At 54.1% G+C, this 55,865-nt stretch carries 57 protein-coding genes (2 of these 57 running past the window's edge); 28 read left to right on the top strand and 29 right to left on the bottom strand.

The features are described from left to right. Positions 1–735 carry the 3' portion of a PAS domain-containing sensor histidine kinase gene (locus tag AAAH10_RS05030; protein WP_343561149.1) on the top strand. 849 nt of this gene lie to the left of the window's left edge, so 735 of the gene's 1,584 nt are visible here — the last part of the coding sequence; the start codon falls outside the window, past its left edge; it ends in the stop codon at positions 733–735. On the opposite strand, the gene AAAH10_RS05035 is transcribed toward AAAH10_RS05030, so the two are convergent. Beyond that, positions 732–2,105: an MFS transporter gene (locus AAAH10_RS05035; RefSeq protein ID WP_343561151.1), complete on the bottom strand. Its 1,374-nt coding sequence runs from the start codon at positions 2,103–2,105 to the stop codon at positions 732–734. The genes AAAH10_RS05030 and AAAH10_RS05035 overlap by 4 nt on opposite strands. 220 nt (positions 2,106–2,325) lie before the next feature. On the opposite strand from AAAH10_RS05035, the gene hslV reads away from it, so the two are divergent. Further along, a complete protein-coding gene (gene hslV / locus AAAH10_RS05040; RefSeq protein ID WP_343561154.1) occupies positions 2,326–2,883 on the top strand; it encodes an ATP-dependent protease subunit HslV in 558 nt (185 codons plus the stop codon). A 49-nt stretch (positions 2,884–2,932) separates the two neighbouring features. Then, positions 2,933–4,264 (top strand): ATP-dependent protease ATPase subunit HslU, encoded by a 1,332-nt coding sequence (hslU, locus tag AAAH10_RS05045; protein WP_343561156.1) that lies wholly within the window; start codon positions 2,933–2,935, stop codon positions 4,262–4,264. Positions 4,265–4,352: 88 nt separating this feature from the next. Here hslU and AAAH10_RS05050 read toward each other — a convergent pair whose 3' ends face one another. Further along, positions 4,353–4,889: a carboxymuconolactone decarboxylase family protein gene (locus AAAH10_RS05050; protein WP_343561158.1), complete on the bottom strand. Its 537-nt coding sequence runs from the start codon at positions 4,887–4,889 to the stop codon at positions 4,353–4,355. Positions 4,890–5,039: 150 nt separating this feature from the next. Between AAAH10_RS05050 and AAAH10_RS05055 the strand changes: the two genes are divergently transcribed. Continuing rightward, complete coding sequence (locus AAAH10_RS05055; RefSeq protein ID WP_343561160.1) at positions 5,040–5,636, top strand: TetR/AcrR family transcriptional regulator; 597 nt, start codon at positions 5,040–5,042, stop codon at positions 5,634–5,636. 1 nt (position 5,637) lies between these two features. Here AAAH10_RS05055 and AAAH10_RS05060 read toward each other — a convergent pair whose 3' ends face one another. Continuing rightward, positions 5,638–6,345 (bottom strand): aspartate/glutamate racemase family protein, encoded by a 708-nt coding sequence (locus tag AAAH10_RS05060; RefSeq protein WP_343561162.1) that lies wholly within the window; start codon positions 6,343–6,345, stop codon positions 5,638–5,640. A gap of 87 nt (positions 6,346–6,432) precedes the next feature. Further along, entirely contained in the window at positions 6,433–7,266 is an 834-nt protein-coding gene (locus AAAH10_RS05065; protein WP_343561164.1) for an endo alpha-1,4 polygalactosaminidase, read from the bottom strand. A 377-nt stretch (positions 7,267–7,643) separates the two neighbouring features. Here AAAH10_RS05065 and AAAH10_RS05070 point away from each other — a divergent pair, with 377 nt between their 5' ends. The 6 genes from AAAH10_RS05070 (at position 7,644) to AAAH10_RS05095 (ending at position 15,146) form a co-directional block, all read left to right on the top strand. After that, positions 7,644–8,660, top strand: a complete 1,017-nt coding sequence (locus AAAH10_RS05070; protein ID WP_343561166.1) for an adenosine kinase — start codon at positions 7,644–7,646, stop codon at positions 8,658–8,660. A 193-nt stretch (positions 8,661–8,853) separates the two neighbouring features. Beyond that, on the top strand, positions 8,854–10,689 hold the full coding sequence (gene typA, locus AAAH10_RS05075) for a translational GTPase TypA (RefSeq protein ID WP_343561168.1): 1,836 nt from the start codon (positions 8,854–8,856) through the stop codon (positions 10,687–10,689). Between the two features lie 162 nt (positions 10,690–10,851). Further along, a complete protein-coding gene (locus AAAH10_RS05080; protein WP_343561170.1) occupies positions 10,852–11,217 on the top strand; it encodes a helix-turn-helix domain-containing protein in 366 nt (121 codons plus the stop codon). Next, positions 11,214–12,521 (top strand): HipA domain-containing protein, encoded by a 1,308-nt coding sequence (locus AAAH10_RS05085; RefSeq protein WP_343561172.1) that lies wholly within the window; start codon positions 11,214–11,216, stop codon positions 12,519–12,521. The genes AAAH10_RS05080 and AAAH10_RS05085 overlap by 4 nt, the downstream gene beginning before the upstream one ends. A 117-nt stretch (positions 12,522–12,638) precedes the next feature. Further along, entirely contained in the window at positions 12,639–13,964 is a 1,326-nt protein-coding gene (locus AAAH10_RS05090) for an AmpG family muropeptide MFS transporter (RefSeq protein ID WP_343561174.1), read from the top strand. Positions 13,965–13,970: 6 nt separating this feature from the next. Next, positions 13,971–15,146, top strand: a complete 1,176-nt coding sequence (locus tag AAAH10_RS05095) for an amidohydrolase (protein WP_343561176.1) — start codon at positions 13,971–13,973, stop codon at positions 15,144–15,146. A 161-nt stretch (positions 15,147–15,307) separates the two neighbouring features. Here the strand turns inward: AAAH10_RS05095 and AAAH10_RS05100 are convergent, their stop codons facing one another. The 3 genes from AAAH10_RS05100 to AAAH10_RS05110 form a co-directional block, all read right to left on the bottom strand. Beyond that, positions 15,308–15,679: a LapA family protein gene (locus AAAH10_RS05100; RefSeq protein WP_343561178.1), complete on the bottom strand. Its 372-nt coding sequence runs from the start codon at positions 15,677–15,679 to the stop codon at positions 15,308–15,310. Between the two features lie 80 nt (positions 15,680–15,759). Then, a complete protein-coding gene (gene ihfB / locus AAAH10_RS05105) occupies positions 15,760–16,056 on the bottom strand; it encodes an integration host factor subunit beta (protein ID WP_343561179.1) in 297 nt (98 codons plus the stop codon). A 435-nt stretch (positions 16,057–16,491) separates the two neighbouring features. Further along, complete coding sequence (locus AAAH10_RS05110) at positions 16,492–16,791, bottom strand: hypothetical protein (protein ID WP_343561181.1); 300 nt, start codon at positions 16,789–16,791, stop codon at positions 16,492–16,494. Between the two features lie 102 nt (positions 16,792–16,893). Here AAAH10_RS05110 and AAAH10_RS05115 point away from each other — a divergent pair, with 102 nt between their 5' ends. Beyond that, positions 16,894–17,787, top strand: a complete 894-nt coding sequence (locus tag AAAH10_RS05115) for a LysR family transcriptional regulator (protein ID WP_343561183.1) — start codon at positions 16,894–16,896, stop codon at positions 17,785–17,787. A 4-nt stretch (positions 17,788–17,791) separates the two neighbouring features. Here the strand turns inward: AAAH10_RS05115 and acs are convergent, their stop codons facing one another. After that, on the bottom strand, positions 17,792–19,744 hold the full coding sequence (acs, locus tag AAAH10_RS05120) for an acetate--CoA ligase (RefSeq protein WP_343561186.1): 1,953 nt from the start codon (positions 19,742–19,744) through the stop codon (positions 17,792–17,794). A 337-nt stretch (positions 19,745–20,081) separates the two neighbouring features. On the opposite strand from acs, the gene AAAH10_RS05125 reads away from it, so the two are divergent. The 4 genes from AAAH10_RS05125 to AAAH10_RS05140 all read left to right on the top strand — a co-directional run bounded on the left by AAAH10_RS05125 (position 20,082) and on the right by AAAH10_RS05140 (position 22,806). Then, positions 20,082–20,231, top strand: coding sequence for a hypothetical protein (locus AAAH10_RS05125; RefSeq protein WP_343561188.1), 150 nt, complete (start codon positions 20,082–20,084; stop codon positions 20,229–20,231). 48 nt (positions 20,232–20,279) lie between these two features. Continuing rightward, a complete protein-coding gene (locus AAAH10_RS05130; protein ID WP_343561190.1) occupies positions 20,280–21,527 on the top strand; it encodes an MFS transporter in 1,248 nt (415 codons plus the stop codon). 114 nt (positions 21,528–21,641) lie between these two features. Continuing rightward, positions 21,642–22,166 carry a PleD family two-component system response regulator gene (locus AAAH10_RS05135; RefSeq protein WP_343561192.1) on the top strand — a complete coding sequence of 175 codons (525 nt, stop codon included), beginning with the start codon at positions 21,642–21,644 and terminating at the stop codon, positions 22,164–22,166. A 148-nt stretch (positions 22,167–22,314) separates the two neighbouring features. Further along, entirely contained in the window at positions 22,315–22,806 is a 492-nt protein-coding gene (locus AAAH10_RS05140) for a hypothetical protein (protein ID WP_343561194.1), read from the top strand. 10 nt (positions 22,807–22,816) lie between these two features. Here AAAH10_RS05140 and AAAH10_RS05145 read toward each other — a convergent pair whose 3' ends face one another. Together AAAH10_RS05145 and AAAH10_RS05150 are read right to left on the bottom strand one after the other, a co-directional pair. Next, positions 22,817–23,224: an EVE domain-containing protein gene (locus tag AAAH10_RS05145; protein WP_343561196.1), complete on the bottom strand. Its 408-nt coding sequence runs from the start codon at positions 23,222–23,224 to the stop codon at positions 22,817–22,819. Positions 23,225–23,273: 49 nt separating this feature from the next. Continuing rightward, positions 23,274–24,167 (bottom strand): LysR family transcriptional regulator, encoded by an 894-nt coding sequence (locus AAAH10_RS05150; protein ID WP_343561198.1) that lies wholly within the window; start codon positions 24,165–24,167, stop codon positions 23,274–23,276. 111 nt (positions 24,168–24,278) lie between these two features. On the opposite strand from AAAH10_RS05150, the gene AAAH10_RS05155 reads away from it, so the two are divergent. Then, a complete protein-coding gene (locus AAAH10_RS05155) occupies positions 24,279–25,169 on the top strand; it encodes a DMT family transporter (protein WP_343561200.1) in 891 nt (296 codons plus the stop codon). A gap of 19 nt (positions 25,170–25,188) precedes the next feature. Here AAAH10_RS05155 and AAAH10_RS05160 read toward each other — a convergent pair whose 3' ends face one another. From AAAH10_RS05160 to AAAH10_RS05180, 5 genes are all read right to left on the bottom strand, one after another. Next, positions 25,189–26,622 (bottom strand): ATP-binding protein, encoded by a 1,434-nt coding sequence (locus AAAH10_RS05160; protein WP_343561202.1) that lies wholly within the window; start codon positions 26,620–26,622, stop codon positions 25,189–25,191. Between the two features lie 224 nt (positions 26,623–26,846). Next, positions 26,847–28,349 carry an ATP-binding protein gene (locus AAAH10_RS05165; protein WP_343561204.1) on the bottom strand — a complete coding sequence of 501 codons (1,503 nt, stop codon included), beginning with the start codon at positions 28,347–28,349 and terminating at the stop codon, positions 26,847–26,849. A gap of 120 nt (positions 28,350–28,469) precedes the next feature. Then, positions 28,470–31,253, bottom strand: coding sequence for a DNA polymerase I (polA, locus tag AAAH10_RS05170; protein WP_343561206.1), 2,784 nt, complete (start codon positions 31,251–31,253; stop codon positions 28,470–28,472). A 96-nt stretch (positions 31,254–31,349) separates the two neighbouring features. Continuing rightward, positions 31,350–31,958: a DUF6151 family protein gene (locus AAAH10_RS05175; protein ID WP_343561208.1), complete on the bottom strand. Its 609-nt coding sequence runs from the start codon at positions 31,956–31,958 to the stop codon at positions 31,350–31,352. Between the two features lie 94 nt (positions 31,959–32,052). Then, the gene (locus AAAH10_RS05180; RefSeq protein ID WP_343561210.1) at positions 32,053–32,235 is read right to left on the bottom strand and encodes a zinc-finger domain-containing protein; all 183 of its coding nucleotides are present in this window, start codon (positions 32,233–32,235) and stop codon (positions 32,053–32,055) included. A 214-nt stretch (positions 32,236–32,449) separates the two neighbouring features. Here AAAH10_RS05180 and AAAH10_RS05185 point away from each other — a divergent pair, with 214 nt between their 5' ends. From AAAH10_RS05185 to AAAH10_RS05200, 4 genes are all read left to right on the top strand, one after another. Continuing rightward, a complete protein-coding gene (locus tag AAAH10_RS05185; RefSeq protein WP_343561212.1) occupies positions 32,450–33,421 on the top strand; it encodes an ABC transporter ATP-binding protein in 972 nt (323 codons plus the stop codon). A gap of 74 nt (positions 33,422–33,495) precedes the next feature. Next, positions 33,496–33,762 carry a DUF1674 domain-containing protein gene (locus AAAH10_RS16540; protein ID WP_442490262.1) on the top strand — a complete coding sequence of 89 codons (267 nt, stop codon included), beginning with the start codon at positions 33,496–33,498 and terminating at the stop codon, positions 33,760–33,762. Positions 33,763–33,828: 66 nt separating this feature from the next. Next, positions 33,829–34,125 carry a chorismate mutase gene (locus tag AAAH10_RS05195; RefSeq protein ID WP_343561214.1) on the top strand — a complete coding sequence of 99 codons (297 nt, stop codon included), beginning with the start codon at positions 33,829–33,831 and terminating at the stop codon, positions 34,123–34,125. 85 nt (positions 34,126–34,210) lie between these two features. Beyond that, on the top strand, positions 34,211–34,570 hold the full coding sequence (locus AAAH10_RS05200) for a histidine triad nucleotide-binding protein (protein ID WP_343561216.1): 360 nt from the start codon (positions 34,211–34,213) through the stop codon (positions 34,568–34,570). A 62-nt stretch (positions 34,571–34,632) separates the two neighbouring features. On the opposite strand, the gene AAAH10_RS05205 is transcribed toward AAAH10_RS05200, so the two are convergent. Beyond that, on the bottom strand, positions 34,633–35,208 hold the full coding sequence (locus tag AAAH10_RS05205) for an HD domain-containing protein (RefSeq protein ID WP_343561218.1): 576 nt from the start codon (positions 35,206–35,208) through the stop codon (positions 34,633–34,635). Between the two features lie 92 nt (positions 35,209–35,300). Then, entirely contained in the window at positions 35,301–36,833 is a 1,533-nt protein-coding gene (locus AAAH10_RS05210) for a YifB family Mg chelatase-like AAA ATPase (RefSeq protein WP_343561344.1), read from the bottom strand. Between the two features lie 491 nt (positions 36,834–37,324). Here AAAH10_RS05210 and AAAH10_RS05215 point away from each other — a divergent pair, with 491 nt between their 5' ends. From AAAH10_RS05215 to AAAH10_RS05225, 3 genes are all read left to right on the top strand, one after another. Further along, the gene (locus AAAH10_RS05215) at positions 37,325–37,723 is read left to right on the top strand and encodes an ArsR/SmtB family transcription factor (protein ID WP_343561221.1); all 399 of its coding nucleotides are present in this window, start codon (positions 37,325–37,327) and stop codon (positions 37,721–37,723) included. Between the two features lie 225 nt (positions 37,724–37,948). Continuing rightward, positions 37,949–38,749 carry a substrate-binding periplasmic protein gene (locus AAAH10_RS05220; protein ID WP_343561223.1) on the top strand — a complete coding sequence of 267 codons (801 nt, stop codon included), beginning with the start codon at positions 37,949–37,951 and terminating at the stop codon, positions 38,747–38,749. Positions 38,750–38,847: 98 nt separating this feature from the next. Then, positions 38,848–39,654, top strand: a complete 807-nt coding sequence (locus AAAH10_RS05225; protein ID WP_343561225.1) for a substrate-binding periplasmic protein — start codon at positions 38,848–38,850, stop codon at positions 39,652–39,654. A 21-nt stretch (positions 39,655–39,675) separates the two neighbouring features. On the opposite strand, the gene AAAH10_RS05230 is transcribed toward AAAH10_RS05225, so the two are convergent. The 4 genes from AAAH10_RS05230 to trpB all read right to left on the bottom strand — a co-directional run bounded on the left by AAAH10_RS05230 (position 39,676) and on the right by trpB (position 44,218). Further along, positions 39,676–41,040 carry a bifunctional folylpolyglutamate synthase/dihydrofolate synthase gene (locus tag AAAH10_RS05230; protein ID WP_343561227.1) on the bottom strand — a complete coding sequence of 455 codons (1,365 nt, stop codon included), beginning with the start codon at positions 41,038–41,040 and terminating at the stop codon, positions 39,676–39,678. Between the two features lie 91 nt (positions 41,041–41,131). Beyond that, positions 41,132–42,079: an acetyl-CoA carboxylase, carboxyltransferase subunit beta gene (gene accD / locus AAAH10_RS05235; RefSeq protein ID WP_343561229.1), complete on the bottom strand. Its 948-nt coding sequence runs from the start codon at positions 42,077–42,079 to the stop codon at positions 41,132–41,134. 100 nt (positions 42,080–42,179) lie between these two features. Further along, positions 42,180–43,004 carry a tryptophan synthase subunit alpha gene (trpA, locus tag AAAH10_RS05240; RefSeq protein WP_343561231.1) on the bottom strand — a complete coding sequence of 275 codons (825 nt, stop codon included), beginning with the start codon at positions 43,002–43,004 and terminating at the stop codon, positions 42,180–42,182. A gap of 2 nt (positions 43,005–43,006) precedes the next feature. Further along, positions 43,007–44,218, bottom strand: a complete 1,212-nt coding sequence (gene trpB, locus AAAH10_RS05245; protein ID WP_343561233.1) for a tryptophan synthase subunit beta — start codon at positions 44,216–44,218, stop codon at positions 43,007–43,009. Positions 44,219–44,529: 311 nt separating this feature from the next. Between trpB and AAAH10_RS05250 the strand changes: the two genes are divergently transcribed. Beyond that, on the top strand, positions 44,530–45,801 hold the full coding sequence (locus AAAH10_RS05250) for a UbiH/UbiF/VisC/COQ6 family ubiquinone biosynthesis hydroxylase (protein WP_343561235.1): 1,272 nt from the start codon (positions 44,530–44,532) through the stop codon (positions 45,799–45,801). A 15-nt stretch (positions 45,802–45,816) separates the two neighbouring features. Here AAAH10_RS05250 and AAAH10_RS05255 read toward each other — a convergent pair whose 3' ends face one another. The 3 genes from AAAH10_RS05255 to AAAH10_RS05265 all read right to left on the bottom strand — a co-directional run bounded on the left by AAAH10_RS05255 (position 45,817) and on the right by AAAH10_RS05265 (position 48,734). After that, positions 45,817–47,010, bottom strand: coding sequence for a methyl-accepting chemotaxis protein (locus tag AAAH10_RS05255; protein ID WP_343561237.1), 1,194 nt, complete (start codon positions 47,008–47,010; stop codon positions 45,817–45,819). A 33-nt stretch (positions 47,011–47,043) separates the two neighbouring features. Then, positions 47,044–47,484, bottom strand: coding sequence for a hypothetical protein (locus tag AAAH10_RS05260; RefSeq protein ID WP_343561240.1), 441 nt, complete (start codon positions 47,482–47,484; stop codon positions 47,044–47,046). 233 nt (positions 47,485–47,717) lie between these two features. Then, a complete protein-coding gene (locus AAAH10_RS05265) occupies positions 47,718–48,734 on the bottom strand; it encodes a 2-hydroxyacid dehydrogenase (protein WP_343561242.1) in 1,017 nt (338 codons plus the stop codon). A 233-nt stretch (positions 48,735–48,967) separates the two neighbouring features. On the opposite strand from AAAH10_RS05265, the gene AAAH10_RS05270 reads away from it, so the two are divergent. Beyond that, positions 48,968–49,687, top strand: coding sequence for a hypothetical protein (locus tag AAAH10_RS05270; protein WP_343561244.1), 720 nt, complete (start codon positions 48,968–48,970; stop codon positions 49,685–49,687). Here the strand turns inward: AAAH10_RS05270 and AAAH10_RS05275 are convergent. The 4 genes from AAAH10_RS05275 to AAAH10_RS05290 form a co-directional block, all read right to left on the bottom strand. Then, positions 49,684–50,646, bottom strand: coding sequence for a Rossmann-fold NAD(P)-binding domain-containing protein (locus AAAH10_RS05275; protein WP_343561246.1), 963 nt, complete (start codon positions 50,644–50,646; stop codon positions 49,684–49,686). The genes AAAH10_RS05270 and AAAH10_RS05275 overlap by 4 nt on opposite strands. A gap of 105 nt (positions 50,647–50,751) precedes the next feature. Next, complete coding sequence (secB, locus tag AAAH10_RS05280; protein WP_343561248.1) at positions 50,752–51,258, bottom strand: protein-export chaperone SecB; 507 nt, start codon at positions 51,256–51,258, stop codon at positions 50,752–50,754. 114 nt (positions 51,259–51,372) lie between these two features. Then, entirely contained in the window at positions 51,373–51,951 is a 579-nt protein-coding gene (locus tag AAAH10_RS05285; RefSeq protein ID WP_343561250.1) for a histidine phosphatase family protein, read from the bottom strand. 97 nt (positions 51,952–52,048) lie between these two features. Next, complete coding sequence (locus tag AAAH10_RS05290) at positions 52,049–52,609, bottom strand: FxsA family protein (RefSeq protein WP_343561252.1); 561 nt, start codon at positions 52,607–52,609, stop codon at positions 52,049–52,051. Between the two features lie 343 nt (positions 52,610–52,952). Here AAAH10_RS05290 and AAAH10_RS05295 point away from each other — a divergent pair, with 343 nt between their 5' ends. The 3 genes from AAAH10_RS05295 to AAAH10_RS05305 all read left to right on the top strand — a co-directional run bounded on the left by AAAH10_RS05295 (position 52,953) and on the right by AAAH10_RS05305 (position 55,673). Further along, on the top strand, positions 52,953–53,762 hold the full coding sequence (locus AAAH10_RS05295; protein WP_343561254.1) for a Tim44/TimA family putative adaptor protein: 810 nt from the start codon (positions 52,953–52,955) through the stop codon (positions 53,760–53,762). A gap of 108 nt (positions 53,763–53,870) precedes the next feature. After that, positions 53,871–55,109, top strand: coding sequence for a murein transglycosylase A (gene mltA, locus AAAH10_RS05300; protein WP_343561256.1), 1,239 nt, complete (start codon positions 53,871–53,873; stop codon positions 55,107–55,109). Positions 55,110–55,208: 99 nt separating this feature from the next. Beyond that, positions 55,209–55,673, top strand: coding sequence for a pyridoxamine 5'-phosphate oxidase family protein (locus AAAH10_RS05305; protein WP_343561258.1), 465 nt, complete (start codon positions 55,209–55,211; stop codon positions 55,671–55,673). 13 nt (positions 55,674–55,686) lie between these two features. Here the strand turns inward: AAAH10_RS05305 and AAAH10_RS05310 are convergent, their stop codons facing one another. Further along, on the bottom strand, positions 55,687–55,865 hold the 3' portion of the coding sequence (locus AAAH10_RS05310) for a YggS family pyridoxal phosphate-dependent enzyme (protein WP_343561260.1). The gene runs 484 nt beyond the window's last position; 179 of the gene's 663 nt are visible here — the last part of the coding sequence; its start codon lies beyond the right edge, outside the window; the stop codon is at positions 55,687–55,689.

The raw sequence follows: 55,865 nt of genomic DNA on the forward strand, positions 1-55,865 counted from the left end.
GCCAAGAACTCTGCCGAAGTTGCCAACAAGGCCAAATCGGAGTTTCTGGCCAACATGAGTCACGAACTGAGGACTCCGCTGAACGCCATTATCGGGTTTTCGGAAATCATGTCCTCGGAGCTTCTGGGCAAGCTCGGCAACAGCCAGTATCAGGACTACGCCAAGGATATCCAGTCCTCCGCCAGCCATCTTCTCGATGTGATCAATGACATCCTGGATGTCTCGAAAATTGAATCAGGCAAGCTGGAGCTTATCGAGGAGACTGTCTGTCCACATGAACTGATTACAAACGTTGTCCGCCTGATTCAGGACCGCGCCAAAAACCGCAACCAGACTGTCGAGATCAACGTTGAAAAACCCTCTCCAATTTGCGTTGCAGATACCCGCAAGATCAAGCAGATCCTTTTGAATCTCCTGAGCAACGCCCTCAAGTTCACACCCGAAGGCGGTTCCATTCTGGTTGAATGCAAACGCTCTGAAAAAGGCGATCTGGTCCTGACAGTCAAGGACACGGGAATCGGCATTCCGGAAGACAAGCTGGCCCTGTGTTTCGAGCCCTTCTCCCAGATCGACAGCACTCTGAGCCGCCAGTTCGAGGGAACTGGTCTGGGCCTGCCACTTGCGCGTGGCCTTGCTGAACTTCACGGCGGTGAACTCTTCCTGACCTCTGTCGAGGGAGAAGGCACGACAGCACATCTCATCCTGCCTGCCTCCCGCGTCAGGAAGGCAGGCTAGGACCCGTCAGGGGTCTTTCTCTCGCTTTCACTTTCCTCCTGCGATTCCTCATCATCGCCATAGATCACAGGCTGGACGACGTCCCCCAGATAGTTCTCGTCATCCGCATATTCCTCGTACCAGTCTTCCGGCGTACGCGGATCAAGTGCAGCCATTTCCGGCGTTGTGGCTGTGGGGACAGAAATCGGGATAAAGTCGCCGCGATCCTCATCCGGAACAGCCTCACGCACGGAAATCCTGTAGAGGATAAAAAGCGTCAACAGGGCAAAGAGAGACGCGTGCCAGATGAAAAGGGCCGCAGGGCCGTAAAGCTCCATCAGATAGGACCCCGGGATAGGTCCGATGGACGCCCCGATGGAATAGAGAAGCGTCAGACCACTGCTAACCTCGACAAACTCTTCAGGCTTGGCATGGTCACCGGCGTGCGCAAGGGCAATGGCATAGGGAGGCAGAGCCAGACCGCCATAAAAGAAGACACCGATCAGGGTCAGTTCCAGATTTCCACCACTCAGAAAAGCCAGAACAACAGCCGCAATCATCGCCATGGCAAAGGAAGCAGCCAGAACAACACGGCGGTCTGTGCGATCAGACCATCGCCCCAGTACAAGCTGCAGCAGGGCCTGCCCGATAATGGCAGCCTGAATAAAGCGCGCGGCATCATCCACACCAAACCCGTTCAGTTCGATAAAGCGGGGTGACATCGACCAGAATCCCGCATTGGCCATCCCCTGAATGAAAATTGCGGCACAGGCCACTGGCGACAGGGCAAAGAGATAGAGCGGACGGAACCTGAAACGCGCCAGAGGCATGGGCGAAGCCGCAACAGAAAGCGACAGGGGAACCAGTGAGAGACAGGCTGCAATAGCCGCGAGGACAAAAAGGAGATCGCCCGGCGCAGCCTTGCCGGCAATAATGATTTCCTGGCTGGCCAGATTTCCGACAACCGCAATGATGATATAGATGGACAGAACCTGTCCCCGCTTGTCGGCAGGAGCCTTTTCATTCAGCCAGCTTTCAACCACCATCAGCATCCCGGCAGTGCAAAGGCCAAGGAAGAATCGTTCGATCCCCCAGACAACAGGATCAATGAAAAGAGGCATCAGGAGCGCAATGGACGCCAGAATACCGGAAAGTGCTGCAAAGCAACGGGTGTGCCCAACCCTGGCGATCAGAACCGGTGAAATCAGGCACCCCACCCCGTAACCCACAAAATAGGCCGCACCGGTCAGACCGATCACAAAGGTGGAAAAACCTGCTGCACTGGCCTTGATGGACACGTTGGTCAAAAGAATAAAACTGGCCATGTAAGCCAGAAGGTTTGTGATGAAAATCGCGCTGAGCGGCGCGTAGGTGCTCCGAATGTTTTCCATTCTGTCCCGCCCTTAAAATCCTGATGTACCTCTGATTTTGCGCTCCCGAACGCAAAACCCTGCTCCTGGGCAAACTATGCTGCATTTTTGTTTTGCTGTCTCAGTACAAAAACTCATAGGCCCATTTTCAGGCACACAATTCCTTTTCCATGGCAAAAGACCCTGATCTTGCCTTAATCTGCCCCTTGACGATTTCAGATCTTTGGACCATTTCAACACCATGTCAGAAAACGATCCTATCAAGTGGCGCGGCACCACTATTATCTCTGTCCGCAAAGGAAATCAGGTTGTTGTGGCCGGTGACGGCCAGGTCAGCCTCGGGCCAACGGTCATCAAGACCTCTGCGCGCAAGGTGCGTCGCCTCGGACGCGGTGATGTCATCGCAGGTTTTGCAGGCGCAACAGCCGATGCCTTTACGCTCTTCGAACGCCTTGAAGCCAAGCTGGAAACCCATCCGGGACAATTGACCCGCGCCTGTGTGGAACTGGCAAAGGACTGGCGGACAGATCGTTATCTCCGCCGGCTGGAAGCCATGATGATTGTTGCAGACGCCACCACAACCCTGATCCTGACCGGCAATGGTGATGTTCTGGAACCGGAAGACGGCCTTGCAGGTATTGGCTCGGGCGGACACTTCGCCCTGTCAGCCGCAAAGGCCCTGCACGATATCGACGGCCTTGATCCGGAAACCATTGCCCGCAAGGCCATGAAGATTGCTGCCGAGGTCTGTGTCTACACCAACGAGAATCTGGTGGTCGAAACGCTGGGTGACGCCTGAACCGTTGCCAGCTCCCGCTCACCCTGCTCCTGAAAAGTCTGCGAAAATCATGACAAACGAACTTCCATCCCCGACAACCTTCAGCCCCCGCGAGATCGTGACAGAGCTGGATCGATACATCGTTGGCCAGAACGAAGCCAAACGCGCTGTCGCCATTGCGCTGCGCAACCGCTGGCGCCGCCAGCAGCTTTCCGACGACATGCGCGAGGAAGTGCTGCCCAAAAACATTCTCATGATCGGCCCGACCGGTGTCGGCAAGACAGAGATTGCAAGACGCCTTGCCAAGCTGGCGAACGCCCCCTTCCTGAAGGTTGAGGCCACCAAGTTCACAGAGGTCGGATACGTTGGCCGCGATGTCGAGCAGATCATCCGCGACCTGATCGAAATCGCCATCCACCAAACGCGGGAGCAACAGCGCAAATCCGTTCGCGCCCAGGCCGAAATCCACGCCGAGAACCGCGTTCTGGATGCTCTGGTTGGCGATACCGCCAGCGAGGAAACCCGCCAGAAGTTCCGCAAAATGCTCCGCGAAGGCCAACTGGCCGACAAGGAAGTCGAAGTCGATGTGCAGGACAACAGTTCCATGCAGATGCCCATGATGGACATCCCCGGCATGCCGGGCGGATCCATGGGCATGCTCAATCTGGGGGACATCTTTGGCAAGGGTCTGGGCACCCGCACGAAGAAACGCCGCATGACAGTCACGGAATCCTACGACATCCTGATGGCAGAAGAGAGTGACAAGCTTCTGGACGAGGAGTCTGTTGTGTCTGACGCCATTGCCAATGTCGAACAGAACGGAATCGTCTTTATTGACGAGATCGACAAGATTACCGCCCGTTCCGACAACCGTGGCGGCGATGTCAGCCGCGAAGGTGTCCAGCGGGATCTGTTGCCCCTGATCGAGGGGACCACCGTCAACACCAAGCACGGGGCAATCAAGACGGATCATATCCTCTTTATCGGATCAGGAGCCTTCCATCTCACCAAACCGTCCGACATGCTGCCGGAGCTTCAGGGGCGTCTGCCAATCCGCGTAGAGCTTTCTCCCTTGAGCCGGGACGACTTCAAACGCATTCTGACCGAACCGGAAAACAGCCTGATTCGCCAGTATATTGCCCTGATGGCAACCGAGGAACTCACGCTGGAGTTCGCGGATGACGCCATTGATGCCCTTGCAACACTTGCTGCGGATATCAACCAGTCCGTCGAAAATATCGGCGCACGTCGCCTTCACACCGTTCTGGAAAAGCTGCTCGAGGAAATCTCGTTCACAGCTCCGGATCGCAGTGGCGAGACAGTTACCATTACACCCGATCTGGTCACGGAACGCGTTGGCGAACTGGCCCAGGATACCGATCTGTCCAAATTTATTCTCTGACCCGTCCGAAGCTTTACAAGAATCGACAGTACAAAAAGCCCGGAGGGTCTGTTCCCTCCGGGCTTTTTACTGTTCGCAGAACAGTTTGTTACTTAAAGGCTGCAAAGGCCTTGTCCAGCTCGGTTTCACCAACATGGTTGGTGTAGTTGCTCATCACTTTCTGCGCCAGAATCAGGATAATATCCAGAACATTGCGATGGCTGTAACCTGCTTCATAGAAAGCATTCAGTTTATCCTTCGCAACAACACCACGTTCACGAACGATCAGCAGAACAGTGTCATGCAAAGCCTGCAATCTGGCTGTCGGCATGGCTTCACGATTGCGCAGGGCTGCAACCAGAGAATCATCAACACCCATCTTTTTGGCAATCGCACTGTGCGCCGGCACACAATAGTGACAGGCGTGTTCGACATTGATGGTCTGCCAGACGACAGTCAGTTCGTCTGCGTTAAAGGCCGTTTGCTGTGCCAGGGTATGAAGGGTCTGGTAGCCTTCAAGAGCCTGTGGGGATTCAGCCATGACACCGTGGAGATTCGGGATCATGCCAAAGCTTGCAACCGATTTTTCCAGCAGTGGCTTGCTGTCTTCAGGAGCCGAGTCAGCTGTGTGAATTTGATACGTCATTTTCCAAAACCTTTTTCAGGAAGAATATCTTTCAAGGGGACAGATTTATTTTTTGAGCAACCGCTCAATAATGCTTATTTTGTTGACGGAAGGGGCAATGTCAATTTATTTTTTGAGCAGATGTTCAATAATTCTGTTCAAGTTTCCGTTATGGCCAACACAGCAAAGTTCGACAGGGAAAAAGTAATTCGAAACGCGATGAACCTTTTTTGGCTCAAGGGCCTGAAAGGAACATCCACACGTGACTTGCAGGACAGTCTGGACATGCGGCCCGGCAGCCTCTATGCGGCCTTTGGCAGCAAGGAAGGCCTCTACAAGGAAGCCCTGACCTACTACGCCGGACTGATGGCTGAACGCCTGCAGAACTATATTGACGAGGAAGACTCCACACTCGGGGGCATCAAGCGCTTTGTTCATTGCAACATTCTTGAAAGCGACTTTCCCGAGGAAGCACACTGCTTTCTGGTCAAAACCGTTCTTGAAATCTACGAACAGGACTCCCCGCTCCTGAGTGAAGCACAGACGTTGCTGAAGAAATCGGAAGAAAACTTCACCCGCTGCTTTCAGAAAGCTCTCTCGGACGGGGAAATACCGGATCACCACAATCCGCAGGCTCTCGGCAGCCTGTTACAGATCCAGCTTTTCGGTTTGCGCAGCTATCTGCGCAGCACGCAGGACAGGGATGCCGTTAAGGGGCAGATCGAGATGTTCTTCAAAGGCCTGGATACGACGACTGCAAAGACATGAATTACGGCTTGAGTGCAAAGTCCAGCGCTGCTTCCGCGTGAAGCAGGGTTGTATCCAGAACAACCGCATCCAGCGAACCGGTCATATCCTGCTGGGAGAGCAGCAATCCGACCTCTGTACAGCCGAGAATCACGGAATCAGCACCCTGCGCCAAACCGGTGCGCACAACATCCAGCATTCTCTGTTTTGACTCAGGCCGGAAGATACCCTGACAGAGCTCCTGATAGATAATGTCATGAACAGTCTGGCGCCCTGCCTCCTCAGGCACCAGCGATGCAATACCATGATGATCCCGCAATCGGCCCCGGTAGAAGCCCTGTTCCATTGTATAGCGCGTGGCCAGAAGAAGCGGTGTTTTGCAGGCCGAAGCCTTGATGGCATCCGCTGTCACATCAGCAATGTGTATCAGGGGAATATCAACGGCATTCTGAACGGCATCAGCCATCAAATGCATGGTGTTAGTACAGATCAGAAGGCATTCAGCCCCTCCTCTTTCGAGGGACCGGGCCGCTTCAATCATGGCCCGGGTTGCGCTTTCCCAATCCCCCTTTGCCTGCAGGGCCTCGATCCCGGCAAAATCAAAGGACCGGAGCAACAGGCTGGCTGAATGCAGACCTCCCAGTCTTGAACGGGCCAGCCGATTGAGATGCTGGTAGTACACAACAGTACTTTCCCACGACATGCCGCCAATCAGACCAATCGTTTTCATCGGCTTTCCCTTTTCCTTGCTGTGCCGGGATGCAAGGATCGCATTCCCTGTCCTGCGGGAAACGTTAGAATCAGGGGATTGAGCTGTCTAGCCACTTTCCTTGCTGGACACGACTTGCACCCCTTCGGATTTTTCCTGCAGCTTTATCGCATCGCAATCGGTTTCGGGATGGACAGCACCCTCGGGTCTGATCAGTCCGAAGAAACCGTGTCTTTCAACAGTCCGACAGAACTCCGCCTGGTTCTTCCCGTCTGTCATTCGGCTCACTGCCACAACCGGCTTTCCGTGTTCAACATAGGAATCATAGCGGGCACAGGTCTCATCCGCCAGACAATCGCTGACCAGGGCAAAATCAAAGAAACTCTGCAGGGGACCTGCAAGATCAGAGGCCCCGTCAATCCCGATAAACAGGTTCCTGCGCTTGGCTTCATAGGACAGAAACCGCAGATAGCTCTTGGTGTCTTCCGGTTTCACGGGAAAGCCGATATTGGCACTGTGATGATCAATCTCGCTCAACAGGGCCCCGCGAAATCCCTTCGCCTTGCACAGATCCATTCGCCGGGCCAGCAGCGGCACAGTCATGACACGGCGACGAATGTCCAGCCATCGTGATTCCGGTTTCCACCGGAGAGGCTGCCCCAGAAGATCGGCACCGAAACTGCGGGCATCCGGATCCTGAACAGAAACCGCACCGGCCGGAATAAAACAGATCGGCACAATTCCCTTGGCTTTCAAAAAGCGGACAATGGTCGGATTGCTGTTAAAGAGGTCCAATATCACAATCTCTGCAGCATGTGACGGCTCAAATCCCGGTTCCAGATGCAGTTCAAAGGACATGCCGGAACGAAGATACTTTGCACCGACAGCGCCGACAGGACTGTTAAGGGAAAAAGCCAGAAGACAAACAGACAAAAAGAGCACAGGGATGCCTGCCCTTCGACCAGTTGTCGAAAAGTCACAGGATTTCCGCCAAATCTGCAGAAATACTCTCTTTAAACCCCTTGTCATGGGTCTTACCGAATCCCTCGGCCCGACTCCGAAAACACCCAGGTGAGCAGGCACAACCAATGATATTCTTACAATCTTTTTTGTTATAACGACTCACAAGCCCTTTACATTTCATGAACAGATAAAATTTTAGATTTCAGCTTTCAAAACAAAAACTTTCTGAAGTCACGGTATTATTCTGGCTTGTTCCTTCAGTGCTGCTCACTATACTGCGGCCCAATCCCTTCATTCTTTGCCTGTCCGTCGGGGTCTTTTCCCTGCCAAACAGCGCCCGTTGCTGGAATTTTCACATGACTGAAAACTACACCGCTTCCCGCTTTTCAAAATCGGCATCCCTGGATGTTGTCGGCATTGGTAACGCCATTGTCGATATCCTGAGCCAGTCGGAAGACAAACAGCTGGAAGAGCTTGGTATCATCAAGGGTGCCATGAACCTGATCGACGAAGAGCGCGCCACCTTGCTCTATTCCGCCATGGGACCGGCACAGGAAGCCTCCGGCGGTTCAGCAGGAAACACAATGGCAGGTGTTGCATCGCTTGGTGGCAAAGGCGGTTATATCGGCCGTATTCGCAACGATCAGTTCGGTGAGGTGTTCCAGCACGACATCCGCGCCACAGGCATTCGCTTTGAAAACGAACCTGTCACGGATGGTCCGTCCACAGGGCGCTGCCTGATTTTCATCACACCGGATGCCGAGCGCTCGATGAACACCTACCTGGGGGCCTGTGTGCACCTGACACAGGACGACATCAAGGACGACATGATCAAGGATGCCCATGTCACCTACATGGAAGGCTATCTCTTTGACAGCGAGGAAGCCAAGCGTGCTTTTGTCCATGCTGCAGAAGTCGCCCACGCTGCCGGACGCAAGGTTTCCATCACCCTGTCAGACTCCTTCTGTGTCGACCGCCACCGCGCAAGCTTCCGCCATCTGGTCGAGAATCACATTGATATCCTCTTTGGAAACGAAGACGAGATTCTGTCTCTCTATGAAGTCGACAGCTTTGATGCAGCCATGGAGGCCCTCAAGGGCAAGTGCGAGCTTGCAGCCATCACCCGTGGCGCGCAGGGTTCCGTGATTCTCTCCGGCGATCAGCTCGTCGAAATCAAGGCTGAGCCTGTTGAAGAGGTCAGGGACACAACCGGAGCCGGTGATCTCTACGCCGCCGGCTTCCTTTTCGGCTACACCCAGGGCTATTCCCTTGAACGCTGCGGAAAAATTGCCTCCATCGCCGCCGGTGAAGTCATTTCCCACATCGGTCCACGCCCGCTGACGTCGCTGAAAAACCTGATTGCTGACGTCTAGAGTCATCGAACTGTCACAGCTTCAGTCTATGAACAGACCTCTATGCGGGTCTGCCATGTTCCGATTGAGGGTGACAGCCTGACAAAAAGCGTGTAAGCACCCCGCAAGGCAGAGACCATCTGCACAGGAAACAGCATTGAACGCGCCCGCTGAAAAAAGCAGGCGCGTTCATTCTTGAAGAGAGACCCGGAAGATGAGCAGCACAGCCCTGCGCAATATCGCGATTATCGCTCACGTAGACCACGGCAAAACAACCCTGGTTGACGAGCTCCTGAAACAGTCTGGTACCTTCAGCGCCCACCAGCAGGTGTCTGAACGCGCGATGGACAGCAACGATCTTGAAAAGGAACGTGGCATCACCATTCTGGCGAAGTGTACTTCCGTGACCTGGAAAGACACACGCATCAACATCGTTGATACCCCGGGTCACGCCGATTTCGGTGGCGAGGTTGAGCGCATCCTGTCCATGGTCGACGGTGTTGTCCTGCTGGTTGACGCAGCAGAAGGCCCGATGCCGCAGACCAAGTTCGTGACCTCAAAGGCACTGGGTGTCGGCCTGAAGCCGATTGTTGTCATCAACAAGGCCGACAAACCCGACGCACGCCCCGACTGGGTTGTGGACCAGGTTTTTGATCTCTTCGTGAATCTGGAAGCCACAGACGAGCAGCTGGACTTCCCTGTTCTCTACGCCTCTGCAAAACAGGGCTGGGCTGTCGATGATCTGGAAGAGCCGCGCGAGAACATGGAAAAGCTGTTCCAGCTGGTTGTCGATACCTTCCCGCAGGCCGAAGGGGACACCTCCAAGCCATTCTCCATGCTGGCGACAACCCTGGAAGCCGATCCGTTCCTGGGTCGTATCCTCACCGGCCGTATTCACACCGGTGTTGCCAAAGTCAACATGCCGGTGAAAGTCATCACCCGTGACGGCAAGGAAATCGTCAATCAGCGCCTCAGCAAACTGCTTGCTTTTGATGGCCTGAAGCGCGTTCCTGTTGATGAAGCCAAAGCCGGCGACATTGTTGCAATTGCCGGAATCGGTGATCAGGCAACAGTTGCAGACACCATCTGTGACCCTGCCGTCAATGAGGGCATTCAGGCCCAGCCAATTGATCCGCCAACTCTGGCGATGTCTTTCTCCGTCAACGACTCTCCGCTGGCCGGTCGTGAAGGTGACAAGGTCACCAGCCGAATGATCCGTGATCGCCTGTTCCGTGAAGCAGAGGGTAACGTTGCCATCCGCATCACCGAAAGTGAAAACAAGGACTCTTTCGAAGTGGCCGGTCGCGGTGAACTGCAACTGGGAGTCCTGATCGAGAACATGCGCCGCGAAGGCTATGAACTGTCCATCAGCCGTCCACGCGTTCTGATGCACAAGGACGAAAGCGGCCAGCTGATGGAGCCTCTGGAAGAGGTTGTTGTTGACGTTGACGAGGAATACTCCGGCGTTGTGGTCGAGAAAATGGCCGAGCGCAAAGCCGAAATGACCGACATGCGTCCGTCCGGCGGTGGCAAGACACGTGTGACCTTCCTCGCTCCGTCCCGTGGCCTGATCGGCTACTATGGTGAATTCCTGACCGACACACGCGGTACCGGTATTATGAACCGCCTGTTCCACAGCTATGGCGCTTACCGCGGTGCTGTTCAGGGCCGCCGTCAGGGTGTTCTGATCTCCAACGGTAACGGCAATGCGGTTGCCTACGCCCTCTTCAACCTTGAAGACCGCGGCGAAATGTTCATCACAACCGGTGAAGCCCTTTACGAGGGCATGCTGATTGGCGAACACAGCCGCAGCAACGATCTGGAAGTCAACCCGCTGAAGGCAAAGCAGCTGACCAACGTTCGCGCCTCCGGCAAGGACGAAGGCATCAAGCTGACACCGCCACGCAGGATGTCCCTGGAACAGGCTCTGTCCTACATTCAGGACGACGAACTGGTTGAGGTGACCCCGCAATCCGTTCGCCTGCGCAAACTGCACCTCTGCCCGCATGAGCGCAAACGCCATGCCCGTGCACAGGAAGCTCTGGGCTAAGCCGTCAGGATTCGAACCTCACAGCATTCCGAAAGGCTGCCTTGAACAGGCAGCCTTTTTTGCATCAGGAGCCCTTTTCCCTGCCATTTGTCAAAGAGCGCGGGATGTGACAGACTTGCCCCGGTTAATGTCTGCTATAAACGACAATAGAGGCAGGACGCAATGAGGCTTAAAACCCCGCAGGACTACGGGCTGGTGATTCGGGAAAACCGGCGCAAGCTTAAAATGACCCAGCAGGCTCTGGCTGATACAGTCGGTGTCGGACGACAGTGGATCATTGCCGTCGAACAGGGCAAGGCCGGAGCGGAACTGGGGCTGGTGCTCAGAACCCTGCAAATTCTCGGCGTGCACATTGCACTGGCCGTTTCAGAAACGGAACAGGCTGTCACACAGTTGCATCAGGGTGTCCCCGAAACAGCTCTCCGGAACCCAGCCCCGGAACCGGATGAAACCCCGGGCACCAATCTGGGTATGACACAGGCGGCCGCACTGCGCTTTGTTGTCCGAGAAGGAGGCCTCCGCCAATGAGCACGCTCCTCGTCCTTTCCGATCTGGGTCCGGTCGGCCGTCTGGAACGCCGTCGCAACGGACTTTTGCAATTCACCTATGACGAACAATGGCGCCTTATGGAAGGCAGCTTCCCTGTCAGTTGCCGGATGCCCGTCACCAGGGCGCTCCATCTTCAGGAACAGCTTCTGCCCTGGCTCCGCGGGCTCATCAGCGAAAACAGAGCACAACTGGATGACTGGTGCACCCGGCTGAAGCTTGATGCAAAGGCACTGCACAGCTCTCCACCAGTACTGTTTGATTTTCTCTCAAAGACCGGAACGGATCTGGCGGGAGCACTGTCCTTCATTCCCTTGCGCCGGGCCAGACAGATCAAAGGTCCTGTTCCAGCAGAAAGCCGCGAAGCCTTTCTGAAACGGTTTGATAAAAAAGCGCTTTCCAGCCGTCTCGATGCTCTTGCTGACAAGCCGGGAACAGCACGTCTGACAGAAGACAAGGATTTTTTCTGCCTCTCGGGTGCACAGCCCAAAACGGCACTCTACAGAGACAAAAGGGGCTGGGCCCTGCCACAGGGTCCTGTCCCGACAACACACATCCTCAAACCCCCGGCACTGCCCTATGACGGGCTCGCCGAAAACGAACATCTCTGCCTCCTGCTCGCCCGGCTCAGCGGTCTGGAAGCTGCATCATCCGAAATCCTCAAAACATCATCCGGCCAGTCTGTTCTGGCTGTTGAACGCTTCGACCGGCTTGAATCAACAGCCGGCCTTTTGAGACTGCATCAGGAAGACCTTTGCCAGGCCATGGGCTACGGACCGGAGCACAAATACGAGCTTGATGGCGGCCCCAGCGCCGTTGCCCTCTACAGCTTTATCAAGGACGTTTCAGACAATCCTGCAGACCCGGACAACTTTCTGAAAGCACTGGCCTTTAACTGGGCCATTGGCGGGATAGACAATCACGCCCGCAACCACGCCCTGCTGCTCGCACACGGGCACCAGACTCTGCTGGCCCCGCTTTATGATCTCATTTCCATTGCCCCCTACAAGGATATCGAAAAACGCCGGCTGTCCCTGCACATTGGCAACAAGATCAAAATCGGGCGAATCAACCGTCGCCAGTGGCACAAACTCGCCGCAGCAATCAATCTGACAGAAGATGCCATTGACCAGTTGGTCTCCGGGCTTCTGAACAACCTGCTGTCTGCCTTGAAAGGTGACGTTTTTGACAGGGAGGTTACAAGGCTGGACCACAAGGTCGGTTTTACCCTGCGTGATGAACTCATCAAACACACGGAAAAATGTATCAACGACTTAAATAGTTAATGAAATTTCAGCTGCTGTCGATTTTTACTCTGGGAAAAGACACAATTGCCCGTCAGACTGCCTCATACCCCTGCCGTAGTTTTCTTTTCCTGAAACCGGCGCGACTGGAACAGACCAATGAGTGAAAACACCACAGGCCCTGAAACAAAAAGCTGGCTTGAATCGGCCACTGTTTATCTGAAACCCCGCGTTGTCGGCATGCTGTTTCTGGGTTTCTCGGCAGGATTGCCCTTTCTGCTGATTTTCTCCACGCTCAATATATGGCTTGCCGAAGCCGAGGTTTCCCGGACCGAAATCGGTTTTTTTGCCTGGGTTGGACTCGCTTTTTCCATCAAGGTCCTCTGGGCACCTCTTGCAGATCATCTGACTCTGCCAGTCCTTGGAAAACTCGGAAAACGCAGAAGCTGGATCATTCTTGGACAGGCCGGTGTCATCACTGGTCTTCTGGGCATGGCATCCGTCAGTCCCGGGGAGGATCTGGCACTCATGGCAGCCTTTGCTGTTCTGGTCGCCTTTTCCTCCGCAACGCAGGACATCGGTATTGATGCCTACCGGATTGAAGCCGTCAAGGACGAGTACCAGGGGGCCATGGCTGCCAATTACCAGCTGGGCTGGCGACTGGGTGCTCTGGTCGCAGGTGCAGGCGCGCTCTATCTGGCAGATGCCATAGACTGGGTGATGACCTATCAGATCATGGCACTGCTCATGGGCGTTGGCGTGCTGACAGTTGTTGTCATTCGGGAACCGGAACACCCCGTCGAGAAAAAGGAAAAGCGTTCCTTTGCACAGTGGGGGCAAAAGGCCGTTGTCACCCCCTTTGCAGAATTCTTCAAACGGAACGGTCTGTTCGCCTACATTATTCTTGCCCTCATCGGCCTGTACAAAATTGGCGATATTGTCATGGGCAACATGGCTGGGCCGCTTTACATCGATCTGGGCTTTGAAAAGACTGATATTGCCAATATCGCAAAGGGACTCGGCTTTGCCGCTACCATTTTTGGAGCCTATCTGGGCGGCCTGCTGATCACCCGTTTTGGCATTCTCCGCATTCTCCTGCTCGGTGCCATCATGGTTGTGGTTACAAATCTGGCCTTTGGCTGGCTTTCGACACAGGGAAACAGTCTGGAGGCCCTGTCCGTCGTTATTGCCAGCGACAGCCTGACCGGAGGGCTGGCCGGTTCTGTCTTCATCGCCTATCTCTCCAGCCTGACCAACCGGAGTTTTACAGCAACACAGTATGCCCTGTTCAGTTCTTTCATGACCTTGCCCGGCAAAGCCCTCTCGGGGTTCTCCGGCATCATTGTTGACAATTGGGGCTATGAGCTTTTCTTCACCTACTCCGCAATCATGGGACTTCCGGCTGTTGCCCTGGCTCTCTACTTCCTCTTCCGGGAAAGACGCTACGGACAGGCCATTCCCCTTCCCGGTTCGCCTCAGGGATAACAGGCCATGGAACTGAGCAACAGCGATCTGAAGAAGCTCTACGACTTCCGGCACGAGCTGCACCGTTTCCCCGAAATTTCCGGCGAGGAACGGGAGACAGCCCGAAGGGTCCAAACCTTTCTGGAGCAGAGCAATCCGGACGAGATCGTCACCGGACTCGGCGGACAGGGGATTGCCGCTCTCTACAGGGGACAGGAAGAAGGCCCGACCGTTCTGCTGCGCTGTGAACTTGATGCCCTCCCCATTCAGGAGCTGTCGACAAAGCCCTATCGCTCCACTGTAGAGGGCAGGGGGCATCTGTGCGGGCACGATGGCCATATGACCATGATCAGCGCTGTCGGGCTCGCTCTGGGCCGTCAGCGCCCTGTCAGGGGCTGTGTGGTCCTGCTGTATCAACCTGCCGAGGAAACCGGCGCCGGTGCCGCTGCAGTGCTCGCTGATCCGGCCTACAGAACACTTCCGCAACCGGACTACGCCTTTTCCCTGCACAACGTTCCCGGTATCCCGGTTGGCACAGCTCTTCTGAAATCCGGTGCAACAAACTGTGCGTCTCGGGGCTTCAGAATTGTTCTGGAGGGGAAAACCTCGCACGCCTCCAACCCCGAAGACGGCCTTTCACCCATGGAAGCCATGTCGGAACTGATGCCCCGGCTTTCCTCCCTGTCACGGGGAGATCTGGACGACCCCGATCACTTCCGGCTGGTGACGGTCACTCATGCCCGTCTGGGCGAACCGACCTTTGGCATTGCGCCGGGGTATGGCGAGATCCGTGCCACACTCAGAACAGCAACAGATCAGCAGATGAACGCTCTCAAAAATCAGGTCACGGGGCTTGTTGAAGACGCTGCAGACCGCTACAGCCTCTCTGTGCGGACAGAGGAGCACGATATCTTCCAGAGCTGTGAAAATGACGGGGATGCTGTCGTGCTGCTGGAAAAAGCCATTCGCTCACAGGGATTGCAGCTTGAAACGCAGGAACGCCCCATGCGCTGGTCAGAGGACTATGGCCTGTTTGGCAAAACTGATCCGGAAAAGGGCAAACAGACCCGTTCCGCCATATTCTTTCCGGGTTCCGGGGCTGATCAGCCACAGCTTCACAATCCGGACTTTGATTTTCCAGACGATCTGATTCCACTGGGTGCCGGTGTTTTTCTGGCCGTCGTTCGCGATCTTCTCGGCTAGAAACAGACAAAAAAAACCCTGATCTGTGGATCAGGGTTTCAGTGTCTCGATTTCGGTGTGAGGGATCCCGATCAGGGAAACCGTTTTCTTTATAGAAGTTTGGTGTTTAAGGAAAAAGACTCTTATAAGACAACTTTGTGAAAGCCTCATGCAAAGAACTTTCAGGTGCGCATGACCAGTCCCTGCCCCTGGCTTTGTGCAGCATCACCCTGCTGTCCGTCTTTTTTGTCTGTGTCTGTGGAAGAAACCTTCTCCATCTCCCGCTCAAGTCCCCTGACCTTGCGTTCCGCATGTCTGGCCCGACGCCGCGCCCGCCCTCCGGAGAACCAGGCCATCACAGCTCCGAAAATGACACCAACCCCCATGGAAACAAGAACGATCGCATAGAGCGGGAAGGTCACATCCAGATCAAACGGCCATATGTCCAGTGGCACGTCCTGCCTGTTGCTGATGGCAAAAAGAACAACAAGCAGCGTAAGAGGTGCTGTAATGGCAAGACGAATGAAACGGGAACCCGTTTGCTGAACGGACATGGTGAACCCAACCTGTGGCAGGAATTGACAACAACGCTTAACTGTCCGGACGATAGCCCATCGGCTGTCCGGTGTCAGCCCTATTCGCCGTGATCAACACCATTGTTCAAACGCTCCCGCAGGAGCTTGCCGGTCTTGAAAAAGGGAATGTGCTTGGAATCAACCTGAACAGACTCACCTGTACGCGGGTTTCTGCCGACACGGGCGTCACGGTGCTTGACAGAAAAGGCACCAAACCCCCGGAGTTCAACGCGATCACCCTTGGCCAGAGCACTGGTCATCTCATCAAAGATTGTCGTGACAATGCGTTCAACATCACGATGGAAAAGATGTGGATTCTGGTCTGCAATACGCTGGATGAGTTCTGACTTGGTCATGCTTGCTCTCCCTGAGGTAGTATGTCCGGACGGGTCTCCCGTCACGGATATGCTAACAACCTTCGTTTTTTGCTTCGGAGAAACCTCCCGAAAGCAACTGCTTCATTCCAGACAGCCAATCTGTTTCGAAACCAAAACAAAATTCCTGCCACGACACCGCAAGATCTGCCATGTGGTTTTCATGGTCTTTGTTGCTCAAAGCCAGAAAACACAGTTTCTCTTTTTGCTCAAAGAGTCCGTTTTATTATCGAAGCAAGCAGAATAAATGCGGCTACATTTGATAGTTCTGAGTAAAACAATGCCAGAGTGCGCAAAAAGGGTCAAGGTGTAAGTCCCTCTAAACATTCCTGAATTTTGCCCACTTGTAAAAACCCCCGCTGAAAACAACCCTTGTTTCAACGGGGGCATATGTAAAAAGCCAGATATATTCGGATATCACAGGACCGGATTCAGAAACCCGATCGAGACCGTCCCGGGCTCAATCAGTTCCATCAACCGGATGAAAGACTCCTTTGGTGCCATCCGATCATTCGAGGCAATGGCATCCTCCCTGTTTGTCCAGACATAGAGATCAACCCAGAGCCCCTCGTCATCCCTGTAGAGCGTCTGGCTGACAAAACCCGGCAGGCTTTCCAGATCAGGCAGAATCGCATCCACAGCCTCTCTCATATCCTGTCCGGAAACTCCTTCCCTGCCTCTCCATTTGACCAGTTCCACAATCTGCTGGTTTGTCATGTTCCTCTATCTCCTTTTTCAGTGAAACAAACATCACGCTTCAGCAATAGAGAGTCTTTCGTCACTTTATTAGTGAACAGTTGTCATCTATTGTTCAAAAACATGAACAATAGATTTTTTGCCCAGGCAGAGGTTTTCGTGAGCGTTGTCCGCTGCGGTTCAATCACCGCGGCAGCACAGGAGCTTGCGCTGTCAAAATCAGGCGTCAGTCACAAACTGACAGAGATGGAAAGGGATCTGGATGTCATCCTGCTGAAGCGGACCACAAGAAGCCTGAAGCTGACAACAGCCGGAAAGTCCATCTACGCCCTTTGCGCCAGGGCTGTGGATGCCGTTCACGAGGCCTCCCACGATCTGAATCTGCCCGGGGACCGCATTGATATTCCCGCCGGAACCGTCAATATCTCGGGATCGAATATTTATCTGACCCGCTTTGTTCTGCCGGCCCTCGAATCATTTCTCGACAGCCATCCGGCAATCCGGGTGAACCTGATCGGTAACGACACACCAGCCGATCTTCAGGAAAACGACATTGATCTCAGAATCAGGGTCGGGCCTTTCCAGTCCCCCGGTTTCAGGGTCTTTCCCCTTGCTCCTCTCAAAAGGCTGCTGTGCATCAGCTCCTACTTTGAAGCCGAGAGCGAAAGCCTCTCGCACCCACAGGAAATAAGCGGGCTTCCCCTTGTCCTCAGGGAACAGGAAAAAGACGTCTGGTCCTTTGAAAAGGGAAGGGAAACAGCAGAAATCACTTTGCCCCGGCCACGCCTGAAAGTGAACTCCTACGAACTCTGTCTCGAGGCCGTGCGCAAGGGATATGGCGCAGCGATTCTGACGGAACAGGTTGTTCGGGAGGATCTGGAAACCGGACGTATTGTTTCAATCCTGCCGGAATGGACGATCAGGGATATTCCCGTCTCCCTGATCGCCCGCTATTCCAGGCTGAAAAAGCCTCATGTTCAGCTGCTGGCAGGATACCTTGCCGAACAGCTGAAATAAAAGCCTAGCGGTTCAGGCGATTGTCGATCAGTTCATCGACCACCGCCGGCTCTGCAAGCGTGGAGGTATCCCCCAGGGTCGAATAGTCATTCTCGGCAATCTTGCGCAGGATTCTGCGCATGATTTTACCAGACCGCGTTTTGGGGAGTCCGGGAGCCCATTGCAGGAGATCCGGTGTTGCAATCGGTCCGATTTCCTGACGCACCCAGTTGACCAGTTCGGTCCGCAGGGCATCGCTTGGCGTTTCCGTTGCAACCAGCGTCACATAGACATAGATCCCCTGTCCCTTGATCTGGTGGGGATAGCCAACAACAGCTGCTTCTGCGACCTTCTCGTGCGCCACCAGGGCGGACTCGATCTCTGCCGTACCCATACGGTGGCCGGAGACATTGATCACATCATCCACACGGCCTGTGATCCAGTAATAGCCATCCTCGTCACGACGACAGCCGTCACCGGTGAAATACATGCCCTTGTAGGTCGAGAAGTAGGTCTGGACAAAGCGTTCGTGATCGCCAAAAACCGTCCTCATCTGCCCGGGCCAGGAATCGGCAATGCAGAGGTTGCCATCTGTTGCCCCTTCCAGCTCGTTGCCCTCGCTGTCAACCAGAACAGGGCGAACACCAAAGAACGGACGCGTTGCAGAACCCGGCTTCAATGGTGTCGCACCCGGCAGAGGTGTGATCATGACAGAACCCGTTTCCGTCTGCCACCAGGTGTCAACGATGACGCAGCGGCCCTCGCCAACAACTTCATGGTACCAGTTCCAGGCCTCGGGGTTGATTGGCTCGCCCACTGTACCGAGCAGGCGCAGGGAGGCCCGGGATGTCCGGCGCACAGGCTCCAGCCCTTCGCGCATCAGCGCCCGGATCGCTGTTGGCGCCGTGTAGAAGATATTGACCTTGTGGCGGTCAATGATTTCCCAGAAACGCGAAGCTGTCGGGTAGTTCGGAACACCTTCATACATCAGCGTTGTCGCACCACTGGACAGCGGACCGTAAACAACCATGGTATGCCCGGCAACCCAGCCCACATCGGCTGAACTCCAGTAGACATCCCCGTCGTGGTAGTCAAAGACATACTTGAAGGTCATGGTCGCATAGACCATGTAGCCGCCAGTGGTGTGCAGAACACCCTTCGGCTTGCCCGTGGAACCGGAGGTGTAGAGAATATAAAGGGGATCCTCTGCATTCATGGGTTCGCAGGGGCAGTCACTTTCCGCTTCGGCACAGACATTGTGATACCAGACATCACGGCCATCCTTCATCAGGATATCGCCGCCGGTCCGCTTTACGACAATCACGGAATCCACGGAATCAGTCTTGGTCAGAGCCTGATCCACATTTTCCTTCAGGGGAATACTCTTGCCACCACGCAGGCCTTCATCAGCGGTGATCACACAAACAGACCCGCAGTCCTCGATACGGCCCGCCAGCGCATCCGGCGAAAATCCGCCGAACACGACAGAGTGGATGGCCCCAATACGGGCACAGGCCAGCATCGCATAGGTCGCCTCGGGGATCATCGGCATGTAGATGGTTACACGATCCCCCTTCTTCACTCCGCGCGCCTTGAGCGCGTTGGCCAGACGGCAAACGTGCTCGTGCAGCTGGGTAAAGGTGATGTGCAGACAGTCGGAAGGATCATCCCCTTCCCAGATAATGGCCGTGTCATCCTTCTTGGTCGCCAGATGGCGATCCACACAGTTGTAACAGGCATTGGTGACGCCATCCTCGTACCAGCGGATATGAACATCCCCCTGGGGTGTTCCATCACCGAAGCTGACATTGCGAACCTTTGTGTAGGGTTCGAACCAGTGCAAGCGCTTGCCGTGCTCACCCCAGAACTTTTCGGGATCCGAGACAGACTCTTCGTACATTTGCAGATAGCGGCTCTCGTTGATCCAGGCATTTTCAGCCATGCTTTCGGGAACCGGAAAAACGGGTACTGTAGTCATCGATTAGGGCCTCCATGTTCATTAAGGATGCTTTGTTTTTCTGTGCAGCAGGCATCAGATCAGCATCTCTTTTGACGACTCAGGCCTCTTATCCCTTGATCAAAACCACCAGCAGATGGGCAAAACCACCCGAAAATCAAACCTGAACGACAGGAACAGAGAACAGAGCCTTGTGCCCGAAGTCTGGCCCAAGCGGGGATCAAGAACAAGACCCCAGAGAAAAAAAGGTTGTTGCTTCAGGCCGGAACAACACTCCATCGCGGCTTTTTTGCCTCTCAAACCTCCGTCATGAAAAATAAAAGTCGTCACCCCGCCTTTTTTGGCGCAAAATGTCGCTATGTTGGGAATTCCGAAACACCACGCACTTTGTCTGTCTCTTCTTCTCGCGCTCTGTGTGACAGTTCTCACTGTCGTGCCCGGTGCAATGGATGCCTATGCCGGGAAATTCTGGGATGCTGCTGTGTGGGTTGCGGGCTGCTTTTCCTGAATTTTCAAAAACAATAAAAAACTGACCCGACCCCAAAACAGGATCATCATGTCTGTTTCCTCCTCAACTCGCCCATCGACGAACCCCAACACCAGAATCATCCTGCTCGCGGGGTGCCTTATTCTCTGTGTGGCTTTTGGTGTCCGTTCCAGCTATGGACTCTTTGTCGGCCCCATCTCCGAGGAACTCGGCTGGGGCAGAGAGGTTCTTGCCTTCTCCCTTGCGATCCAGAATCTGATCTGGGGTATGGCACAGCCCTTCTCCAGCATGATTGCAGAACGCTATGGCGCCGGGCGTGTTCTGGTCGCCTCGCTTGTACTCTATGCCGCAGGAATCATTCTGGGAGCCTATGGCTATTCTCCCCTGACATCACACATGGGGGCAGGATTTTTTGTCGGCGTCGGTCTGGGCGGCGCAAGTTTCAGCGTCATTCTGGCCGTGATCGGCCGGGCTGTTCCCGAAGAAAAACGGTCTGTTTCGCTGGGTATCGCAACCGCCTCGGCATCCCTTGGGCAATTTCTGATCATTCCGACTGGCTCACTGCTGATCGAAACACAAGGCTGGCAGGAGGCCCTGCTGATTCTGGCTCTGTTGCTGATTGTCGTCTCACCTGCCAGCTGGTTTCTCAAGGGAAAATCAGAAGCCGATACCCGGTCTTCCCCTGAAGATCAGATCGACGAGAAAATGAGTGACACGATTCTCGCAGCCTGCCACCACACAGGCTTCTGGCTCCTGACCACCGGATTTTTCGTCTGCGGCTTTCAGCTCGCCTTTGTCACAGTCCACCTGCCCTCCTATGCCGTCGATATGGGTATGGCACCATGGGTTGGTGCCTGGACGCTTGCTCTTGTCGGCATCGCCAATATCTTCGGGTCCTACCTGTCCGGTGCACTGGGTGGGCGGTATCGCAAAAAATACCTTCTCGCCTGGATCTACATTGCCAGAACCCTTCTCATCGTCCTTTTCCTGATGCTCCCCCCTTCCGTTGAAAGCTTCATGATGTTCGGCCTTGTCATGGGCGTGCTCTGGCTTTCAACAGTTCCCCTGACAGCCGGCCTGGTCGCCCAGATCTTTGGTGCCCGCTACATGGGGACTCTCTACGGTATTGTCTTTCTGTCTCACCAGCTGGGCAGCTTTGCCGGTGTCTGGCTGGGTGGCGCCCTTTTTGATGCCACCAGATCCTATGAGATTGTCTGGTGGGTTTGCGCCATTCTCGGGCTGATCGCAGCCCTCCTGCACTGGCCGATTGCCGACAAACCCCTCCCCAGGGAAGCCCTGATTCGACAAACAGGCTAGTGTCCTTTCCCGAGTCCGGACCTCACGGGGTTGTGAGAGGCTGACAAAGCCCTTATCTTATTGGGAAAGAAATAAAACCCATTGCTTTACGGGGTGTTGGAGTAGCTGTTCATTATGCCAGCCAAAAAACTGGAGAACCAATCCGTCATTGTCGCTGACAGCGACTGGTTCTCACAACGTTTGACGCGTTCCATTCTGTCCAATCTGGAAGTCGCTCAACTGTCGATCTGCATGGATGAAGCTGAAACGCTTGAAATGATCAGGCGCAGCGCAATGCCTTCTTCCCCGGAAGCTGACCAGCACAGCTGCCCTGATGTGATTCTGGTGGATTCAGCACTTGAACCACACGGTGCCATGAATCTGATTCGCAAGCTGCGTTCACCCGAATTCGGTGACTGCAAGGATCTTTCGATCTTTATCATGAGCGAAACCGGCGCCTTCTCGGAAAGCGAGGAAGCCAGGAGTCATGGTGTGAACGGTTTCCTGTCAAAACCGCTGAACATGACGTCCGTCTACAACAAGCTCAAGGCCATAGAAAAGGATCAGCCCATTCAAAGCAAAGGCTATGTTGGCCCCGAAAGGAGAAAAAAATCCGAAAACTATGTTGGTCTTGAGCGCCGACAACAAAGATTACATTAGTAATTGTTTGCTTTATTTCAGATCAGGCAAGTTGATACAGCAAATCATCAGAAAACACGCATTGAAATATTGTTAATTTTTTTGAACTAGACTGCTTTCAACAAGGCAATTCAGCCTTCTTGAAGTACAAGAAAAACGAAACTCGCCCATGACCGAAGCAACAACACTGAAGATGCACATGCCCAGCAATGATTTGAAGCCCAAGGTCCCGGCACAGGGGGGACCATCTCTCGACAAGATTATCGACAAGGCCGAAACCGCCCTTTCAGAGCTTGAGGACGGTTACAAGGACACAGTCCACGGAGAGATCAAAACCCTTGTTTCCCTCCTGAACGAAGCCACGACTTCCGATCCTGCCGACAGTGCAAAAATCCAGCGCATCCAGGAAATCTGTCACGACATCAAGGGACAGGCCGCAACCTTCAACTTCAATCTGCTTTCTGACATCGCAGGCTCACTGTCTGTCATGATCCAGAAGCACGAGAACATTGCCTGCCAGCGCACGGACGTTGTGCGTGCCCACATCAACGCCCTGCTCGTCGTTGTTGAACAAAATATCAAGGGCACCGGAGGATCAATGGGTGAGGAACTGACCGGCGGTCTGAGAAAAGCCGTCGAAAAGGTGACAGAAACGGCCTGACAAGCGGTCCCTAAAGTCCACCCATCTTACAGATAACTGACCATTCCTCTTCCGTGACCGGGCTGACAGAAAGCCTGGATTGCCTGAGCAATGCCATTCCGGAAAGGCTTTCGTGCTGTTTGATCATCTCCAGCGTTACCGGTTGCGGCAGGGATTCAACAGCCTTGACACTGACCATGCCGAAACGCCCGCTCTGATCACTGGGATCAGGATGGTAAAGCTTTGAAATCTTGACAATTCCAACAACAGCCTTTTCCTTGACGGAGTGATAGAAGAACGCGCGATCCCCCAGCTCCATGGCTTTCATGTTGTTGGCGGCCTGATAGTTGCGCACCCCGTTCCACGGCTCTTCCGGCACGGAAAGCTGATCCTGCCACGACCAGGATGCCGGCTCCGATTTCATCAGCCAATAGGCCATCTTGTCCTCCTGTTACCCTTATCCCTGTCAAAAGGACCGCTTTGCCCGATCAGGCAACAGCCCCGGTTTCCTGATCCAGCGCGGCCAGGTTTCTCTTGAAGAGCATCGCAATGGCCCGAACCGTTTTCTTGACCTGCGCATCACGCAGAAGATCACGATGGATGATCAGGTGCTCCGATGAAACGTCAACCAGCCCCAGACTGTCAATCCGAACCAGCTCCACGGCAGCATCCCCCATGAATTCAGGCAGGACGCCATAGCCCATGTTTTCCTGAAGCGCATAGAGCATCCCGTTTTCGGTGTTGACCTTCAAAACCGAAAAGGCTTCATCAACATGATCCCGATACCACTGAGCGATCACAGGATACCAGCAGCGTTCCGCAGCAAAGGACACCCAGTTGGGGTCCTGCAGGGGCTGCTCTGTTGTTGTTGCGAGATACTGGCGGGACGCATAGACCCGGTAGTTGATCTCTCCCAGCTTTCTGGCGACCAGTGTTTCACTTTCCGGTAGACAGGATCTGATCTGGATATCCGTTTCCCGTGTTGCATGATCCAGATGCAAATGCGCCGAATGGATTTCGATCCTGATTCCGGGCAGCTGCTCGTGAAGCCATTTGGCATGGCGGAGCAAAAACCGTTCCCTCACCTCGTCCAGTGAAATCCTGATCACACGCTCGGCCGAATTGGCAATTTCCGGCTGAATGCGATCAAGCCCGCTGGCGATCTTTTTCATCTCGGCCGCAATCGGGACAAGGCGCTCCCCGGCAGGTGTCAGCATCAGGCCATTGGGTGTCCTGTCAAAAAGCCGTGCGCCCATTTCATCCTCAAAGCGCCTGAGGCGGCGACTGAGCTGAGGCTGGCTCAAGCCGAGTGTTCGCGCAGCAGCAGCGATCCCCCTGGCAGAGACAGCAGCATCAAAAAGCTTCAGGTCTTCCCAATTCATTTTTTTATCACCCGGGCGTTTATTATGTATTTATGCATAACCCTTATTCAGAATTCCGTCTAGTCGGGCATGGTGCAAATGATCATTCTTCCGATCAGGAGGAGTTTGGAAATGTCCAGCACAACCAAAGGGATTCTCTTCAGTCTGTTGGGAACAGCCTTTTTCACGCCAGTCTTTGCAGCAGGAAAGATTGCCGATGGCCTCTACCCGGCAATCGCGCTCATGCTCGCCCGCTACGCAGGTGGGCTCCTCACCGTGCTGGGTGTCATTGCCATCACCGGAATGCCTCTGGCAAGCCTGCGCTCTGCAAAACCGCAACATCACTTCTTCAGGGCCTTGCTGGGCGCAGGAGGCGGCATCTGCGCCATTCATGCCGCCACCAGCATTCCGGTTGCCTATGCGACCTCAATCGGTCTGACGGAAGGCCTTCTTGTCATCATCCTCGCAGGCCTGATTCTCGGGGAAGAGATCACCAGACACCACTGGATCGCCTGCGCTCTTGCCGGAGCGGGCGCACTGATCGTGACCCTGCAATCCCTGGACAGCAGCACCCTGTCCCTCTCTCTGGCAGGATCAGGTGCATTCGCAGCCCTTGCAGGGGCCGTGTTCATTGCCCTTGAATCTCTTTACATCAAGTTTCTTGCCGAGCGGGAAAAGCCTCTTGGAATGCTGCTTTTCGTCAACGGGTTCGGAACCGTTCTTCTGCTTTGTGCCGCTTTGTGGATGCTCGATCCCGCAACACTGCTGTCACCGGACTATCTGATCTTTGGAATGCTTGGTGTTCTGGCCATAACCGGACAGTACTTCAATATCCTGTCCTATCAGAATGCAGCAGCTTCCGTTCTGGCCCCGATTCACTATTCCTGGATTGTCTTTGCAAGCCTTCTGGGTTTTGTAGCCTTTGATGAAATCCCGACCCTCTGGGCCTGTCTGGGAATCATCCTGATCCTGTGTGGCGGGCTGACCATTCAACAAACACAGAAAAAGAGAAACCTGCCCTGACAGGCTTTCTGCCTTTCTGTCAGTCCGTTTTCCCTTCCGCCCCGACCAGACCTGAAGCCGGAAAGACAACGCAGAAACAGCTTCCCCTGCCAAGAGTGCTCTCTATTTCAAGCCTGGCGTTGTGAAGTCTGGCAAACTGGTCAACCAGCCAAAGCCCCAAACCTGTTCCTTCAGGCCCCTGTCCATCCTGACAGGAATGTCGGACGCCTTTGGAAGAAAGTTCCTCCAAACAGGCCCGGGGGATGCCTCTTCCGTTATCCGCAACGTAAAAGGCCAGACCGTCCGGTTGTCCCTGAAGGTCTGTTCTCTTTTCCAGACCAATGGTAATTGTTCTGGCACCGCTGTACTTGATCGCATTGTCGACCAGATTCACAACAATGCGCCTGAGCAAAAGAAAATCCCCGTTAAGCTTTGCAGTCTGATGAGGTACCGAGACAACCAGCTCGATTTCAGAGGCTTCTACCCAGCTTTTCAAAACCGGAGTCAGTTCCCTGAAAAAGACGTTGAGATCAATTGCCTGTTCCTGAAACGGCCACTGGCCCTTGTCCGGATCGGGAACAACAGACATGGCCTCGATCAGTTTTTGCATGTGCAGACCACTGTCGTGAATAGCCTTGATATAGTCCTGATAGCGCTTGTTTTCGATCGGACCAAAGCTTTCGCTGTTCATCAGATCCGAAAAGCCGACGATGGCATTCAGCGGGTTTTTCAGATCGTGTTTCACGCCATCCAGCACACGATCACGTATCAGAGCCGTTTCCTGAAGTTCGGTATTCTGATTCATCAGAAGCTCTGCCATCTCCTGACGTTTTGTCAGTGTTCGTCGCAACAGTCCGAAGGTTGGAAGCATCAGGGCACTGCCGAGACCAGCCGTAAAAAGCGTGAAGAAAAGACCATAAACAAGTATCTCGTCATGGATCCAGTCGAGCTCCGCAACCGGAACGCTCACCTCTCTGGCACCTCTGAGATCCCCCACAGCCCACTCGACGCCCAGACCGGCAGAGTTATGGCAGTCAACGCACTGAGGTTCCATCACAATCGGCAGGGCATAGCGAACCTGCTGAAGCCCCTCCTCTCCGTCCTCAAAGCGCACAAAGGGCTCTCTCTGACCCGTTGCGAAGTGCTCAAGGGCAGCACGCTGAAAGCTGTCCAGTTCCCGCTCGGAGCGCTTCGGAAAGGGGTAGAAACTGAACATCGAAGAAGACAGCCCCGCTTCCATCTGCTCCAGCCTCTGCCCGAAATCCATGGTCATGGTTGCAGGAAAGGGAACGCTGTCTGCTTCAACTGCCGGCTTGTCGGTAAGCGTCAGTCCGGACCGTTCTGCACGTGTCGAAATTTCGGAAAAATACCGATGCAGTTCCAGAAGGGTCAGGGAATAGTTCTCAACAGCATCAAGGGCGGAAAGCTTGCGGGTCTGCTGAACGTAGTAGGCCATACCCAGCATGAAGGTCATGGCCACAATCACAACGTAAAGAGCAATGACGAGCTGTGGTCTTTTCCAAAGGGCTGACCCAAATGGGATTTTTGACGAGGACTTTATCACCGCACCAAACTCCCCGGACAAAATGCTAATCTGATCACTCGCATACAATAAGATTAGCATAATACGCGAGGGAACGCTGATCAAACCCATATTGACTATACAAGAAAAGAGAACCGTCAATCCGGCCCGATCCGTCAGAACACAATCCGGAAACAACAGCCCTGACCGGGATTGTTATCAATCTGAAGCTCGGCCTGATGAAGCTTCACAAAGTGCTTTACAAGCCAGAGCCCCAACCCGGTTCCATCCGGTTTTTCGGAAGCATTGTCCTCTTCATCTCCGCGGTTCCCCTGCCTGAGAAGCTCTTCAACGTGACCATTGCGACAGGGAAGCCCCGTTCCGTTGTCACGCACTTCCAGGGCAACTCTCTTGTTCGCAGAACCCTCGCTGTCCCTGCTTCCGGCCGTGTCAAAGATCCTGACCTGGATACGGGACGCCTTGCTGTACTTGATCGCATTGTCGACCAGATTCACAATGATGCGACGAAGCGCCAGCCTGTCCGCCTCAATTCTGTCCGAAGACGTTTCGACAGTGGAGCAAAAATCAATGTCGGATGATTCAACCCAGTTCCGGAGCACCGGGGAAAGCTCGTCCAGAAAACGTTCCGGATCAAGGTATTCCTTTTTGACGGGCCACTCGCCCGATTTGACCTTTTCGAGATCTGTCAGGTGGGAAAGCAGGGTGTTCATATGCCGCCCGCTTTCATGGATCGTCTCCACATAGGTTCTGTATTTTTCGTTCCCCAGCGGACCAAAGGATTCTTTCAGGAGGATATCCGAAAATCCGATAATCGAATTGAGAGGATTCTTGAGATCGTGGCTGACCCCCTGCAGAATTCGGTTCTTGATCTGCGCAGCCTCCTGCATTTCACCGTTCTGTGAAATCAGCAGGGAAGCAATCTCCTTTCTCTTGTTCAGACTGCCCTGCAGAATCCTGACTGTCGGCAACATCAGAACACTGCCCAGAAGTGCCGTGACCAGGGCAAAGAAAATTCCCGTCACCATGATCTGGTTTTCCAGATCATCAATCTGGGCCACCGGGATACTCGCTTCCCTCACGCCCCGAAGATCACCCACATCCCAGTTCAGACCCAGGCCCGCTGCATTGTGACAGCCAACACAACCGGATTCCATAAAGACAGGAAGGGCATAGCGGACAATTTCCAGACCATCCCTCTCCTCAAACCGGATAAAGGGGTCACGATTGCCCTCATCAAAAAAGGCAATAGCCTCCTGCTGGTAAGGATCCAGCGCCCTGTCCTGCCTCATGGCAAAGGGGTGCTGGCTGTAAAGCGCGACAGACAATCCCATCTCCTTTCGCGCCAGAGCGGAGCCGAACTGTATCGTCATCGTTGCCGGCAGAGGCAGCTTGTTGGGTTCAAGTTCGGGGCGATCTGTCAGGGGAAAGCCGGATGCCTCGGCCTTTAAGGCGATATGCTCGCTGTAGTACTTGTGCAGTTCAATCAGCGTCAGAGAGTAAACCTCGACAGCGTTCAGGGCCGTGTTCTTGCGCACCCGTTCAATGTAATAGCTTGTTCCAACCATAAAAAAGGCAGCAACCAGAATCACATAGAGCCCCACAACCAGCTGGGGGCGTTTAAACAGTCCATCCTTGAAAAAGCGGGGTATCTGGGGCACGGCAAACTTCCTGACATCAGATAAAAAAACCAGATGCCCCAAAATAACAACTAAATAAAAAACAGTAAAATTAAATCATTTACAATTTTTTATACAATAATTCATACATTAATACTTATATTAATGTGCATCTCCCCAACTATTTCCGGTACCAGCATCTGCAACAAGTGGAACAGAAAGCTTCAAAACAGGATCTGTTGCGTTTTCCATGACAGCCCGGACGACCTCAATGGTTTTTTCTACCTGTTCCTTTGGCGCCTCGAAAATCAGTTCGTCATGCACCTGCAAAAGCATGCTGGCATCAAGCCCCGCCGTGCAAAGGGCTTCGGGCATGCGAACCATGGCTCTCTTGATGATATCTGCTGCCGTCCCCTGAATTGGAGCATTGATGGCAGCCCGCTCGCCGAAATTGCGACGCATCGGGTTCTTCTCCGTGATTGCCGGAATATGAATCCTGCGCCCGAAGAGAGTCTCGACATAGCCGTTGGCACGTGCCGTTTCCTTGATTTCATCCATATAGCGACGAATACCAGGGAAACGCTCGAAATAGGCGGTGATGTAATTCTTCGCCTCTGTGTTCGAGATTCCCAGTGTCTGCGCCAAACCAAAGGCTGACTGGCCGTAGATGATACCAAAGTTGATGGCTTTGGCCTGACGACGGACCATGGGATCCATGGCTTCCAGAGGCGCACCGAAGACCTGATGCGCCGTAATCGCGTGAATATCCTGCCCCTCGGCAAAGGCCTGACACAGAGCCTCTTCCTGGGCGATGTGAGCCACCAGACGCAGTTCAACCTGCGAATAGTCTGCAGAAATCAGGGTGAAACCTTCCTCTGCAATAAAGGCATCACGAATCTTGCGGCCTTCTTCTGTACGAATTGGAATGTTCTGCAGGTTCGGATCAGACGAGGACAGGCGTCCTGTCGTTGTGACCGCCTGCGAATAGGAGGTGTGAACCCGCCCCGTTTCCGGATTGATCTGCTCCTGCAGGGCATCGGTGTAGGTGCTTTTCAGCTTTGCCAGCTGGCGCCAGTCCAGAACGCGGGCCGGCAGGCTATGACCTTCTGCAGCAAGCTTTTCCAGAATATCCGCCCCTGTCGACCAGGCACCGCTCTTGCTTTTCTTGCCACCGGGCAGTGCCATCTTGCCAAAGAGAATCTCCCCCAGCTGCTTTGGCGAACCGATCGTAAAGCTCTCCCCTGCAAGCGCATGAATTTCCTCTTCCAGCTTCGCCAGACGGCCCGCAAAGTCATTGGACAGACGATGCAGGAAACTGCGATCAACCCTGATGCCCTTTTGCTCCATCTCCGAAAGTATGGGCACCAGCGGCCGTTCAAGCGTTTCATAAACCGTTGTCAGATGATCACGAACAAGCCCGGGCTTCAGAGCCGCATGCAAGCGCCAGGTGACGAGAGCATCCTCGGCTGCGTAATCCCGCGCCTTTTCCAATGGAACATAGTCAAAGGTGATCTGGTTCTTGCCCGTACCACAAACATCCTTGAAGGCAATGCAGCTGTGCCCGAGGTGACGCTCGGCCATGTCATCCATGCCATGACCTCCCAGACCGCCTTCCAGCACATAGGACAGCAGCATGGTGTCATCAAAGGGAGCAACCTGAATGCCGCGGCGGGCCAGAATGATTGCATCATATTTGATGTTCTGGCCAATCTTGAGAACCGCGGGATCTTCCAGCAGGGGCTTCAGAAGTTCAAGCGCACGATCCAGCGGGATCTGCTCCGGCCCTGTATTTTGAGCCCCGCCCCCCAGCAGGTCCAGCTCGGCAGGGGACGCCTCTGCATCCTTGTGAGCAAGCGGGATATAGCAGGCTGTATTGTCTCCGCAGGAAAGCGAAATTCCGACCAGTTCAGCCTGAATCGCATCCAGAGACGTCGTCTCGGTATCAACAGCCACCATGCCCTTTGCATGTGCCTTTTCGATCCAGCGCACCAGATCGGCTTCCTTCTGGACCAGCTCATAACTGGCAGGGCCTTCCGCTGCCGCGGCCTCGTCTTTGACTTCCATGGGGGCATCACCCAGCGCTCCTGCAAGGCGCGCCAGAATGGAACGGAAGCCGTTCTCCTCCAGGAAAGGCCTCAGCTTTGCGGGGTCTTCTCCGCGCTTGGCAAAGGTATTGAGGGAAACCTCCACAGGAACATTCTGCTCCAGCGTCACAAGCTGTTTGGAAATGCGCGCCAGCTCGGCATGTTCAATCAGATTCTGGCGACGCTTCGGCTGCTTGATCTCCCCAGCGCGCTCCAGCAGGGCTTCCAGAGAACCATATTCCAGAATCAGCTGGGCCGCCGTTTTGACACCAATGCCTGGAACCCCCGGCACGTTGTCCGATGAATCCCCGGCAAGAGCCTGAACATCGACAACCTTGTCCGGTGTCACACCGAATTTCTTCTCGACCTCCGGCAGGCCGATCGGAATGTTCTTCATGGGATCAAGCATCGCAATGCCATCATCCAGCAACTGCATGAGGTCCTTGTCCGAGGACACAATCGTCACCTCGATACCCTGCTCCCTGGCCTGACGGGCATAGGTCGCAATCAGATCATCGGCCTCGTATCCTGCCATCTCGATACAGGGCAGGTTCATGGCCTCTGTGGCCTCGCGGATCAGGGGGAACTGTGGCACCAGCTCTTCCGGCGCTTCCGGGCGGTGCCCCTTGTAATCCGGATAGATGTCCATGCGGAATGATTCACGTCCCGCATCAAAAATCACCGCCAGCCCGTCACATGCGCTGTCCGTCTTGAGCTTGTGCAGCATGTTGGTGAAGCCGAAAACAGCATTCACAGGCGTCCCGTCAGGACGGCTCATCGGCGGAATACCAAAGAAAGCGCGGAAAATATAGCCGGAGCCATCAACGAGATAGAGGTGTTTGTAAGGTGCAGTATCAGTCATGCCCCAACACTGCCCCACAGCCCCCTTCAAGTCGAGAGGGAAAGCGGGGCAGAGCAGATTTTTTCAAAACACACGAGCCCGGTTTTTATCCGGTTTCTAGTAAACCGCCTTGCGTTCTTCCTCGGAAAGCAACCGGGGTTCGGAAACCGGCTGACCCTTGCTGAAGAAGGGTGTCTGTTTCCTGCCCCTGAAACGCTGCCCCAGCATCAGTCCGATGATCCGCCCAACCAGCCTGAGAAGAGACATTTCCTCGCTCTTGATCCGGGCAAAAGCCTCGCTGTCCTCTGCACAGAGTGCAAACTTCAGCTGGACCCGCCCCAGAACAGGCCCCAGTTCACTCTTTCGATCCTGATCCGCCAGAGCCGTGTGATTCAGCGACACAAAGGGAAAGCCCTCCGAGGGGGGAACGGTACAAAGAGGTGTCTGACAACAGTTGCTGTACCAGCGCAAGGCCCCCTTTTCCTTCAGTTTCAGGCAGCGCAGCTGCTCCTGTCCCGCGGTCCAGACAAGATTGGCCGGAACCGTGTGAAAAACCTCCACCCCGCCACAGCAGTCAAGCGCCTGTTCCTCCTGCCCGAGATGTCGCGCAAAAGCCCTGCAATCATCGCAGTAACAAAAATAGTGCGGCAGGTTTTTACCGTTCTCCCTTGTCACCGTTCCTTTCAGGGTTCCGCACTGACAGGACAGCTCAACAGTTTCGGTCATGATCTTCTCCGGCTTTCAGGCAACAAAAAACGGGACTGCCGATAACAATCCCGTTTCCACATTCAAACACACTGATTCAGGCAGAATCAGGACATCAGTGAGCACCGCCAGGCGTCACACCTTCCTTCAGGACGAAACGACGACTGCAATAGGGACAATCGATCTGCCGTTCGTCGTCTTTCATGTGCAGAAAAACGCGAGGGTGGCCCAGAGGTCCGTCGCCGCCGTCACAGGGGATGGTCGTTGTCTCAACTTCAACGATTTCAGTCACGCTCATGATATTCTCTATCCCGACTCTTTAATCCTTGGTCTGGATGACACAATCCTCCCGGAAGCACCACCAGATCTCTTTGTTTTCCTTTTACCTGTCTCCTCCCCTTCTTTCCAGCCCTTTTGCTATTTCGGAACAGCCCCTCCTTTTCATTCTGCCCCTGACGAACTAAATAAAGGACGAACATGTTCCGATAACCGATCCAAGCAAAGCCTGATTCATGACCCCTTCCGACAGTTCCCGACCGGTCACTTCCGAAAATGCCATCGAGCTTCTGAACCTCTGCAAAACCTATGCTCCCACGGGGAAAGAACCCGGCAAGGAAGCTCTGAAATCTGTCATTCTCGGAATTCCCAAAGGCAGAATCTTTGGCTTGCTCGGCCCCAATGGAGCCGGAAAATCCACCCTGATCAACATTCTCGCAGGTCTGGTGAACAAAAGCTCGGGCACGGCAAGGATCTGGGGTTACGATATTGAAAGTCATATGAGACAGGCACGGCTGTCGATCGGCATCGTTCCCCAGGAACTCAATTTCGATCCCTTCTTTACCCCTTACGATCTGCTGGAACAGCAAGCCGGTTTCTTCGGTGTTCCGAAAGGGGAACGCCGCACAGACGAGATTCTGCAGATCATGGGACTGGCGGACAAGGCCCGTTCTCACACCCGATCACTTTCCGGCGGGATGAAACGGCGCCTGATGGTCGGCAAGGCCATGGTTCACAATCCGCCCATTCTGGTTCTCGACGAACCAACAGCCGGTGTCGATATCGAACTGAGACAACAGCTCTGGTCCTATGTCCGCAAACTGAACGATCAGGGCACGACCATCGTCCTGACCACACACTATCTGGAAGAGGCCGAGGAGCTCTGTGACGATATCGCCATTATCAATCACGGACAGATTATCGCCTGTGACAGCAAGGATGCCCTGCTTGCCCGGATCGAAGGCAAAACGGTCACCATTCTTCTTCAGGAGCCTCTTGCAGAAATCCCGGCAAACCTTGAGCGCTTTTCCGTGGAACAGACTGCGGCAGATCGTCTGGTCTTCACCACCAAGACCAATGATGGCCAGATCAACGAAATTCTTCAGGCCCTGCAGGCAACCCGGCTCCAGATTGCGGATATCACCACCGAACAGGGCGATCTGGAGGACATCTTCCTGCAGCTGACCAGCGGGGCACATGCGGCCTGAAACGAACATGTTTTGATCCGATCCGGACACTGCAGCATAATGAAATCAGAACAAACCCTTTTTCGGAGGCAATGATGAGCAGGGATTTCAAGGCACACAGACCTCTGGGCAAGGCGGCCAGAAGCGGCCCTGCCTTTGAAACACATATCAGCCGCCCGGACCCGAAACGCATCACACCGCAGGATCTGGAAAAGGCCCAGAAGCAGATCCTTGATCGGGAAGAGGCGCTGATGAAAAACCTGGATCAAGCCGAACGCCCAAAGGAAATCGGCGGGCCGGAAGGACCGGAGCCAACGCGCTATGGCGATTGGGAACGCAAGGGAATCTGTGTTGACTTCTAGGACATTTAGCGGCATCCCTTGCCCCAGGGTTTCACCGCCGCAATTTTGAGGACGACAAGACCAGCCATGGAATTCATGATCCCGTTCAGAAAACGCATTGATGATCTGGATGACCAGATTATCGAGCTGCTTGCCCAGCGCTTTGACGTGATCCGTGAAGTCGCCCATGCCAAGCATGAACGCGGTGTGCCTTCTGTCATTCCGGAACGTGTCATGCAGGTGCGTGAACGCAATGCCAAACACGCAGAACAGAAAAATATCGATCCCGAACTGATCCGCGCCATCTACACCCGGATCATTCAGGCCTCCTGTGATCTGGAAGATGTCATGATGTCCGCAATGGACGACCCCGGGACCGAATAGACCGCCATCAGACAACTGCCTCTTGCGCTTTTGAACGAATCTTCCAAGAATAGCGCAGTTTCAAAAAAACAAACGAGGCAGTCCAATGGCTTATGATTCAGACAACATCTTTGCGAAAATTCTGAGAAGCGAGATTCCGGCCGGGACCGTTTTCGAGAATGATCACGTTCTGGCTTTCAGGGACATTGCTCCCAAGGCCCCGGTTCACCTGCTGATTATCCCCAAGGGCGCCTACACCGACTTTGCCGATTTCTCCGCCCGTGCCAGCGATGCCGAAATCGTTGCCTTCAACCGCGCGGTTGGCGAGATTGCAACCCGGCACAAACTGGATGAAACAGGTTACCGTCTGATTGCGAACATCCGTGAGGACGGATGTCAGGAAGTGCCACACTACCACGTGCACCTGCTCGGCGGTGAAAACCTCGGATCGCCCTTCAAGAACTGAGTGTCATTTCGCAGTTCCCCCAAAAGCCTCTGCCCTGATTGCAGAGGCTTTTCGTTTTTGCATCAGGCCTCGTCAGGCAGAGAACCATTTTCCTGTGCAAGTCTTCGTGTTTCCCTGTCGAGCAAAGTCCTGAAACCGGCCGTCACATGATCAAGGTCTGTGTAGTTTCTGCCGTAGGAAAGATTGAAGCCGTAATCGAAATCTTCCGCATTCTGCCCCTGTGTGTGCTGCAGCAGTGTTTCCATCTTGTCCAGGGCTTTTGCCAGTCGTGCCTCGGGAGAAACCGCAGCTTCATATTCATCCCACAACTCCAGAAGCTCCTTCTGCAGTTCCCCGGGCAAGGGCTTGAGCAGACTCATAAAATCCCGGCGTTCCTGCACAGCCTTGTTCACACCTTCAACCTGATCAACCGCAGCAATGTCACCGCCTACAGCTTCGCCAAGGTCGTGCACGATACAGATCTTCAGCAAGCGGAGCATATCCATTTCGGGATAGTCCGCTTCCAGCAGCAAAACCATCAGACACAAACGCCAGGTGTGTTCAGCAGTGCTTTCCTGCCTCCCACTGGATGTTTTTGAAGAGCGCAGGGTATTTTTCAGCTGCTCGGCAGCCCGAAGGAAATCGAGAACAGCTTCCATTCTTTTTGTCTGCAAAGTGACATGCTCCCAACTGGACAATCAGAATATGCGGAGAGATACCAGCTTTCCTGTAAATTCCAAATCAGGGAAGATCAAGCCGAGGTCATGCTTTGTCGTCTGTAGCTCAGAGCTTCGGAGATATGATGGCCCGCGACCCTCTCAGAGTGTTCCAGATCTGCAATGGTCCGGGCAACCTTGAGCACCCTGTGATAGCCACGCGCCGAGAGTCGGAATTTTTCAGCGGCCCTTTCCAGCAGGCCCTGACCGCTTTCATCCAGCTGGACAATGGCTTCCAGAACCCGGCCTTCCGCTTCCGCATTGCAGGTCAGCGGCTTTTCCATCCCGAGACTGACAAAGCGCGCCCGCTGGCGATTGCGGGCATCCTGCACACGCCCCGCAACCTCGGCGGATCCTTCTGAAGCCGGCGGCAAAGCCAGATCGCGGGCGCTTACCGGCGGGACATCCAGATAGAGGTCGATCCGGTCATAGAGCGGTGCTGAAATCCGGGCCTGATACTGTCGGGCGCAGTGAGGGCCACGGGCACAAATGCCTGTGACGGCATCCACCTCCCCGCAACGACAGGGATTCATTGCAGCAATCATCTGGACTCTTGCCGGATAGGTCACATGCGCCCCTGCACGGGCAATGGTGATATGCCCGGTTTCCAGAGGTTGCCGGAGGACCTCCAGAACAGTCCGGTTGAATTCCGGCAGCTCATCCAGAAACAGAACACCTCTGTGAGCCAGGGAAATCTCTCCGGGCTTTGCACGCTGTCCTCCTCCGGCCAGAGCGGGCGGTGAAGCAGAGTGATGGGGATCCCTGAAAGGGCGGTGGTGTTGCAACTTTCCATCCTGTAAAAGGCCCGCCAGGGAATGAATCATCGAGACTTCAAGGATTTCCTCAGGCTCCAGCCTCGGCAGGATTGAAGGGATACGACTGGCCAGCATGGATTTTCCGGCTCCCGGAGGGCCATTGAAAAGAAGGTGATGACCACCGGCAGCCGCAATTTCCAGAACGCGTTTGGCTGTCTCCTGCCCCTTGATATCACGGAGATCCGGCAGATCGAATGCGCCCTCCTCCGGTCTGACCACATTGGCCACCGGCTCGTCAATCAGGGCGCCATTTTTGAAATGGTTGATCAACTGCAAAAGATTGTGCGGGGCAACAATCGCAAGTCCCCTGATCCACGCGGCTTCCGATCCCTGGATGGCCGGGCAGATCAGTCCCTGATCCCTGTTCATCGCATGCATCGCTGCTGGCAAAACGCCACTGACCTGCCGCAGGGCTCCATCCAGAGCCAGCTCCCCGAGGGCATGGAACTGACTCAGTTCCTCTGCCGGCAGAACCTCCATGGCACAAAGAATCCCCAGAGCGATCGGCAAATCAAAATGGCTTCCTTCCTTCAGGAGATCCGCAGGTGCCAGATTCACCGTGATACGTTTTGGAGGCAGGGAAAGCCCGAGCGCTGTCAGGGCAGAGCGGACACGCTCTCTTGATTCTGCAACAGCCTTGTCCGGCAAGCCGACAATCGTGAAGGCGGGAAGGCCGTTGGAAAGCTGGACCTGTACATCAATTGTCCGAACCTCAACACCCTGAAAGGCAACCGTATTGATTTGAACCGTCAAAGGAATATCCACCAGAAAGGTTTCCACACCAAATGCTTCTGTTTTTTATAAAATTTTCAATCAAAAGGACAGAGAAAAGACCTGTTCGAAAACAGGATAAAGCCCGACTGACCTTGCAAAAAAAGATAGCAACTTTGGCAGGTACAAGGAAAAGCAGTGGATACAGCAGTCTTTCATCAACAGATCTGTCGGGATCGGGGGAGCCAGAAGAATCCGATTCCGGTCCACACCCCCTGTCAGCCAACCAGATCAGAGCCGAAACCCTGTCCAGAACCTGAATCATGAAATGCACCCAGCAAGCGAACCGGATCGTGCCTGAAACTGCTCCATCTGGTCAGCTTCACAACACAGCTGCCTATCACAGCACATCATAAAAATGTTACCGGATGTTGGTTGCTCCTTTTTCAAATAGTCTTCATATCTCAAGACAGTGATTTACCAAGAGTTAACCATTTCTTGAAGTGGTATAGCCCAGAGGACTGAGTACTGCCATGAGTACAGGAAAAACTGCTGCAACACAGATGAACAGCCTGAGCCAAATCCCTACCGACCAATCGGTTGATGTGGTTTCCTTCAAGACTCAAAACGACTTTTCCCAGGGTCAGCTTTCCGAAGCTGCGAACAGGAAACTTGCGGCCCTGTTCAGATCTCTGGGGGATGAAGGACGCCTGCGTTTGTGCCAAAGCTGTTTCAAGGGTCCCCGCACAGTCAATGAGCTGTCGGAAGAAACAGGCATGTCCCAGTCTTTGACAAGCCACAATCTCAAGCAGCTGCGCGAAGCCGGTGTTCTCGTTTCAAACCGCAAGGGACGCAACATCTTTTATTCACTGCGCAGCGAACTGATCGAAAAACTTCTGGAAGAAACCGCAGACTTCTCTTCCGGGATTTGAACAGAACACTCCTGATTCAAAAGCTTTTTCCCGGACAAAGTCTTGCTTCTTTCAACCTTGGGAAGAAGATTGATCATATCATCCGGCAATCTTTTGAATTTCTGAAGGAAGCTCTTTTCTTATTACAATAAAAAGGTATGATTTTCAGGCTTTCGGCTTCAAGGTATTGAAGCCGTTTTTTCAGTCAGGACAGGCCTTTTGTTGTTTTAACCAATTGAGCTGTACATGAAGTCGGTATCAGTCTTTGCCTACCTCTTTCTGTGTCTTTTCGTACAGAAAGTTTCTGCACTGGAAATCTATGCAGAGGTCAACCCTCCTTCGGTCTATCGCCTGAAAAGTGGTGAGCTTCAAGGCTATCTTCAGGCCTATGTCGAGCAAATAGCCCTCAAAACCGGTACGGATGCACAGTTCAGGGCATTGCCCTGGAACCGGGCTTTTGAAACAACCCTGATCAAACCCGAAACAGCTCTTTTCCCGACAGCACGCACCAAGGAACGCGAAGACCAGTTCAAATGGGTCGGTCCCATTGGTGTTTCCTTCTGGTCCTTCTTCAAGAAAAAGGACCTGCCCCTGACAATTGAAACGCTGGAAGATGCAAAGGGTTCCAGTGGCATTGGCGTGATTCTGGGCTCTGCCATAGAAAACCACCTGAGGAAAAGAGACTTTCAGAATATCTCTCCCACACACAGCCGGGACCTTATTCTCAGGATGGTTCTGAAAGACAGAATCAGCCTTATGGCCTCTTCCCAGGAAGTCATCGACAACCTGCTGACGCGTGCCGTCCTGCCCGAAGACACCCTTGTCCCCGTTTATAATTTCAGGGCCTGTTATCTCTATATTGCCTTTAACAAAAACACGGACAACGCTGTCATCAGGCAATGGCAAGATGCACTGGATCGCTTCAAGACATCAGGAGAGATGGAAAGAACAAGGGCGCTCTACAGCCCCTCGTTCAACAGGGAAAAGAACGTTGCCTTCAGGTATCTTTCAGACCTCTCCAGCAACGGTCTTGGCTGTGAATCCTGATCCTGTGACAGGGACACAGCGCTATTCAAATTGAAAGACGGACTTAAAAAACCTAAGCTGGACATATGTTTCCAGCTCACGCGCACCGTTCAAAAAGAATGATTTTTTGCAGGCTTCCGATCCTGCCAATCTTTCTGTGCGCCTTTTTCAAACCATCCTTTGCCCTTGAAATCCTTGCAGAAATCAACCCTCCCTCAATCTACCAGACGAAAGAGGGAAAGATCAGAGGCTATTTCCACGACTATGTTGCAGAGATACTCGCCAGGGCGCAGCTCGACGCCGAGATCAGGGCCATCCCCTGGAAGCGGGCCTATGCAAAAACGCTTGAAAACAGCGACACAGCCCTGTTTCCGACAGCACGCACAGCGCAACGCGAAAAGCTTTTCAAATGGGTCGGCCCGATCGGGGTTTCCTACTGGAGCTTTTTCAGAAAAAACAATGATCCACTTGATATCAACAGCCTGGAAGAGGCCAGATCAGGCGGACCGATCGGTGTCGTTCTGGGATCGGCACGCGAAGCCTATCTCAAACAGCTGAATTTCAAAAATCTGGTCCCGGCCTACAATCATGAACAGCTGCACACCCTTCTCATAAAAGGCAGAATCAGACTTATTGCTTCCTCGGAAGTGACAACTCTCAATCACCTGAGACAGAAAAACGAGCCTTTGGACAGCCTGGAAAGGCTTCACGACTATCGCACCTGCTTCCTCTATCTCGCCCTGAACAGGGATACTCCTGATTCACTGGTAAGCAGTCTTCAAAAAGCACTGGACGACATCAGGAAAAACGGACGACTGCAAGAAATCCGACAGAGCAATGCTCCCCCGCTGGACAGAGCAAACAAACGGTCGCTGGATGCCACTCTTGACCCTGAAAACAGCGGAAAAGGCTGTTTTCAGGAGTAACAGCTGCCTCGCTGGGCTGTATCAATGGCTCCGGCTGAGAATGTGCCCGGCCAGATAGAGCGAACCGCAGATAATAATCCGCCCCGGTTTCTCATTGGCCAGAATATCCTCAATGGCCGCTTCCGCACTTTCAACAGCTTTCGCTTCAAAACCCGCCTCTCGTGCATGATCAGCTGCTTCTTCCGCAGAAAGTGATGCGGCCTCACCGGGGATACGCAGCGCGCGCAGGCTGGAAGCCTTTGCCGTCAGGGGACGCAGGTAGTCTGTTGCAGCCTTGGTGTTCAGCATCCCGTAAACGATGTGAACAGGACGATCGGACCAGCCATCCAGAATGCGCCCCAGGGCTTCTCCTGCTGATGCATTGTGCCCACCGTCAAGCCAGAGTTCCCACTGCGCATCACCCGTTGCTTTCAGACGGTCCGGAAGCTCTCCACCGCTCAACTGCTGCATGCGCCCGGGCCAGCGCGCTGTTGTAATGCCCTTGTGACGTTCTTCCACAGACATCACCAGAGGCTGGTGCGTCTGCTCCGAAGCCAGAATCTCTGCACAGGCAAAGGCCAGCGCCGCATTGTCGAACTGGTGTTCTCCCAGCAGATTCGGGGCCGGACAGTCCATTTCCCCGTTGCGGCCCCTGAACACAAAACCCGACCCGTCTGGCAGAACTTCGGAAGACCAGTCTTCACCGGCAATATAGAGCGGTGCATCAAGCTCGGCGGCACGGGCCCTGATCACTCTGAGGGCGGCTTCCGGCTGTTTGCCCACCACACAGGGCACACCCTGCTTGATGATCCCTGCCTTGGCTTTGGCGATCTCTTCCATGGTCTCGCCAAGATATTGCGTGTGATCGATGGAAATCGGTGTAATGGCTGTCAGGGCAGGCTGATCAACCACATTGGTTGAATCCAGCTCTCCCCCCAGACCTGTCTCCAGCAGCAGGGCATCTGCAGGGGTCCCTGCAAAGGCATAAATGCCTGCAACTGTCGTGATCTCAAAGAAGGTGATCCCTTCGTTGCCGTTGACCTCTTCACACTCTTCCAGCAGCTCGACAAGGGCGTCTTCGGTGATCAGTTCCCCGGCCAGACAGATCCGCTCGTGGAACTTCACAAGATGAGGCGAGGTATAAACATGGAGCTTGCGGCCCGAGGCCTCCAGCATGGCACGCAGATAGGCCAGCAGAGATCCCTTGCCGTTTGTCCCCGCAACGTGGATCACCGGTGGCAGCCTGTCCTGCGGACGTCCCAGCTTCTCAAGCAGGTTCAGGGTTCTGCCCAGAGAGAGATCAATGATCTTGGGATGCAACAGACTCAGGCGATCCAGAACGACATCACTGCGACGTTCTTTACGAAGCGTTTCACTGGAAACAGCAGAAGGGCTCTCTGTAGACATGACACATCACCATGCAAAAGGGGGAACAACATAAAAACACCGACTTCCTTTGCCAGAAAGCCGGTGCTCTTGGAAGAGGATTTTACAGACCTCAGTCGATTGGCAAACCTTCAGGAGCCTCGGACTTGACCGGCTCTTCCACAGCCGGAGCTTCGGCCTTCTTCTCGACAAGGGGAACAACAGGAGCCGCAGGGTCCTTGTGCATCAGCAAACCAAAGACGCGAATCAGGGTGTCACGCATTTCATGGCGGTGAACCACCATATCCAGCATACCGTGCTCCAGCAAGTATTCCGCAGTCTGGAAGCCTTCGGGCAGCTGTTCGCGAATGGTTTCCTCAATCACGCGCTTGCCGGCAAAACCGATCATGGCACCCGGCTCGGCAATCTGCAGGTCACCCAGCATTGCAAAGGAAGCAGAAACACCACCTGTTGTCGGATCTGTCAGCAGAACGACATAGGGCAGACCCGCTTCCTTGACCATATCAACAGCGATGATGGACCGCGGCATCTGCATGAGGGACAGGATCCCCTGTTGCATCCGCGCGCCACCGGATGCAGGGATCACCAGCAACGGAGCCTGTTGAACAACAGCCAGCTTTGCAGCCGTCAGAAGTCCCTCACCCACAGCAGTTCCCATGGAACCACCCATGTAGCTGAAGTTGAAAGCCGCAATGACAACAGGGCTGCCACCCATGCTGCCGTGGGCAACAATAATGGCTTCCTTGTCCTCGTTCTTCGCATCTGCATCCTTCACGCGATCAACGTAGCGCTTCAGGTCCTTGAACTTCAGGGGATCGACAGGTGTCTTTGGCAATTCAACCGTTGCAAATTCACCATCATCAAAAAGGGTTTCCAGACGTTTTCTGGCAGAAATGCGCATGTGGTGGCCACTGTAAGGGCAAACCCACATGTTCTTTTCGAGGTCCTTTTTGAAGATCATCTGCCCGGTCGCAGGTGACTTCACCCACAGATCATCAGGAGTGTCAGCCTGAACCAGTGCGCGGATTTTCGGGCGGACGAAGTTGGTAATCCAGTTCATACCGTTATTTGCCTTGTATAGGTCTTGATCACAATCTGTCGAATATTCGCTGGCTGTACCTGTAACCGATAGTACACCCTGCGGCAAAGATTTTCTGAATTTATTGCGTACGGACAGCTTGTGCAAGTGTTCCGACAAATTCGAGAACATCCTGCGCCAGACCCGGCTTCGCCTTGCCATTGTCATCAAGCTGTGCAGCCAGACGGTCAATGATCGCAGAACCGACAACCGCAGCATCTGCCGCCCGGGAGACCCGCGCAGCATGGTCAGGCGTACGGATACCAAAGCCAACAGCAACAGGCAGATCGGTGTGGGATTTCAGGTGATCAATGGCCTTCTGCAACTCCGCTTCACTGGCAGCACCTGTGCCCGTGATCCCCAGAATGGAAACGTAGTACACAAAACCGGATGTATTCTCCAGAACCTTGCCAATACGCGCTGAATCAGTTGTCGGTGTCGTCAGACGGATAAAGTGCAGCCCGGCATCCAGAGCCGGAATACAGAATTCATCATCGTGTTCGGGCGGCAGATCGACAACGATAAAGCCATCGACACCCGCTTCCTTCGCATCCTTCAGGAAAGCCCCGACACCGTAAATGTAGATCGGATTGAAATAGCCCATGAGGATGATCGGCGTGTCCTGGTCTTTCAAACGGAAAGTCCGGACCATTTCCAGCGTCTTGCGCAGGGTCATCCCGCTGTTCAGAGCCCGGCGAGAGGCCAGCTGGATGGCGGGACCGTCTGCCATGGGATCGGAAAAGGGCATCCCCAGTTCAATCACATCGGCACCTGCTGCAGGCAGGCCATCCAGAATGGCCTGTGCAGTCTGCGGGTCAGGATCGCCAGCAGTTGTAAAGGTCACCAGACCACCGCGACCTTCGGCTTTCAGGTCTGCAAAACGTTTTTCAAGTCGTGTCTGTGCCATGATCAGATCTCCACTCCCAGTGCTTCGGCTACGGTGAAGATATCTTTGTCACCACGGCCACAGAGATTCATCAAAACGGTCTGGTCACCGGACAGTGTCGGAGCAAGCTTGCGCACATAGGCCAGCGCGTGTGCAGGCTCCAGCGCCGGAATGATCCCTTCGACACGGGACAGATACTGGAATGCCTCCAGTGCTTCATCATCCCTGGAAGAAACATAGTTCACGCGGCCGACATCCCGCAGCCATGCATGTTCCGGCCCGATCCCCGGATAGTCGAGACCCGCAGAGATGGAATGCGCATCCTGAATCTGACCGTCCTCGTTCTGCAGGAGATAGGTCCTGTTTCCATGCAGAACACCCGGCTTCCCGCCTGTCAGAGAAGCGGCATGGGCTTCCGTATCAACACCGTGACCAGCCGCCTCAACACCCGTGATGGTGACGCTTTCATCATCCAGGAAGGGGTGGAACAACCCAATCGCATTGGAGCCGCCGCCGATACAGGCCACCACGTGATCCGGCAGATTCCCGGTCATGTCCAGCATCTGCTGACGCGCTTCGCGCCCAATGATCGACTGGAAATCACGCACCATCATGGGATAGGGATGCGGTCCGGCGGCCGTGCCAATGATATAGAAGGTCTCCTCGACATTGGCGACCCAGTCGCGCAGTGCGTCGTTCATGGCGTCCTTCAGGGTTCCTGTCCCTGTCTCGACACCCTTGACCTCTGCACCCAGCAACTTCATCCGGAACACGTTCGGTGCCTGGCGGGCAATGTCGGTTGCCCCCATGTAGATCACACAGGGAAGGTTAAACAGGGCACAGAACGTCGCGGTTGCCACACCATGCTGACCCGCGCCTGTTTCGGCAATAATCCGGGTCTTGCCCATACGCTTGGCGAGCAGGATCTGTCCCAGAACATTATTTGCCTTGTGCGAACCGGTGTGATTCAACTCATCGCGCTTGAAGTAAACCTTTGCGCCGCCCAGCTCTTCGCTCAGCCGCTCGGCAAAATACAGCGGGCTGGGGCGACCGACATAGTGGGTGGCATAGTAATCGAACAGACGCTGATATTCCGGGTCGTTTTTGGCCTCGTCATAGGCCTTTTCCACATCCAGAATCAAAGGCATCAGGGTTTCAGCGACATAGCGTCCGCCAAAAATACCGAACATGCCGTTCTCGTCAGGTCCATTGCGATAGGAATTGAGTTTGTCCATCGAGATCTGTATCCCTCAATCTGACCACTGCCAGTGAATGGGCAGGGCAACACCGGATCGGGCGTATTTTGAATATCATGTTGGCGGACTTTGCCCCAAAAAATGCGAGGCTGCAAGGTCTCTGCCACCTATTCATGACCGGAACAGCCTGATATGCTCCCCACCTGATTATTTACGCGGCAATCTGGCCTCTTGCTGTTGATCCACAGCCGCTTTAAGACAGTAGACAAACAGGACTGCAACGCCTTCTCCTGCAGACGTTGACATCAGGGTTTAACTGGCTCTGCCGACAGATAAGAAACGATCAAACCATGCCTGCGAAAACAAACTCCCCATCCGATCAGCCCCTGTCCTGCGATGTTCTCGTTGTGGGTGGCGGTCTCGTCGGGCTCTCCCTTGCCACAGCACTGGCCTCGGCCGGTGTCAGCGCTGCTGTGGTGGATCGCGAGCAGCCCGAGACACAAAAGGCAGCACCCTTTGACGGACGCTCTTCCGCCATCGCACTGGGTTCACAGCGCGTTTTTGACCAAGTGGGACTCTGGAAAGGCATGGAATGGGCCGCTCAGCCCATCCTCCACATTGAAATCACGGATGGACAGATTGACCATGGCGCTTCGCCGCTTTCCATGTCCTACGATCACAAGGAAGTCGGTGGAGATCCGATGGGATGGATTGTTGAAAACAGGGCCATTCGCCTTTCAACACACGCCCGTGCCGCCGAACTGGAAGGCCTCTTCCATCTCGCCCCGGACAGCGTTGCAACACTGGACCGGAACGAGGATAGCGTCACAGCCAGACTTGAAAGCGGCAAGGTGGTCAGGGCAAAGCTCGTTGTCGGAGCGGACGGACGGAACTCCTTTGTTCGCAAGCAGGCCGGTATCCGCGTCACAGGACGTGACTACCAGCAGGATGGCATTGTCACAACGGTCATGCACAGCCGTCCTCACAACGGGGTCGCCTTTGAGCATTTCCTGCCATCCGGACCCTTTGCACTCCTCCCCCTGCCGGATGCTGAAGACGGAACACACCGTTCGTCCCTTGTCTGGTCAGAAAAACGTGCGCTGGTTTCCCACTACATGGCCATGAGCAAGGAAGACTTCGTTCAGGAACTCCATCGCCGCTTTGGTCACAGCCTCGGGGATTTCTCCATCGGGGACTTGCGCTGGAACTACCCGCTTTCCTCCCTGCATGCCGACCGCTACACCGACCAGCGTCTGGCTCTGGTTGGCGATTCAGCCCACGGCATGCACCCTATTGCCGGTCAGGGTTTGAATCTGGGCCTTCGCGATGTGGCTGCTCTGGCCGAAGTCATCGTTGATGCCAAAAGAGCAGGGCAGGACGTCGGCGCCCCGCATGTGCTGGAAGGCTATGCCCGCTGGCGCCGCTTTGACAATGTTGTCCTGCTGTCCGCCATGGATGGTCTGGTGAAGCTGTTCTCGAACGATATTCCCCCCGTTCGCATTGCGAGGGATCTTGGCCTGGCCACAGTGAACAGAATCCCGCCTCTGAAGAAGTTCTTCATGAAACATGCCATGGGCATTGTCGGCGATCTGCCACGCCTGATGAAAGGCGAAGCCCTCTAGGGGGCTTCCTCTCTGTTACGAGCCAAGCAGAACCCGACCTTCTTCCAGAGAGTCCACAATCGACCGGGATGCATCGATATTCTTCTGGGATCCCACCACGGCCTGTTCCGTGTTTTGCTGAATCTCGACAATCCCGGAACGCAGGCCGGTCAGAATGTCCATGTTGGTCTCAAACTGCTGGAGGGTCGCGTGCAGGGATGACACCCTGTTTTCAACTTCGCGCACACAATCCTCTGTGCGGGTTTTCTCTCCGCTCGTGCGACTTTGAACCTCGGAGAGACCTGAACTCTGCTCCTCGATTTCCCGTTTGAGAGCAACAAGGATGGAAGACAGCTGATCAAGAAGCTCTGTGATGCCTCCCGCTGCTGTCGAGGCTTTCAGAGCCAGATCCTTCACTTCCCCGGCAACAACAGCAAAACCGCGCCCGGCCTCACCGGCACGCTGCGCTTCAATGGTTGCGTTCAGGGCCAGCAGGTTGGTCTGTTTTGAAATCGAAACGATATCATCCGCAATACCCTTGATTGAGCCAAAGTGTTCACTGAAACGCTCAAGCTCCCCGCCAATGGTCTCCGTCTTCTCCCGACTGTCGCTCATGTCATTCGCAATCGCCTGAAAAGACCGGGAAAAGTTGTGAACGGCCTGCTGTGCCGAGGACATGCCTTCGACTTCCTGACGCAGATTGTTCAAACAGTCCTCACTGGTGCTGACATAGCTGTCGGTCTGATCGATCAGACCACCAATAAAAACTGTCCTCTCCCGCGAGGCCGCATTGACATTGCTCGCATTGGTATGAATCTGGCTGGCAACACCCCGGGCAAAATCCAGCGCCTTTTCAAGCCTGCCCGCATTGTCGCGCGACAGTTCTAGGCTGTCAGAAACAGCAGCTTCCCCGCTTTCTCTGCTCCCTTGCGAACCCCCTGATGCCACGACAGGCTCCGACCGCGTTGAAACAGGTGGCACCTCCTGCCCAACCGGGCCTTTTCCAGTCCGGTAACTCGACAAAAGGGAAACAGAAAAGGGCACGAAAAAGGTCAAACCCAGCTTCCACCAGGACAGATCTGCCGAACCGGTAACAACATCCCACTGATTGATCAGACTCAGAAGGCTGCCCGCTATCAACGCAACAAACAGCGCCCTTTTCGTCGCAGAAGAAATACCTCCGGCCGACTGGACCCCGCTTTGCGGTTTCATGGATGGTGTAGCTGTCATCAAAACCCCCGCCAAGTGACTTGCCTGATTCTTTTAAACGCCTTTTTGGTTCTGCTTTTCGGACCTGCCCGTGAGAAAACTGGAAACAGAAGACACCGTAAATGGTACGCAGTAGGTTAGCAGAAACTTCGTAACAGAAAGGTTAGCGTTCCCGAAAAGGGCATCCCACTGATTGATGAAGGTCAGGATGGTCCCGGCAACCACCGCAACAATCAGGGCCCTTTTGACAATCAGCCCGGAACGGCTGGAGGCTTCTTGCGAACCAGACTGCCCGGGACGCGCTGTCATGTAGCTGGAAACAGACGAAACCGTAAAAGGCACGCAATAGGTTAGCACCAGCTTCCACCAGGAAAAGGCAGCTGCACCTGTCAGCGCTTCCCACTGGTTGATGATGGTCAGCGCTGTACCGGCGATAACAGCCACAATGAGCGCACGCCTGATCAGGGCCCTGATGATATGATCAGCAAACAGCATGTCCTTTAACCTGTCTCCGGCAGAGTGTCTCTGGAACGGGCCCGCATCAGGGACCCGTTTTGTCCAGACTATGCTGTTTTCATCAAGCTTTTACTAATTTTCCGAAAAGGAAGGCAGATGAACGACAACACAGGGCCTGATGGATTTCACAAACCTGAATAGCTCTTCTGGTATATAAAAGGAATTGCAAAATCGCTTCTGCCATAAAATCTGACAATCTGCTCCGTTCGGCTTCAGGGGTGCTCAAATCTCACCCCCCTTGTCTGGGACGTCAGCCGGGGATCTTTCGATTTAACAACAACATCCCTGCCCTCGATCAGCTCGAAGCAGCGTTCAAGGGTTTCCTTCTCCAGCCGTTCCATAGCCTCGCGGGTATAGAAGGTCAAATGGGGAGACAGGATAACATTCGGCATTTCAAAGAGTTCGGACAGGAAATGCCCCTCTTTCCTCAAGGGCTCCTGTGAAAAAACGTCAAGGGCTGCTCCCCCCAGCTTGCCACTTTTGAGAGCCTGGAGCATGGCCTCTTCATCCACAATGGCTCCACGCGATACATTTGTCAGAAAGGCTCCGTCCTTCATGACCTCAAACTCGGCCTTTCCAATCAGCCCCCTTGTTGAATCATTCAGGACGCAATGAACAGAGACAAAATCGCTTCTGGACAGCATTGCATGCAGATCATCACATCTTTCCATCCCCAGAGCGCAGGCTTCCTCCTCTGTCAGGCTGGGGCTGTAACCCAGAACCTTTGCCCTGAATCCTGCACCAGCCATACGCGCCATGCTCCGGCCAATCTTGCCAACACCAACAAGTCCAAAGGTTTTCCCGGCAAGATCGTGCCCCATCCAGCCGGCTTCAGGCCAGACCCAGCCATCCTGATTCATCGCCCGCCCCAGCGGCTGGAGCTTCTTGGCCAGCGCAATGGTCAGGGCAAAGGCGCCCTCCGCGACCGTTTCCTCGGCATATTCGGGAATGTTGACGACAGGAACGCCATGTCTTTTTGCAGCTTCAATGTCAATGGCATCAATACCAACGCCGTACTTCACAATACCCTGCAACTGTTTTGCTTCGGCAAGAACCCTGCCGGTAATTGCGGTGTAGCACATGAGCAGCAACCCCGCGTCCCGGCACTGATCAACCAGTTCGTCCTCGCTCACATCATCAGGCAGCAAAACCAGCTCATGACCTGCATCACGCAGGGTCTGATCCACCAGAGGCATCTGCAGTTCACAATTGGTTCTGATGATTTTCATGGGATTTCCCTGTTCTGTTCCGTTCGTATCAGAAGACGTTTATAGCGCATCTTTGTTGTCACGGGATTTAACGAAAATGAAGAGTGACAAACAATTCATTCACTGAAGCCGCCCGGTCATAGATTTTATCGATAGACAGCAAGGCTCTGATGATAACGCAGAGCTTGCCTTGCAGACAGAAATGCGCTTGTCTTCTCCTGACAAGACAAACCGGACAGGTCCTGCCCAATCCCATGATCAAACATCTCGCCGTAAAGCTGAAATCCCTTGTGCTCTCAACAGGGCTGCTCCTTGTTTCCTCCGGATTTGTCCAGGCACAGGAAAGCGGAGCCGTTGCCCATGGAGGCGAGCGCGAATTCTACATGGCGTTCATCCCCGGGGACTGGCACATTCTGCCCCGGCAAAAGCAGTCAGAACGCTACTACGGCGAATGGATCCCGAAAAATCAGCAGGCTGAAAACTGGCAGGACATGATCATTCTGCAGATTTTCCCCGGACAGGGAGATGAGTCCCTCCAGGACAGCAAACGACCCGAAAAAGCACTGGATCGCATTGCCGCCGCCTATAAGAAAAACTGCTCTGCCATGGCTGCAACCGATGCCCTGAACGATCAGGTCAACGGCTACTGGACCGGTTTTCGCCTGATTTACTGTGCACAGGACCTGTCCGGATCAACGGGCGAGATCTCTCTCTTCAGGGTAACAATCGGCCGAAACGCGACCTACATCATCCAGCGCGCCTTCAGGGTTCCCGGGTTCGAACTGGGACAGAAACCGGACCCTGTTTCTGCACAGCGTCTCAAGGAAGCTTTCGGTATCATCAGACAGGGCTGGATCTGTCAGGAGAAAACAGACCGCAGCTGCCCTGAAAACTGGGCCGGAACCTTTGAACTGATCACATCGCTTAACCCGGCTGTTTACAGCTTTGACGCAAACGGAAAAGCCAGCGACTAGACCATGTCCGGGTCATAGAGTTCGCGTCCCGGATCCTTTTTGCGGTTCTGTTCGGAACGATAGGCCTTGAAGAGTTCAAAAAGGGCATCCGGAAGGGCCGTTTTCGCTTCCACCGGCAAAACACCCTCTTCAGGCAGGGGTTCGGGGCAGGCCATAACCTTCCTGTAAAACCCTGTCCAGAGCGCAGCACTCCGCGAATCATGCCCCTGCTGCTGCAAAACGGAACTGTGATCACTTTGCGGAACGACAATCGGCATCATCCGCTTGGTCATCACATCCCCCAAAGCAGCACAGAGATCTTCTGCGTTCTTTGATTCTCCCCCGTGGAGATGAACCACATGCTGCCCCTTTTCCCTTTGAAGCAGCGCCTCACCCAGCAGTTCGGCAACATCCCGGATACTGACCCAGGGAGCAGCAAGCTCCAGAGGAAGGAAACCGGGCAGTATCGAGTGATCCTTGGCCATGGGCAGGGCGGTCTTCCAGCTCTCAACCAGCAATGCAGAGCGTAACACAACCAGGTTCGGGCAACTGTTCCGAAGCAGGATCTCAGCCTGACAGAGTTGATCGGACCAGTCTTCCGGTTCGCCCTCCTGCCCCTGAACACCGGCCCAGAGAGATGAAAGCAGGATAACCGACGGCTGCTCATCTGCCGGAAGGTGCCCGAACTGACGATCATAGCCCTCTGTAAAGGCGGGAAAGAAAGCGTCATCGCGACCGGCAAAACCCTGCTCGTGGTCAAAGGGCGAGGAAACCAGAACAACGGCCTGTACAGCCTCCAGCGCCTGTTCCCAGACAGTTGAATCCTCCAGATCGCCGGATTGCACATCCGCCCTCAGCGCGGACCAGCGCGATGTGGTTTCGCTCGAGAAGCTCAACAGGCGGAGAGGTTGCCCTTCCGACAGGAGGGCTTCTGTCAAACGCTGCGATACGGGGCCTTGTGCAGATGCGATCAGATACATGGTTTTCCTCTGGTTAATCAGGACAATCCTGTTTCCTGTTCAAAGAAAAAAGGGAAAGGCCTGAACAGCCCTTCCCTTTTCATTTCCGGAAAACTGTTCAGGAAATCAGTTTGCAGCTTCTTCGGACTTTTCCTCGGAAGCCATGGATTCCTCGGCAGCTGCAGCCGCCTGTTGCTGCTTGCGCTGTACATAAATCTGGTGGAAATCAACCGGATTCAGGATCAGTGGAGGGAAACCGCCGTCGCGGGAGATGTCAGAAAGAATATTGCGGGCAGCCGGGAAGAGATAACGCGGTGCTTCCACAAAGAGCAGCAGTTCTTTCAGCTGGTCTTCAAGGCCTTCTGCAAGCGTGACAACACCTGCATAGTCCAGTTCCATCATAAAAGCGGTTTTGTCTTCAACCTTGGTGGAAGCCTGAAACTTTGTTGAAACCTCAAAGGACTGTTCTGCAAGCGCAGTTACAGCAACATCGACTTCAACATTCAGCTGGGGAGACTTGCCCTGCATGGTCGGGAAGATCAGCGGAGCATTCGGATTTTCGAAGGAAAGATCCTTGATATACTGCAAGTTGATCACAAGCGGTTGCTGTTGTTTCTTGTCTTCTTCAGCCATTGGGGGCTCCCGGTTTTTCTGTATCCACAAGCCCGGATTTCAACGCGGGCTTCTTTGCTGGAAAAAGCCTTAACACAGCAGCAAGGCCGAAACAACGATTGGCTCCGGGGTCTTTCAGGAAAGCTTCTGCTTGACCGGCAATTCCGGGGGAATGACGCTCTGCGGATCCAGATGATCCGGGTCCATTGCGACATACTCCCCATTCAGGAACTTGTATCCCGTCAGGCTGAGCAAAAAAGCCCAGTGGCTGACCACCAGCCAGGGCTCATCCTCCTTGACCAGCTTTCTGGCCTTGTCGTGAAAAGCCATCGCACGAGCAGTCACAATGTCATGGCTCTCATCATCATGCGACCACCAGACTTCAGGCAACAGACTGAAATCATGCTGTGGCCAGAACTTCTGGAGTTCGGATCGATGGGTGCCCTGGTCACAGCTGAAATAGACATGCTCGCGGATCAGGGGTTCAATCACTATCGGCCTGTCAATGACACTGGCAACAATCTCCGCTGTTTCCAGCGTGCGTCTGTAGGGTGAGGTCAGAATGGCAACCGGCAGTTCATCCGACTGTTCCATCTTTCTGGCTGCATCCAGCGCCTGCTGTCTTCCCAGTTCGGTCAAACCGGGGTCAGGCACACCGGGATCAGTGCCCCGTTCCTTCATTTCGAGATTGAAGACAGTTTGACCGTGCCTCATCAGGAAAAGGCGTCTGGATTGATGGATCAAGGGAGAGAAACCTCGGAAGTTTGGTCGTCGAAACAGCTATTGATACGAAACAAACAGGACAAAGCGATCAGTCGATCTTCCTTTGATCATGACGATCCGTCAAATCCTCGAATTCTCCATCAATCACATCGCCGGAGCTTTGTTTCTGTTTCCACGGATTTTCGGAATCACCTGCTCTGCCCTGATGGAATTCGTCCCCCCTGTCCCCGGCATTCTGTCCGGAACCGAAACCGCGCATACCCGGACCGGATGTGGAAAACCGGACATGTCCATGCTTTTTCATGACATTGAGCAGCCCACCCTGAATCAGGGATCTGAAGGGCGGCAGGAGAAGCAGGAAACCGATCGTGTCGGTCATAAAACCCGGCGTGAGCATCAAGACACCTGCAACCAGAATACACAGACCATTGAAGATTTCCCGCGCAGGCAACTGCCCGGCATCAAGCTCTGTCTGAATGCGTGCAAGAGTCATCAGGCCCTGGGAACGGATCATGATTGTTCCGATCACCGCCGTCAGAATCACAAAGGCCAGCGTGTTCCAGCCCCCGATAATTTCACCAACCTCGATAAAGATCATAATCTCGATCAAGGGGACGCCAATAAAAAGCAGTAGGAGAATCAATCCCATGAATCAGGCTTTCACTCGCTTTAAGTCTTGTTCTCTAAGGCTGAAGTTCCTATCTGTAGAATAGGATATCCGGAAAAATCCTGCAGATCATCCGGATAGGATTTTTAACCATTCTAGCGGCGACAAAACAGACAAACCATGTCTTTTAAAGGTTTCAGAAAGTTTCCCGTGATAGGCTTGTCTATGAGATGAGGTATCATAAAGGCTTTTCAAGCCGATTTTGAAAGGCTTGCTCTTAAACCCGAAAACAGCCAGTGTCTTTCTTGAACCGTTGGAACGATCATTGTTCAGGCCCCCAATGCCTGTCAGATCAGACTTGAAACCGAGCAGAATCGACTAAACCATGGGTAATTTAGCTTTTATTGAGATCCTGTTTTGGGCAGCCGTTGCTGTCTTTCTGGTCATACGCCTGCGCTCCACACTTGGCAGCAAGACTGGCTATGAAGACGACAGCCAGCAGGATGACTTCATGACAGCAAGGCGAAAGCGGGAAGAGGAAAAACTGAAAGCCAAACAGGGCAAGACAGACTTTTCCTTCCACGATCCCAAACAGCCTCCGGCAGAGAGTGATCAAAACAAGGTTATCTCCCTTGCCGAGCAACGGGATGAAAAGCCTGCGGCCAGACCGGAAAGTTACAAGCCGGAACTCACCTCCCTGCACCACGGAAAGCCCAGAAAACAGCCTCTTGATGTCGAGTCCCCGCTGGCCCGGGGGCTGGCTTCCATCCAGACAAAAGACAGAAGCTTTAACAGCGAGGAGTTCCTGCAGGGTGCAACCACTGCCTTTGACATGACACTCATGGCCTTTGCAGCCGGGGACAGAACCACATTGAAAAATCTTCTGAGCGCAGAGGTTTTCAACAATTTCAATGTCGCGATTGATGCACGTGAAAAGGCAAACCAGACTCATGAGACCGTGCTGGTCGGCATTCTTGATGCAGAACTGGTCGAAGCCGAACTGCAGGGCAGCACTGCACTGGTCAGCGTGTCCTTTGTTTCCGAACAGGTGAATGTGACACGGGACAGTGGAGACAATGTTGTTGACGGCGACCCCAACACAGTCAGCCGGATTGCCGATATCTGGACCTTTGCCCGGGACGTTCGCAGCAACAACCCGAACTGGGAGCTGGTTGAAACCCGCACGCCGAACTAGGTCCAGCTTCCCTGAACAGACAGAGCCCTTCGGATCAGGTCATATTTTTGCCTGATCCGAGGGGCATTGTTCTATCTGCTTACCCGTTTTTTCCTGATCAGGCTCCCCATGACTCCCACTCTTTCCAACCTTGTCCGCAAATTCACCCTCCCTTCCCTTGTTGCTGGCGGACTTGCGCTTTCAGCCTGTTCAACACCCTCCGAGCCGCAACCGGACAAGCCTTCTGCTCCGGAACCGGAACAAAAGGTGGTTCTTGAAGAAATCGCCTTTAACGCGCTGCCCGGCTTTGCCCATGACTCCCTGCTTACAGCTGCTCCGGCTCTGACAAGAAGCTGTGAGAGAATTCTGAAACGTCCGGCAGACGCAGCTTTCAGCAGCAGAAGTCCCTACGGGGGTCAGGTTGCAGACTGGCATCCGGCCTGTGAAAGCTTCAAAACACTCCCGGAGAACGATGAAACAGCCCTCAGAAGCTGGATGGTCGAGCACTTCACACCCTACTCGGTCACCTATGGCGGTCAGACAGAAGGACTTTTCACAGGCTATTTCGAAGCCTCCCTGAAAGGCTCCTATCAAAAGGATTCATCCTATCGCTATCCGCTCTATCCGGTTCCCGATGACCTGGTCCGTGTCAAACTGGAAGATTTTGACAGCGACCTGAAGGGCAAATCCTTTATCGGCCGCTTCGACCAGAACAGGTTCAAACCCTACTTTGACCGCAAGGCCATTGATGAAGGCGCCATTCAAAAGACTGCGAAACCGATTATCTGGTCCAACGATCCCGTTGATGTTTTCTTCCTTCACATCCAGGGCTCCGGTCAGGTTGAATTGCCGGATGGCAGCAAGACACGTGTCGGTTTTGCCGGCAGCAACGGGCTTCCCTTCTATGCCATCGGACGCGCCCTGATTGACGAGGGCTGGGTCAGTCGCGAGGAAGCCTCCATGCAATCGATCCGGAACTGGCTTCGCGCCAATCCGGACGATGCCCAAATGCTGATGCAACGCAACAAACGCTTTATCTTTTTCCGCGAGATCGAGGGCGACGGTCCCATTGGGGCTTACTCTGTTCCCCTGACAGCCGAGCGTTCCCTGGCTGTCGATCCTTCCTTCATTCCGCTTGGTGCACCACTCTGGCTGGACACAACCTTCCCTGCCGGAGCCGGTGAGCGGGCCTTCTCTCCACTCCAGCGCCTGATGGTCGCGCAGGATACAGGCAGTGCCATCAAAGGCGCTGTGCGTGGTGATTTCTACTGGGGTTCCGGTGAGGCCGCCCTCGCCCTGGCCGGCGGTATGAAACAGAAGGGGCGCTATTTCCTCCTGTTGCCCAAAACGGTCTCAGCCGGGCAGTAACAGGTCAACTGGCTCTGTCACAAAAGCCGAAGTGGCACTGGAGCAATCCGTCCTGGCGCACAATCCTGTTTTCAGACAGGTAGATAACGGAACAAAGCCATGCTAAATGATCTTGCCCTTTCCTCCATCGAAACATCCGTGCTCTGCTGGCTTGCAACAGCGGATTCCAAGGGACAGGCCAGTGTTTCACCCAAACAGATTTTCTGTGCAAACGGGACGGAAAGCCTGTTGATTGCCAACATTGCCTCCCCTCATTCCAGGGCAAACATCCGGCAAAATCGAAAGGTCTGTGTCTCCATGATCGACATTTTCGTTCAGAAGGGTTGCAAGATCTACGGAGAAGCCAAAATCCATGAAAAGGGAAGCGAAGGCTATGAGAGGCTGGTCCCGCCCCTGTTAAAACTGCTGGAACCAGGCTATCTCCAAATCAGGGATGTGATCGAGGTTCACCCAACGTCCATCAAGCCCCTCATGGCACCAAGCTATCACCTCTCCCCGGAGAAAAGGGAAGAGGAAACAGTCCGTGCAGAAGGTTATGAAACCTATGGGGTCAGGCCTCTGTAATTCCCGGTCTGAATCAGGTGTAATCCCGCGCGCCGAAGATGCTGGACCCCACACGCACATAGTCTGCACCAAAACGGACAGCCAGTTCGTAGTCGCCGCTCATTCCCATGGAAAGCTTCTCGATACCGTTGTCCTGCGCCAGCTTGTAGAGGAAAGAGAAATGAAGCGAAGGCTCCTCGTCAACCGGAGGAA

The organism is Carbonatibacter coralli, from assembly GCF_039592655.1.
Taxonomy (GTDB): domain Bacteria; phylum Pseudomonadota; class Alphaproteobacteria; order Kiloniellales; family Kiloniellaceae; genus Carbonatibacter; species Carbonatibacter coralli.

What these genes read in the sequence shown, in the direction of transcription:
- AAAH10_RS05035 (WP_343561151.1), bottom strand. Translation starts at nt 2,105, where the DNA reads ATGGAAAACATTCGGAGCACCTACGCGCCGCTCAGCGCGATTTTCATC.
- AAAH10_RS05115 (WP_343561183.1), top strand. Translation starts at nt 16,894, where the DNA reads ATGAACAATAGATTTTTTGCCCAGGCAGAGGTTTTCGTGAGCGTTGTC.
- AAAH10_RS05050 (WP_343561158.1), bottom strand. Translation starts at nt 4,889, where the DNA reads ATGACGTATCAAATTCACACAGCTGACTCGGCTCCTGAAGACAGCAAG.
- AAAH10_RS05090 (WP_343561174.1), top strand. Translation starts at nt 12,639, where the DNA reads ATGAGTGAAAACACCACAGGCCCTGAAACAAAAAGCTGGCTTGAATCG.
- AAAH10_RS05180 (WP_343561210.1), bottom strand. Translation starts at nt 32,235, where the DNA reads ATGAGCGTGACTGAAATCGTTGAAGTTGAGACAACGACCATCCCCTGT.
- AAAH10_RS05195 (WP_343561214.1), top strand. Translation starts at nt 33,829, where the DNA reads ATGGAATTCATGATCCCGTTCAGAAAACGCATTGATGATCTGGATGAC.
- ihfB (WP_343561179.1), bottom strand. Translation starts at nt 16,056, where the DNA reads ATGACCAAGTCAGAACTCATCCAGCGTATTGCAGACCAGAATCCACAT.
- AAAH10_RS05285 (WP_343561250.1), bottom strand. Translation starts at nt 51,951, where the DNA reads ATGAGGCACGGTCAAACTGTCTTCAATCTCGAAATGAAGGAACGGGGC.
- AAAH10_RS05160 (WP_343561202.1), bottom strand. Translation starts at nt 26,622, where the DNA reads ATGACCTTCATGCTGGGTATGGCCTACTACGTTCAGCAGACCCGCAAG.
- AAAH10_RS05135 (WP_343561192.1), top strand. Translation starts at nt 21,642, where the DNA reads ATGCCAGCCAAAAAACTGGAGAACCAATCCGTCATTGTCGCTGACAGC.
- AAAH10_RS05225 (WP_343561225.1), top strand. Translation starts at nt 38,848, where the DNA reads ATGATTTTTTGCAGGCTTCCGATCCTGCCAATCTTTCTGTGCGCCTTT.
- AAAH10_RS05270 (WP_343561244.1), top strand. Translation starts at nt 48,968, where the DNA reads ATGATCAAACATCTCGCCGTAAAGCTGAAATCCCTTGTGCTCTCAACA.
- AAAH10_RS05085 (WP_343561172.1), top strand. Translation starts at nt 11,214, where the DNA reads ATGAGCACGCTCCTCGTCCTTTCCGATCTGGGTCCGGTCGGCCGTCTG.
- trpA (WP_343561231.1), bottom strand. Translation starts at nt 43,004, where the DNA reads ATGGCACAGACACGACTTGAAAAACGTTTTGCAGACCTGAAAGCCGAA.
- AAAH10_RS05140 (WP_343561194.1), top strand. Translation starts at nt 22,315, where the DNA reads ATGACCGAAGCAACAACACTGAAGATGCACATGCCCAGCAATGATTTG.
- AAAH10_RS05155 (WP_343561200.1), top strand. Translation starts at nt 24,279, where the DNA reads ATGTCCAGCACAACCAAAGGGATTCTCTTCAGTCTGTTGGGAACAGCC.
- AAAH10_RS05265 (WP_343561242.1), bottom strand. Translation starts at nt 48,734, where the DNA reads ATGAAAATCATCAGAACCAATTGTGAACTGCAGATGCCTCTGGTGGAT.
- AAAH10_RS05290 (WP_343561252.1), bottom strand. Translation starts at nt 52,609, where the DNA reads ATGGGATTGATTCTCCTACTGCTTTTTATTGGCGTCCCCTTGATCGAG.
- accD (WP_343561229.1), bottom strand. Translation starts at nt 42,079, where the DNA reads ATGAACTGGATTACCAACTTCGTCCGCCCGAAAATCCGCGCACTGGTT.
- AAAH10_RS05230 (WP_343561227.1), bottom strand. Translation starts at nt 41,040, where the DNA reads ATGTCTACAGAGAGCCCTTCTGCTGTTTCCAGTGAAACGCTTCGTAAA.
- AAAH10_RS05255 (WP_343561237.1), bottom strand. Translation starts at nt 47,010, where the DNA reads ATGACAGCTACACCATCCATGAAACCGCAAAGCGGGGTCCAGTCGGCC.
- AAAH10_RS05055 (WP_343561160.1), top strand. Translation starts at nt 5,040, where the DNA reads ATGGCCAACACAGCAAAGTTCGACAGGGAAAAAGTAATTCGAAACGCG.
- AAAH10_RS05215 (WP_343561221.1), top strand. Translation starts at nt 37,325, where the DNA reads ATGAGTACAGGAAAAACTGCTGCAACACAGATGAACAGCCTGAGCCAA.
- typA (WP_343561168.1), top strand. Translation starts at nt 8,854, where the DNA reads ATGAGCAGCACAGCCCTGCGCAATATCGCGATTATCGCTCACGTAGAC.
- AAAH10_RS05100 (WP_343561178.1), bottom strand. Translation starts at nt 15,679, where the DNA reads ATGTCCGTTCAGCAAACGGGTTCCCGTTTCATTCGTCTTGCCATTACA.
- AAAH10_RS05175 (WP_343561208.1), bottom strand. Translation starts at nt 31,958, where the DNA reads ATGACCGAAACTGTTGAGCTGTCCTGTCAGTGCGGAACCCTGAAAGGA.
- AAAH10_RS05130 (WP_343561190.1), top strand. Translation starts at nt 20,280, where the DNA reads ATGTCTGTTTCCTCCTCAACTCGCCCATCGACGAACCCCAACACCAGA.
- AAAH10_RS05150 (WP_343561198.1), bottom strand. Translation starts at nt 24,167, where the DNA reads ATGAATTGGGAAGACCTGAAGCTTTTTGATGCTGCTGTCTCTGCCAGG.
- AAAH10_RS16540 (WP_442490262.1), top strand. Translation starts at nt 33,496, where the DNA reads ATGAGCAGGGATTTCAAGGCACACAGACCTCTGGGCAAGGCGGCCAGA.
- AAAH10_RS05295 (WP_343561254.1), top strand. Translation starts at nt 52,953, where the DNA reads ATGGGTAATTTAGCTTTTATTGAGATCCTGTTTTGGGCAGCCGTTGCT.
- AAAH10_RS05080 (WP_343561170.1), top strand. Translation starts at nt 10,852, where the DNA reads ATGAGGCTTAAAACCCCGCAGGACTACGGGCTGGTGATTCGGGAAAAC.
- AAAH10_RS05200 (WP_343561216.1), top strand. Translation starts at nt 34,211, where the DNA reads ATGGCTTATGATTCAGACAACATCTTTGCGAAAATTCTGAGAAGCGAG.
- AAAH10_RS05260 (WP_343561240.1), bottom strand. Translation starts at nt 47,484, where the DNA reads ATGCTGTTTGCTGATCATATCATCAGGGCCCTGATCAGGCGTGCGCTC.
- AAAH10_RS05060 (WP_343561162.1), bottom strand. Translation starts at nt 6,345, where the DNA reads ATGAAAACGATTGGTCTGATTGGCGGCATGTCGTGGGAAAGTACTGTT.
- AAAH10_RS05095 (WP_343561176.1), top strand. Translation starts at nt 13,971, where the DNA reads ATGGAACTGAGCAACAGCGATCTGAAGAAGCTCTACGACTTCCGGCAC.
- AAAH10_RS05185 (WP_343561212.1), top strand. Translation starts at nt 32,450, where the DNA reads ATGACCCCTTCCGACAGTTCCCGACCGGTCACTTCCGAAAATGCCATC.
- AAAH10_RS05305 (WP_343561258.1), top strand. Translation starts at nt 55,209, where the DNA reads ATGCTAAATGATCTTGCCCTTTCCTCCATCGAAACATCCGTGCTCTGC.
- hslU (WP_343561156.1), top strand. Translation starts at nt 2,933, where the DNA reads ATGACAAACGAACTTCCATCCCCGACAACCTTCAGCCCCCGCGAGATC.
- AAAH10_RS05125 (WP_343561188.1), top strand. Translation starts at nt 20,082, where the DNA reads ATGTTGGGAATTCCGAAACACCACGCACTTTGTCTGTCTCTTCTTCTC.
- AAAH10_RS05110 (WP_343561181.1), bottom strand. Translation starts at nt 16,791, where the DNA reads ATGACAAACCAGCAGATTGTGGAACTGGTCAAATGGAGAGGCAGGGAA.
- mltA (WP_343561256.1), top strand. Translation starts at nt 53,871, where the DNA reads ATGACTCCCACTCTTTCCAACCTTGTCCGCAAATTCACCCTCCCTTCC.
- hslV (WP_343561154.1), top strand. Translation starts at nt 2,326, where the DNA reads ATGTCAGAAAACGATCCTATCAAGTGGCGCGGCACCACTATTATCTCT.
- AAAH10_RS05205 (WP_343561218.1), bottom strand. Translation starts at nt 35,208, where the DNA reads ATGGAAGCTGTTCTCGATTTCCTTCGGGCTGCCGAGCAGCTGAAAAAT.
- acs (WP_343561186.1), bottom strand. Translation starts at nt 19,744, where the DNA reads ATGACTACAGTACCCGTTTTTCCGGTTCCCGAAAGCATGGCTGAAAAT.
- secB (WP_343561248.1), bottom strand. Translation starts at nt 51,258, where the DNA reads ATGGCTGAAGAAGACAAGAAACAACAGCAACCGCTTGTGATCAACTTG.
- polA (WP_343561206.1), bottom strand. Translation starts at nt 31,253, where the DNA reads ATGACTGATACTGCACCTTACAAACACCTCTATCTCGTTGATGGCTCC.
- AAAH10_RS05145 (WP_343561196.1), bottom strand. Translation starts at nt 23,224, where the DNA reads ATGGCCTATTGGCTGATGAAATCGGAGCCGGCATCCTGGTCGTGGCAG.
- AAAH10_RS05220 (WP_343561223.1), top strand. Translation starts at nt 37,949, where the DNA reads ATGAAGTCGGTATCAGTCTTTGCCTACCTCTTTCTGTGTCTTTTCGTA.
- trpB (WP_343561233.1), bottom strand. Translation starts at nt 44,218, where the DNA reads ATGGACAAACTCAATTCCTATCGCAATGGACCTGACGAGAACGGCATG.
- AAAH10_RS05275 (WP_343561246.1), bottom strand. Translation starts at nt 50,646, where the DNA reads ATGTATCTGATCGCATCTGCACAAGGCCCCGTATCGCAGCGTTTGACA.
- AAAH10_RS05250 (WP_343561235.1), top strand. Translation starts at nt 44,530, where the DNA reads ATGCCTGCGAAAACAAACTCCCCATCCGATCAGCCCCTGTCCTGCGAT.
- AAAH10_RS05070 (WP_343561166.1), top strand. Translation starts at nt 7,644, where the DNA reads ATGACTGAAAACTACACCGCTTCCCGCTTTTCAAAATCGGCATCCCTG.